Raw genomic sequence first — 57,671 nt, forward strand, 5'->3', positions numbered from 1 at the left:
GCCGCGCGTTGATGGCCTTCGGCTACGGCCCGAAGACGCTGGCGCGCGTGCTGCGCTGGCAGCGGGCCCTCGCGTTGGCGCGGAGCGGGATGCCGTTCGCGGAGACGGCGGTGCGCGCCGGGTACGCGGATCAGGCCCACCTTTGCCGGGACACCAAGGAGTTGGCGGGCACGACGTTGGGGGAGCTGCTACGACGCTGAAGGCAGCGGCGCGAACAGGTCGACCCCGTTCCCGTCCGGGTCGTGCAGGGTGGCGTACCGCTGCCCCCAGACGGCGTCCCACGGCTTGAGCTCGCCGTGATACCCGGCGGCCACCATCTCCTCGTACACCGCGTCGACCTGGCCGGGCGTGTCGCACAGCAGCGCGAGCGCGGCCCGGCCGCTCCCGACGGGCGGCTGCCACCCGGGATGGAAGGACCGCACGCTCTCCTCAGTGTCCAGCAACAGCCGTACCCCGCCGGGCAGTTCTGCCTCGGCGTGCGGCTGCTCCTCCACCCCCTCGGGGAACGCGAACCCGAGACGACGGTAGAAGACGACAGCGGCGGCCATGTCGGAGACCACCAGGCCGATGGCATCGAATCGTGGAGTCATGGGGCCACGGTACGAACGGGCGGGACGCCCGTCTTGAACGAATCGGACACCACGGGAAGTGACCGGACGCCGGGTAATCAGCTTGCCCGGTCCGGCCCGGCTCTCTACCGTCGCCCGCATGGTTGACGCGATCTTCGGGCACCCGCGACTGGCCGCGATCTACGACGTGCTCGACTCCGACCGCGGCGACCTCGACGCCTACCTCGGCATCGCCCGGGAGTTCGCCGCACGCCGGGTGCTGGACATCGGTTGCGGAACGGGCGTCTTCGCGCTGCTGCTGGCCGATCGCGGCATCGACGTCGTCGGCGTCGATCCCGCGCAGGCCTCCCTGGACGTCGCCCGCGCGAAACCGGGCGCCGACCGCGTCCGCTTCATCCACGGCGACGCGACCGCGCTTCCGCCCCTCCAGGCGGACCTTGCGACGATGACCGGCAACGTCGCCCAGGCCATCGTCGGCCCGGAGACATGGCGGATCACCCTGCGGGCATCCCATGCCTCCCTACGACAGGGCGGACACCTCGTCCTCGAAACCCGCGACCCGGCCCGCCGCGCCTGGGAGGAGTGGAACCGGGACGCCTCCCACCGCGTCACGGACGTTCCCCGGCGTTGGCGCGGTCGAGAACTGGGTCGAAGTGACCGACGTCGACGGGCCGTTGGTGACCTTCCGCTGGACCTTCGTGTTCGCCACGGACGGCGCACGCCTGATCTCGGACTCCACCCTGCGGTTCCGCTCCCGCGAGGAGGTGGAGGCGGATCTTCTTGACGCGGGCTTCACGGTGGACGACGTTCGCGATGCTCCTGACCGGCCCGGGCGGGAGTTCGTGTTTGTGGCGCGCAAGCCGGGTGGCGGCGGAGCGGATGGGACGGTGAGTGTTTCGGCCGAGCGCACCGGCATTGGGCGTTGACCGCAGCGCGTGGTGGCGCTGCCTGAATTGTTCAGATGGCACGGCCCTTCTCGTGGTGGAGCGGGGCGAGGGCTGTGGCGGTGATGTCGCCGATGCGTCCGGGGGGAGGAAGGCTGGTCGGCGTTGGCCTTCTCAGCGAGTGCCGAAGCGTGCCGATCTGTGTCTTCGAAGCTCCTGCAGCCTCGAAGGCGGCAGAAGCTTCGTTGTTATGTTGTTTGGTCGCCTGGGCCGACCTGCTAGCTGCCGCAGCGCTGGACGACCAGGACCCCTTAAGCTGCGCTGGCCGGAGACACGGCAAGAACGGGACGATGCGTAGCGCAAGGACGTGATCAAGCATGGGTGGTTCGAGCAGCCAGGCGACCCGGGCCTTGCTGAGCCCCGGAGCCCCGAACCGGCAGCGACATGACGGTCCGGTTGGAGATATGCCTTCAGCATGCCCCTGACAGTAGTCTTGGGGCGTGGCCCACAACGCGATGGCCCTCACGTCGGCGTTCTGGCAGGCGGCACCCGATGGGGCCCATGCGAGATATGCGTGGTGGCTGTTGATCGGTGGTTGCGTCGTCGCGGCCGCCGCACTGCTGGTGAGCGTCGCGCTGTTCAGGGCGCACCGCAAACACGACGTCGGCATCCTCGATACGGCCTGCAGGATCGCCGGTGACATCGCAGCGTGGGGGTTGTTCGTCGCGTTCATGGGCGGGGCGGGCTGGCTTATCGAGATGCGGGGGGCGGCGCCAACCCCCAGCACCAGCACGAGCGCGTTCCTCGTCCTGCTGGCTTCGACGGCCGGAATTGCCGTCGTCCTGGCCGGATGTCTGGCTCTGACCTTTGCTCCGTTCTCGAACGACCTTGAACGGACAGGGCAGCCGCTGCCGCAGTTGGTCGCCGGGTACGCGCTCGTGGTGGATGTGGTCATCGCGGTGATGGCGGCGTTGGGTGCGCTACGCGTCACCCACCTGAGCTTGATCGAGACCGTGGCCTGGGCACATGTCGGCGTCGGACTTGCCCCGCTCGCTGTGGGGTTCATCCTCCTGTTCGTGTTCCTGGTCGCCTCTGCCTAGCGCTGTCTCGCAGGAGGCGGGCTTACGGTGCCGGTCGTCTTCTCAGCCGAACCGCACCGGCCCCCGCGGTGTGTCCACCGTGAACGTCAGGCCCACCGGGCCCTTGTTGAGGGTGAGATCCGTGTCCAGGGCGGTCAGGAGGGGGCGGAGCTCGGCCGGGTCGGGGGTGCTGGCAGAGAAGGCCAGCAGGGGAGTGGTGGGAAGGTTCGACGCCGTGGGATGGGGTGAGGCGCCCCAGTCGATGAGGAAGGGGACCAGGCCGGAGGGGTGGGCGGACACGCCCTCGGTCAGGCGCCATTGCAGGAGCGTGCCGTCGGGGGTGCGGCGGCTCATCGGGAGCGGCGGGCCGGGGTCGTAGCCACGGGCACGGGCGGCCGCGATCGCCGCGTCGAGGTCGGGAGGGCTGATCGCCCAGGTGAACGTGCGCGGTCCGGGCAACTCGTCGACCCCGAAGGGACGCGGCCCGTCGGGCGTGGCCTGGTCCGGGTCCGGACCGATGATCTCCAGGTAACCGGTTCCGCCCAGACCGACCAGGTAATTGCGGGTGCCGAGACCGACGTGCGTGCCGCCGACCGCCGGTTCCACACCGGTACGCCGGGTGAAGTCGGCGACCGTCGCCGCCAGATCGGGCGTTGCGAGGGCGAGGTGGTCCAGGTGTGCCGGAATCGTGTTCATCGTCACCAAAGCTACGCAACCCGCATGCAACTGTGGAACGCCTGTGCGGCAGGATGGGCGCATGATGCGTTCCGTACGTGCGCTGCCGCTGGCGGCCCTGCTGATGCCCGTCCTGCTCACCGGCTGCGGCACCGAGCAGGCCGACGCCGCCGACCCGGCCGAACTCGGGTCCCGCGCCCAGGCGTTGGGCATCGCACCCGAGCACGTCTACGTCACGGAGGCCGACGGCTTCACCCTCGCCCAGCAGTCCGTCGGCGTGTACGGCGGCGACGGCTTCTCCGCCGTGTACGTGTCACAGCAGACCGGCGCCCAGATCCAGCTCACCGTCGACCGCGGCACCGTCAACTCCGCCAACTGCTCCGAGTGCGTGCGCGACGGCGACGCCTGGTTCCGTGGCACCGGGGAGCAGCGCGAGTACGCCGTACCCAAGGACGGCCACGTGCTGCGGGTCAGCGGCGCCGCGGTCTCCCGCGACGTGCTGCGCGAGGCGGCTCTCGCCGCCCACACTCCGTCCGCCGACGAACTCGACACCCTCCTGCCACCTGCCCAGGATGCCGCCACGCCCGTCGAACGCGGCGACCTGCCTCCGGCCGGTGACGGGGCGCCCAACAACGAGGTGGGCGCGAGCGGTTGACGTCACGGCGCCGTCAGTTGCCGGGCAGCTTCAGGAAGGCGGTCCAGGTGGCGGGGGTGACGGTGAGGTGGGGGCCGGTGGGGGTTTTGGAGTCGCGGATGTGGATGGTGGTGGGCTGGACGGCGACCTCGATGCATGCGCCGCCTTCGCCACTGCTGTAGCTCGACTTGAACCATTCAAGTGCGGTGCCGCTCATTGCTCTCCCAGAAGACGGTCCAGCAGGTCTCTCGTGTCCTCCGCGTTGAGGGCCTGTGTCCGCAGCATCGCATACTTCTGGGTAAGGATCCCCACCTCGTCGGGGTTGGCGATCAAGGTGCTGCCGCGCTGTGTTTCGCTGTACGCGAGCCGCTGGTGCTCAGGCGTCTCCAGCAGGATGAACGGGCCTTCCAGCCCGGCGTGCGAGGTGCGCCCCAACGGCAGGATCTGCAGCGTGAGCCCGGGCAGTTCTGCGTACTTTCGCCAGGACCTCGCGCCGCTCGATGCGCGCCGCAACCAACTGCTCGACCCTCGTCCTCGTCGTAGACCGGCACACGGTTGCGGAAGACCGCCCGCGCGTACGCCTCCGTCTGGAGCAAGCCAGGGACCAGCAGACTCTCGTACCACGAGATCACGATCGCCTCCCGCTCCCGATCCAGGTACTCCTCCGCCCACATCGGTACGAGATCGACCTCCGGCATCCTGCTCAACGCAGTCGACAACGCCCCCTTGGTGTCGAGGAATTCGTCGATCCCCTCGGCGGGATCCGGCTTCAGCGGCCGTCGGCCCTGCTCGATCGACGCGATCTGTTGCTCGCTGACGCCGAACTGCTCGCCCAGTGACTTCTGCGTGTATCCGGCGGCCTCGCGATAGAGGGCGAGCAGCGCGCCCAGCATCTTCATCGCCGAGGCGTTCCGTCGTGATCGTCGTGACCGGGTCGTGGTGCTCACGGTCACGTGATGGCCACGCGGTGTGACTCACGTCATGTGAACGAAGAAAACCGCCTACTCGGAGGGTGGCCGCGCGGGCCGTCGAGCTCAGCGCCCGCGCGCTGCCCGGTCTGCCGAGAATGCCCGTCTGGACGGAAAAGGCCGTGGTGGCCTGGGCATCAAGCGACACGTATACGCATCACGTAACGTCCGCTGCAGCGCGACAAAATGGCGGCTTATCGTTTTACATCACTCACATGAGTGCCTTCGGGTGTCTCGCAGCAGACCTCGGGCATGCACCCATCGCAAGTGTCACGAGTAATCGCCCAGTTCAGTTCAGAACACGGCTGGAATCCATCGAGACTGCTGTCGACACAAGCGAAAGTGAGTGACCGCCATGAGGGCCAACCGTTCGATCCGAGCCGCTGTCGTGTCCGCGCTGTCCGTGCCTCTCCTCATCGCTGCCGCCGTCCCTGCCCAAGCCGACACACGACTGCACGTCGAGAACCCGAACTTCAACACGCCGGGCGTCGAGCAGGACGGCACGCATTACCACAATGTGGGTGTCGGCAGCCCTGCCATGCCGGGCTGGTCGGTCACCCATGGCAACGTCGACATCTATGGCCGCGGCTTCGCCAAGGCTCCGACGGGCACCCAGGCGCTCAGCCTCAACGGTGGTACCTCGGGGACGGTCATTCAAACCCTGGAAACCACACCCGGATCAACAGTGACCGTCTCCTGGCTCCAATCACCCGACACGTGGTCCGGATGCTCCACCAGCAACAGTCAGGTCTACAGCGCAGGCGTGACGGACTTCAACGGCTCCGCCACGGAGCTGTTCAATCCGGGTCGACCCACCACAGCCGGAGACTGGACGAGGGCAACCCTCACGTTTACCGCCAGTCGCTTCCTGACGACTTTGGAGTTCGCCTCACAAAACGGCGGTGGCGCCTGTGGCCCTCTGATCACGCACGTCGTTGCCCACGAGAAACCGTGATGGCCCGACGAACTCGGGCACGGCACCACACAGATGGGGCGGGCCGCCGGCACCGGCGGTCCGCCCCATCCACGTGATTTCGGGTCTTCGGGAGTAGGGGGACCGCTGCCCCGGGCCGCCTACGCTTGGCGGCATGCTCCCCCGACTCCTTGTCTACACCCGCACCACCGCCTACCGGCACGACTCCATCCCGGCCGCCGTCGCCGCCCTCCGCGCCGTCGGGGACTTCGACGTCCAGCACACCGAGGAGCCCGCCGACCTGGAGACGCCCCTGGACGGGTACGCCGCCGTCGTCTTCCTCTCCACCAGCGGCGAGGTGCTGACCCCGCCCGGGCGGGAGCGGCTCGCCGCGTACGTCGAGGCGGGCGGCGGTTTCGTCGGCGTACATGCCGCGGCCTGCACCGAGTACGAGTGGCCGTACTACGGCGAACTGCTGGGCGCCTGGTTCGACCGGCATCCCGCGTACCAGCCGGGCAAGGCGGTCGTCGAGGACCGCGGTCACCCGGCCACCCGGCACCTGCCCGCCGTCTGGGACTTCACCGACGAGTGGTACGACTTCCGCTCCAACCCGCGGGGTTCGGTGCGCGTGCTCGTGTCCGCCGACGAGTCGTCGTACGAGGGCGGTGGCATGGGGGACGACCATCCGCTGGTGTGGTGCCGGGAGAAGGGTGCCGGGCGTGTCTTCTACACCGCGCTCGGCCACGCCTCCGAGGCCTATGCGGACCCCGACTTCCGGGCCCATCTGCGGGGCGGTGTCCGGTGGGCGGCGCGGCTCGACTGACGGCCCGTCGGCCACCGCCGTCCGCCCCTAGCCGCGCGGCGGAGCCGTGCTCGCCCGTTCCACCAGGCGGGTCGACAGTTCCGTGCGGGTGCCCTCCGGGCGGTCGCCGTCCATCATGCGCAGCAGCAGGCGCAGGGCCGTGGCCGCCATTTCCGAGATGGGCTGACGGATCGTGGTCAGGGGAGGGGAGGCCCAGCGGGCCTCGGGCAGGTCGTCGAAACCGACCACGCTGATGTCGTCCGGGACTCTGAGGCCACGCTCGGCCACGGCGTCGTACACCCCCAGGGCCACGCGGTCGGAGCGGACGACGACGGCCGTCGGCGGCTCGGGCAGGTCGAGGAGTTCACGCATATGTCTGCGGGCGACGGACTCGTCGAACCCGGCATGCCGCACGTACTCCGGGCGGTGCCGTACCCCGGCCGAGGCGAGCGCCGAGCGGTAGCCCGCGATCCTGGCGCTGCTGCACATCGTGCGCCGATGGTCGGCGATGACGGCGATGCGTTCGTGGCCGAGGGACAACAGGTGCTCGGTCGCCGTCACCCCGCCCTGCCAGTTCGCCGCGCCCACCGAGACCACGCCGGGCGGCGGTTCGCGCACCGGGTCGATCATCACGAAGGGGACGCGGTGCTGTTCGAGCCACGCGTACTGCGACTCGGTCAGCTCGGCGAGGGTGAACAGCACCCCGGCCGAGCCGCGCGCGGTGAGCTTGTCCAGCCAGCCGCGCTCCGGGCTGCCGGTGCGGCCGCGGGCGAGGTCCGCCGAGACGACCACGTCCAGGCCCGCGTCGTGCGCCGCCTGCTCCACGCCGTGCAGCACCGCACCGGACCAGGAGCTGTCCAGCGAGTGCACCACGAGGTCGACGAGGCGGGGCGCCTTCGCCGCGTCGAAGCGCGGTCTGCGCACGTAACCGAGCCGGTCCAGGGCCTCCGTGACCCGGCGGCGCGTCTCGGGCGCCACGTCCTCGCGGCCGTTGACCACCTTGGACGCGGTCGGCACCGATACCCCCGCCTCCCGGGCCACCACCGCCAGCGTCGGCCCCGCCGGCGCACCCGCACTCCCCGTACGGACCATCGGGAACCACCTCTCCGGCCCGCCCGAGGGCCATCGAAAGTTGCGACCAGCACCATAGAAAGCGCTTCCTACACTAAGCGGGCCGTAGGCGGACGTGAAGACGCCGGTCATCACGGGAGTGCGGTTGGCCGAACTTTCGAAATCCCGGAGCCGGAAGCGGGCTTGACTCAGGCACGGCTCACCAGTCGGAAGCCGTGGAAGTCCGCCGTGAAGGACGCGTCGACGAGATCCCGGGCGTGGATCCCGGCCATGGCGCCGGTGAAGCGGAGCCGGGTTCCGTAGTCGTCGGACAGGCGGCTGAAGTCCAGCGGTGGTCCGATCGGTGCGCGGACGCCGTCCCGTAGGTACCAGAAGCGGGCGTCGGCGCCGTCGATCGTCACACCCAGCATGACCGGTGCCTCAGCCACGTCGACCACCGCCACCTGCCGGGCGCCCTCTTCATCCCGTTCGACCAGGCTCAGCACCGTCCGGCCGCCGCCCCGCCACTGCTGGCCGCGCTGCGGCTCGCCCTCCGGCTCCGCCCATGTCACATCGAGGCTGAGGTACGCCTCGCTGTCGTAGCGCAGGACCAGACCGGCGGCCTGCGTGAAGCTGCGCGGCCGGGCGTCCACGGTCACCTCCGCCTCCGCGCGGTGCTCGGTGATCCGCTGGGCCAGCAGGCTCTGCCCCCAACGGGACTCGGGACCGTGCCGACCGCGCAGCCGGATCCAGCCGGGGCGGCTGGTGGTGTCGGCCCAGGACGGGTCCGGGTACTCGCGCAGGGTGCTCCACGGCCAGTCCAATTGCGCAGAAAGGGACGGGAGTTCGGGCTCCCAGGGCCGCGTCGGTACGTCGACCTCGACCGCTGGATGCCGGCCGCCGTGCGCCAGTCTCGGCCACCCCTCCGCGTCCCACACCACCCGCTGGATCGCCGTCTCCCGGCCCAGCGTGCAGCGCGGACCGTGCGGCGTCCGCAGCGGGCGGGCTGTCAGGTGGCTGAGCAGCCACTGCCCGTCCGCTGTTTCGACCAGCTCCCCGTGCCCGGCTTTCTGCAACGGCACCTCGGGGTCGTCCCGCGTCGTCAGCAGGGGCCGGTCGTCGAGTTCGTACGGGCCGGTCAGGGCACGGCTGCGGGCCACCCGTACCCCGTGCTCCCATCCCGTGCCGCCCTCCGCGAGGACCAGGTAGTACCAGCCGTCGCGGCGCAGCAGCTTGGGGCCCTCGATGAGCCGGTCGTGCTGCAGGAGCAGGTGCGTGCCGCCGATCGGGACCAGCGTTTCCCGGTCCAGCTCGGTCATGACGATGCCCGCGAAGCGCCTACCCCCTGGGCGAGGGTCGTTCTGGAGGTTCAGCAGCCAGAGCCTGCCCTCCTCGTGGAACAACGCGGGATCGAAGCCGTGGCTCGCCACGCGGCGCGGGGCCGTCCACTTCCCGGCCACGTCCGTGGCCGTGGAGACGTAGGTGTCCAGGTCGAAGTACGGCGTGCCGACCGAGCGCACGACGGAGTACGTCACCCAGAACCGCTCCCCGTCCCAGCTCAGGGACGGCGCCCACACGCCGCCCGAGTCGGGCACCCCGGCCAGCGAGTCGCCGGGGACCGCGCCCCGCACATGGCCCGCGTACTCCCAGTGCGCCAGGTCGCGGGAGCGGTGGAGGGGGATCGTGGGGAACCACTCGAAGGAACTGGTCGCCACGTAGTACCAGTCGCCGACCCGGACCAGCGACGGGTCCGGGGCGAAGCCGCGGATGACGGGGTTGCGCAGCAGGGTCACTTCAGCGCCCCCAGCGTGACGCCGGTCCGCCAGTAGCGCCGCATCGCGATCATCATGATCGCCATCGGGATGATCGACATCAGCGCGCCGGTCAGGACCAGGCTGGTGAGGTCGACGCCGGATTCGAGGCGTTTGCCGGACCAGTTGTACAGGCCCAGGTTGAGGGTCCAGTTCTCCTCGCCGCGCAGGACGGTGAGGGGGAGGAAGAAGGCGTTCCAGGTGTTGACGAAGGCGAGCAGGAACACCGTGGCGCCGCCGGTCGTCATCATGCGCAGCACGATGCTGAAGAAGATGCGCAGCTCGCCCGCGCCGTCGATGCGGGCCGCCTCCAGCAGCTCGAACGGGATGGTCGACTCCGTGTAGACCTTGGCCAGGTACACGCTGAACGGATTGATCAGGCAGGGGATCAGCATCGCCCACGGGGTGTCGACCAGGCCGATCTCCGAGAACATCAGGTACAGGGGCAGCGTCAGCAGGGCGATCGGGATCAGGAACGAGCCCACCACGCAGGCGAAGACCAGCTGGCGGCCCGGGAAGTCGAAGCGGGCCAGGCCGTAGCCGGTGGCGAGGGCGACGAGGGTGCCGCCCAGGGAGCCGACGCCCGCGTACAGCAGCGAGTTGGCCGTCCAGCGCAGGAAGATGCCGTCGTCGTACGTGAAGAGCTGATGCAGGTTGTCCCACAGGTGCATGCCGGAGAACCACAGGCCGTTGCTCTGGTACAGCCCCGTGCGGTCCTTCGTGGCGGCGACGATCAGCCACCACACCGGGAACAGGCTGTAGACGCTGGCCAGCACCAGGCCGATGAGGAGGAAGCGCTGCCCGCCCCGTGAACGGGCAGCGCGGTCGGGGCGGCCCAGGCGGCGCACCGTGCGCGTGGGCGGATTCTTCGTACGGTCCTCGGTGAGCACCATCAGTCGGCCTCCCTCGAAGTCAGCCGGTAGAAGAGGAAGGACGCGACGCCGAGGATGAGCGCGAGGAGTACCGACAGGGCCGCGGCGTAGTGGTAGTTGCCCGCGTTGAACGCCTGGTTGTAGATGATCATGATGGGGGTGAAGCTGTCGTTCACCGTCTGCGGTGTGACGTTGCGGAAGAGGGCGGGCTCGTTGAAGATCTGCAGCATCTGGATGATCGAGAGCATGCCCGTCAGGACGAGCGCGCCGCGCACATACGGGATCTTGATGCTGAGGGCGATCCGGCGTTCGGAGGCGCCGTCGAGGCGCGCGGCCTCGAAGAGCTCGCGGGGCACCGCCTGCAGGGCGGCGTAGATGATCACCATGTTGTAGCCGATGCCGTGCCAGGTGAGCAGGTTGCCGATGGACGGCCAGACCATGGACGGGGCGAAGAAGTTCCAGTCGAAGCCGAAGGCCTCGCCCAGCGGGGTCAGCGGGCCGACCTCGGGGCTGTAGAGGTTGATCCAGACGATCGCGGCGACCACACCCGGGATCATGTACGGGACCAGCAGCAGGATCCGGAAGCGGCCCGCCGCGCGAGCGGTGAGCGCGTCCAGGAACAGCGCCAGGATGAGGCTGATCAGCAGCATCACCGGGATCTGCACACAGGCGAACAGCACCACGCGCAGGACGGAACCCATGAACGCGGAGTCGGTCAGGCCCTTTTGGTAGTTGTCGAGGCCGGAGAACGTCTCCGTCGAGCCGCCGAGGCCGAGGCCCGAGCTCTGCTCGGTGTACAGGGACTGGTGGACGGCGTACCCGATCGGGAGCAGGTAGAGGAAGACGAAGCCGAGCTGGAAGGGCACCGTGAAGGCGGCACCCTTCCAGCGCAGGGAGCGAATCATTGGTGAGTGCCTAGCCCTTGACGCTGATACCGCGGGACTTCAGGTCATTGACGGTCCACTCCTGCATGTGCGCCAGGAGGTCCGTGACCTTCTGCTCCTTGTTGACGACCTTGGCCCAGCCGGCCTGCAACTCCGTGAACATGGCCGTCCAGTTGGGGCCGAAGGTCCAGTCCGTGGTGACGGTGTCCAGGCTGTCGGTCACGACCTTCTGCGCGGGCTCGTAGTGCTCACCGAGCAGCTTCTCGGAGATCGACTCGGCGACGTAGGCGTCGCTGTCGGCGAGGGCCGGCATCACGCCGTTGCCGGTCTCCGGGCTCGCCATCGTCTTGACCGCGCCCGGATCGGTCGACATCCACAGCGCCGCCTCGGCGGCCTGCTCCTGGTGCTCGCACTGCTCGGTCACCAGGGTCACGCTGCCGGTGAGGTTGGTGCCGGCGGGCGTCTTGGGCGCCTCGCCGGTGAAGGTGGGCCAGGGGGCGAGGGCCCAGTCGCCGAAGGACTCGGTGAAGTTCTGCACCATGCCGGCCATCTGCCAGGTGGAGATCTGCCGGGTCGCGGTGCCGCCCTTGTCGTAGTTGCGCTGCACGGCGGCGTAGTCGGCGAAGGACAGCTTGGAGTTGAGGTCGTTGTCGATGACCTCCTGGATCACCTCGGCGGCCTTGAGGGTCCCCTCGTCCTGGAAGTCCACCTTCCAGGAGTCGCCGTCGACGGCGTACCAGTGCGCGCCGGCCTGCATGGCGAGCACCTCCAGGGTGCTGGGATCCTCACCGGCGTAGTTGGTGATCTTGATGTTGTGCTTCTTCAGCTCCTTGCCCGCGGCGATGAAGGCGTCCCAGGTGGCCGGGGGCTCGATGCCGTACTTCTCGAAGATGTCGGCACGGTAGATCGTGAAGTTGGGCGAGGAGCTGGTCGGGACGCCGTAGAGCTTCCCCTGCACCTGGGCGCTCGCCCATGAACCGGCGTTGAACCTGTCCTTCTCGCCCTCGACGTACTGCGTGATGTCGGCGAGCGCGCCCTCCGCGACCCAGCTCGTCACGTACTCGGCGGTGTTCTGCACCAGGCAGGGGGCGTTGCCCGCCTTGACCGCGTTGGTCAGCTGCTTCTGCATGGTCAGCTGGTCGGTGACCTTCGTGTACGTGAGCTGGACGTCCTCGTGCGAGGCGTTGAACGCCTTGACGACCTCCTCCTGGCCGTTCGCCCAGCCCCAGAAGGGGAGGGTCACCGGGCCGGAACCCGAGGAGTCTCCGGAGTCGGAGTCGGAGCCGCCGCAGGCGGCGAGCAGGCCGGTGAGCGCGATACCCGCGACTGCGGCGCGGGCGAACCTTCTCCGGGGGCTGGTGAAGTTCATCGGACCGTGTTCCTTCGGAAATCAGGCGTCTGGCAACGGGGGACGCGGCGGCTCGGTACTGGCCGGCATCGGCGGTGTGAACACCGTCGGCTCGGTGGGCGGGGCGGCCAGGCAGAAGTGATAGAAACCGGTTGCTGGGAAGGTAGGCCGCTCTCCCCGCCTCTAGCAAGAGGTGTGCGGCACTTTGTTTGAAGAGTTGGTAGAAAACGCTTACGGAAACATTCTCCGCCGTTGGCGACCAACCTCGCCGTCGGCGACTAACCCCGCCGACGGGGCGGCCGTACCGACTGGCGTACGACGACATGGGTGCCCAGCACCAGGTGCTCCCCGTCGGCCCCCTTGCGCCGCCCCGCACCGCCCTCACGCCGGTCGGCCACCGCGCGCAGGGCGACCCGGCCCATCTCCTCGTACGGCACGTGCACGGTGGTCAGTTGAGGGGTGAGCTGGGACGCCAGCGGGATGTCGTCGTAGCCGACGATCGACGCGTCCTCCGGCACGCGCAGCCCGGCCGCGCGCAGGGCCTGCATGGCGCCCGCGGCGACCACGTCCGTGCCGGCGAGCACGGCGGTGAAGTCGAGCTTCTCGCGCAGGGCCGTCTCCACGGCCTCGTAGCCGTGCTCGTAGTCGTACGGGCCGTGCCGCACCATGCCCGGCGCGAACGGCACGCCGTACGCCTCGAAGGCGCGCCGGGCGCCCCTCAACCGGCCCTGCGCCGTGGTCAGTTCGGCGTGACCCGGCAGCACCAGGATGTCCCGGTGACCGGCGGACAGCAGGTGGCTGGCCATCGCGTACGCGCCGGACTCGTTGTCGTAGTCGACGGTCGTCGCCGGGACGTCGCCCTCCAGCGGCGGTCGGCCGACCAGGACGAGGTGGGAGCCGGCCGCGTCCAGGGAGCGGGCGAAGCGGGCCATGCGCAGCTGGTACTCGTCGTAGTCGTAGGCGCCGCCGAGCAGGACGACGGCGGCGACGCCCTGTTGGCGCATGAGGTTCACCAGGGCCAGCTCCCGCTCCGGGTCGTCGCCCGTCGTGCCGACCAGCGAGAGCCAGCCGCGCAGCGTGGCCGCGCCCTCGACGCCCTTGGCCACGTGGGCGAAGGCGGCGCCAGTGATGTTGTTGATGAGGATCGCGACGGTCGGGGTGCCGCCACCGGCCAGGGAGCGGGCGTGGGCGTTGGTGACGTAGTCCAGGTCCCGGACGACCTTCATCACCCTGCGGCGCAGGTCGTCGGAGACCGGGTAGTTGCCGGACAGCACGCGCGACACGCTCGCCACGGAGACACCCGCGCGTTCCGCCACGTCCCGGATCGTCGCCCGGCCGGCGTCGCCCGGTGCCTTGCGCTGACTCACCGTTGCGGCTCCTTCACCGTCGTGGCCCGGACACCGGAGCGGGCGCGCTCGCCACCGGTACGGAAACCGTATCCCATCGTTTCTCCTGGCAGCAGGCCTGTTGACAGCGCTGCGGCGGTGGCCGTCAGGCGACCCGGGGCAGGTCCGCGTGGCGCACCTCGTGGGCGAGGGGTCGGCCCGCGGCCAGGCGTTCCAACTCCTCCACGACGATGCGGCCCAGGCGCTGCAGTTCGTTGCCGAGCGAGCCCGCGATGTGCGGGGTGAGGAAGACGTTGGGGAGCCTGTACAGGGGGGACTCGGCGGGCAGCGGCTCGGGTTCGGTGACGTCGAGCACCGCGCTGAGACGGCCGGAGACCAACTCGTCGGTGAGGGCGTCGTGGTCGACGAGGGCGCCCCGGGAGGTGTTGATGAGGACGCCGCCGTCGCGGATGAGGGCGAGGCGTTCGCGGTCCAGCATGTGCTGGGTCTCGGGGATGTCCGGGGCGTGCAGGCTGACGATGTCGCTGCCGCTCAGCAGCTCCTCCAGGGACACGGACCGGGTGCCGAGCGCGGCGGCCTCCGCGGCGGTCACGTAGGGGTCGTGGAGCAGGACCTCGAAGTCGTACGGGTGCAGCAGTTCGAGGAGTCTGCGGCCCACGCGTGAGGCGCCGATGACACCGACGCGGCGGCCGAGGTTGCCGATCGCGGCGGTCTCTGTGGGGGCCGGGTGGGCGTGCGTGGCGCGGAAGCGCTCGCGGTGCGCGAAGGCGTCCTTGCCGGCCAGCAGGATCATCGCGAGCGTGTACTCCGCGACCGGCAGCGCGTTGCCGGTGGCCGCGCTGGAGACGGTGACGCCGCGCTTCCACAGGGCCTCTCCGACCAGCGAGCGGACGGAGCCGGCGGCGTGCAGGACCGCGCGCAGACCGGGGGCCGCGGTGAGGGTGTCCTCGTCGAGGTGCGGGCAGCCCCAGCCGGTGATCAGTACGTCGGCGCGGGCCAGCCGCGCTGCGGCGGCAGGGGCGGTGAAGTCCCGAACGACGAACGTGGGGTCGATCTCGGCCGTCTGCTGCAGCCGTGCCACCAGGGCCTCGGGGAAGAGCAGCGGGAGATGTACCGGATCCATGGCGAACACGGCCCGGGGGAGCGGGGCGCTGGGCATGACTCTCCTGAAGGCGAGAGGTGGTCGGAAACATTTTCTGAAAGCGTCTTCTACCGTAGATCCGCTGTCGACGGAGGGTCAATCGGCGGAACGCGGCGGAAGATCCGCAAAAATTTCGCCCGTTCCGCGGGCTGGGAGCAACCGGTTGCGGGGTGGCCGCCTGGTTCTGCACCACCGCGGCGGACCTCGACACCGCTGGTCAGCGCACGGGTGAGGCGCACTGTGGAGCCTCACGGCGCGTGTCACCAGCGTTTCGCGGACCTTTCGAAAATGCGCCAGGAGTCTTGACGCGCCCTCCGGACGGGCCGAAGCTCTGGCCACTCGGTCGTAGCAACCGGTTGCTACCTGTTACTGCGATCCCATCCGTGACCCGGCCGAGCCGTGCTCCCCGAACCAGAAGGTGAGGCGCCCATGCCGTCCCACGCCGGTGCTCCCCGCAGTCGCCGACGCTTTCTCACCCTGTCGGCCGGCGGCGCCGTGGCCGGTGCGGCGGCCCTGAGCGGATGCGCCCTGCAGGTGGCCGGGGCCGCGACCGGCGGCGAGAGCGTCACGGTGATGGTCAATCTCGACGACATCCCCCCGGAACTGATCAAGCAGGCCCAGCAGGAGATCGGCATCGGGATCACCGTGGTGCAGAACGACATCACCCGGCTGATCGCGATGCTCACCAGCGGCAACCCGCCGGACCTGGTGCGCGGCCTCGGGGCTCTCGACGCGCCGTACTTCGCCGCGCGGGGCGTGGCCGAGAACCTGGATCCGTACTTCGCCAGGTCCACCGTCCTCACGGTCGACGACCTCGATCCGGTCAACGACCTGTGGCGGTACGACGGGAAGACCCAGGGCAAGGGCCCCCGCTACGGCATGGCGAAGGACTTCTCCCAGGACGCGATGTTCTGGTACAGCACCTCGCTCTTCGACAAGGCGGGGGTCGCCCACCCCGACGAGACCGAGCCGATCACGTACGAGGAGTGGCTGGACCACGCGAAGCGTCTGGTCCAGCGCAAGAACGGCCAGACCACCGTGTACGGCGGCAGCTACAACGGTCTGGGCCTGGGCATCCTCTTCACGAACCTGACGGCCGCCGCCGGGGGCAGCTTCTTCTCGGCGGACTTCAGCCGCGTCGACTTCACCACCCCCGAGGCCCGCAGGGCCCTGGCCTGGTACGTGGGGTACGCGAGGGCCAGGGTCGGGCCGAGCCTCATCCAGCCCAACCCCGACACCTGGGACCGGCCCACCTACGTGGCGAACCGGATGGCCATGTCCGGCAGCGGCTACTGGCTCGGCGGCATGATCAACGCCGAGCCCGAGCTGGCGGAGGTGTCCCGGCTCGCCCCCGCCCCCGTCTTCGAGGGCGGCCCGCGGATCAGCTCCTGCCAGGGTGCCACGGGCCTGTGGATGCCGAAGAAGGCCCGCAACAAGGACGCGGCCTGGCGGGTCTTCGAGTGGTTCTTCGGCGAGGGGCCGGCCAGGGCGCGCGCGGCGGGGGGCTGGGGGATACCGAGCCTGAAGTCGCTCCGCCCGCTGATGCCGCACCAGGAGGACTACCAGCGGCGCGTGCTGAAGGTGCAGGAGGCCGAGCTGAAGCACTTCTCGGTGACCCCCTTCACCCCGTACATCACGTGGAACGCGCTGGAGCCCTCATCAACCAGGTCATTCCGGCCGCGATGAAGGGCGAGATCTCCGTCGACACCCTCGCGGGACGCCTCAACTCGGTCATCAACGAGCAGATGAAGCGCGGCAAGGAGCAGGTGGGATGACAGTCGGTCGGACGGCACGACGTCACCGGGCGTTCTACCTGTTCACCTCGCCCACCTCTTCAAGGTCACGTCCGGCGTGGTGTTCTACAACGTCGACCCGGAGGCGAAGAAGAAGTGACCGCGACCACCGTGACCCCGCAGCCGCCCGACTCCGGCGGCCGTGTGCGGGTACGCGCGTCCCGCCTCGTCCTCTGCTCCGTCCTCGTCGTGATCACCGGCCTGATGCTCGGCCCCTTCGGCTGGCTGGTCATCACCGGACTGAAGACCACGCCCGAACTCGCGGCCTCCCCGGTGCACTGGCTGCCCGAGAAGATCCAGTGGCACAACTTCGCCGGCGCCTTCACCCAGATCGACTTCCTCGGCCACGCCCGCAACTCCCTGATCATCGCTCTGATCTACGCCACCCTGGGCACCCTGAGTTCCGCCTGGGTCGGCTTCGGGTTCGCGCGCCTGAACGCTCCCGGCAAGAGGGCCCTGTTCGGTGTGTTGACCGGCTCGATGATGCTCCCGCAGATGACCACGCTCTTCCCGACGTACCTCATCTTCGCCAAGCTCGGCATGGTCGACACCTACTGGCCGTGGGTGCTGTGGGGGCTGGCGGCGGCGCCGTATCTGGTCTTCCTGTTCCGGCAGTTCTTCGCCGGGATGCCGCGGGAGCTGGAGGAGGCCGCGATCATCGACGGCTGCGGCTACGCCGGGATCTTCTGGCGGATCTTCCTGCCGCAGTCCTGGCCGGTGCTGGCCGCGAGCTTCGTGATCGCCTTCACCTGGAGCTGGGGGGACTTCATCGCCCCCATGCTGCTCCTGTCCAGCGACCGCACCACACTCTCCGTCGCCCTCATGACCTCGTACGTCACACCGGGCGGACTGCCCGTGAACAACCTGCTGGCCGCCGGCTCCGTGATGTACGTCGTACCGATCCTGCTGATCTTCCTCGTCGCCCAGCGCGGTTTCGTCGCCGGGATGTCCACCTCCGGCCTCAAGAAACGCACACCTCTTTACTAAGGAAGCTGTTCATGAACAACACCCAGAGCACCGGCCCGTCCCGGCGCACCGTCCTCCAGGCCGCGGGTGCCACCGCCGCCGCGTACTCGCTGGTCGGCACCGCGGCGGGGACCGCCAGTGCGGAGGACGGACGGAAGACCGACCGGCTGGTGGTCCACCCCGTCCCGGGCGCACTGCCGATCAACACCACCTACGTCGTCAAGGCCCGCACGCCCGGCGGCCGGTGGAAGCCGGTGCCGGTCCTGCGCGCGGGCACGAAGACCATCAACGAGAAGACCGGCTCCGGCAGCATCCGGTACACCTCCGTCGCCAACCTCGACTTCACCGGCACCGTGGAGGTGCAGGTCACCTGGTCCCAGGGCACCATCCCCGCCGCGCGGATCCGCCCGTTGTCGTACGACATCCCGCACGAGGTCAGCGGCGACACCATCACCTTCAGCCTCACCGAGCCGCGCAACCTCTCCATCGAGATCGACGGCGACATCTACGGCAACCTGCAGCTGCACGCCAACCCGATCGAGACCCGGCGGCCGGAGGAGGACGACCCCGACGTCATCTACTTCGGCCCCGGCCTGCACACCCCCTCGGGCGGCGTGGTGAAGGTGCCCAGCGGCAAGACGGTGTACCTGGCCGGAGGCGCGGTGCTCAAGGCCCGTGTGGAGTTCGTGAACGTCGAGAACGCCCGGCTGATCGGCCGGGGCATCATCTGGGACTCGGACGCCGCCACCCTGGTGGCGTTCTCGAAGAACATCGAGATCGACGGCATCCTCGCCCTCAACCCGAAGACCGGCTACTCCTGCACCATCGGTCAGTCGAAGCAGGTCACCGTCCGCAACCTGCACTCCTACAGCAACGGCCAGTGGGGCGACGGCATCGACGTGTTCAGCAGCGAGGACGTCCTGATCGAGGGCGTCTTCATGCGCAACAGCGACGACTGCATCGCCATCTACGCCCACCGCTGGGACTACTACGGCGACTGCCGCAACGTCGTCGTCCGCGACTCCACCCTGTGGGCCGACGTCGCGCACCCGGTGAACATGGGAACCCACGGCAACCCGGAGCAGCCGGAGACGATCGAGAACATCGTCTTCAGCAACATCGACGTCCTCCAGCACCGTGAGCCGCAGGTCCTCTACCAGGGCTGCTTCGCCCTGAACCCCGGCGACAGCAACCTCATCCGCAACGTGCGCATCCAGGACGTCCGGGTGGAGGACTTCACCTGGGGCCAGCTGTTCAACATGCGGGTCATGGCCAACCGCTACAACGCCTCGCCCGGCCGCGGCATCCAGGACGTCTACGTCCGGAACCTGACCTACAACGGCAGGAACGCCATCATGCCGATCGTCGTCGGCTACGACGCCGACCGCCCCATCAAGAACCTCACCTTCCAGAACCTGCAGATCAACGGCACGGTCATCCACGACAAGATGCGCAAGCCCGGCTGGTACCTGACCCCGGACATGGTCCCGATGTTCGTCAACGAGCACGTGAAGGACCTCCGCTTCCTCGACGCCACCACACCGGCCGCGACGGTGGCCCCCGAGATCACCAGCGCGGGCGAGGTGACGACCACCAAGAAGCGGGTCTTCCACCACCTCGTCACCGCGACCGCGCTGCCGACGTCGTTCGGCGCCGAGGGACTGCCCGAGGGCCTGCGGATCGACGAGAAGACCGGCCTGATCTCCGGAACCCCGAAGCGCCGCGGCACCCACACGGTCACCGTCTCGGCCACCAACAGCGTGGGCACGGCGACCAACACCCTCAAGCTGACCGTGCAGAACCCGTAAGCCAGGGAGTAACCCGTGCAATCGCTCAGCCGACGGACGCTCCTCGGCACGGCGGGACTCGCGGCCGTGGCCGGAGGCGGACTGCTGTCCGTCTCCACCACGCCCGCGTGGGCCCGGTCCGCCGAAGCGGCGTTCACCTTCGCGCATCCCGGTCTGCTGCACTCCCGGGCGGACCTGGCCCGGATGAAGTCCGCGGTGGCGCAGGGACGCGACCCGATCGCGTCCGGCTTCGCCGCGCTGGCCGCCGACTTCCGCTCCCAGCACACCTACGCCGTCCGCAACACCGGTCAGATCACCACCTGGGGCCGCGGCCCCACCGACTCCACCAGCCAGGCGGTCACCGACGCGGCCGCCGCCTACCAGAACGCCCTGATGTGGGCGGTCACCGGCGACGTACGCCACGCCGACAAGGCCCGCGACATCCTCGACGCCTGGGCCGCCTCCCTCACCGGCGTCACCGGCGCCGACGGGCAGCTCGGCGCCGGGATCCAGGGCTTCAAGCTCGTCAACGCCGCCGAGATCCTGCGGCACAGCGGCTACGAGGGCTGGTCCGAGGAGTCGATACGCCGCTGCGAACGCTCCTTCACCGACGTCTGGTACCCGGCCCTGTCCGGCTACTGCCTCTACGCCAACGGCAACTGGGACCTCGCCGCGCTGCGCACCATCCTCGCCATCGCCGTGTTCTGCGACCACCGGGTGATGTTCGAGGACGCCCTGCGGTTCGCGGCCGCCGGGTCCGGCAACGGCTCGGTGCTGCACCGCGTCGTCACCGCCGCGGGCCAGGGCCAGGAGTCCGGCCGCGACCAGGCCCACGAACAGCTCGCCGTCGGCCTGCTGGCGGACGCGGCCGAGGTCGCCTGGCAGCAGGGCGTGGACCTGTACGGCTTCGCGGACAGCCGGATCCTCGCCAACTTCGAGTACTTCGCCCGCTACAACCTGGGCGACGACTCCGTACCGTTCACGCCCGATCTCGACCGCACCGGCAAGTACATCAAGACGACCGTCTCCGCCCGGCAGCGCGGAGTGTTCCGCCCGCTGTGGGAGATGGCGTACGCGCACTACGCGGGACGCCTCGGCAAGCCCGCCCCCCACACCGAGCAGGTCGTCTTCCGGGGCACGAACGGAGCACGTGCGGTGGAGGGCTACCACGAGGACCACCCCGGCTGGGGCACCCTCACCTACGCGGGGACGACGACGGCCGCACCGGCCGCGCCGACGGCACCCGCCGGTGTCACCGCGGTCGGCGACGGCCACGCGGTCACCGTGTCCTGGCTGCCGTCCGCGTGGGCGACCGGTTACACGGTCCGGCGGGCCACCAGCCCGGAGGGGCCGTACAGGCGGCGCGCGTCCGGGGTCGGGGCGCCCAGGTTCACGGACCACGACGTCCGCCCGGGACGGACGTACTACTACACGGTCACCGCCACCAACTCCCACGGCACCAGCGCGGCTTCCGCCTGGACCGCCGCCACCGCCGGTCTCCCCGAACCCTGGTCGACCCGGGACGTGGGGAACGTGAGAATCCCCGGCTCCGCATCCTTCGACGGCGAGCGCTTCGTGCTGACGGCGAGCGGCAGCGCGGACACGTACCGGGTCGCCTATGTGCCCCTGCGCGGCGACGGCGTCGTCACCGCGCGGATCGTGTTCCCGCTCAGCTCGCAGTACTCCAGGATCGGCGTCACCGTCCGCGACTCCCTCGACCCGGACGCCGCGCACGCCGCGATGCTGATCCAGGGGCTGCCGCTGCACACCTGGAGCGGAGTGTGGAGCGTCCGTCCTTCGGCCGGGGCGGACGTCTCCGCCACCGGCAGCACGCCCGTGCCGCCGTCCCAGCAGCAGGCGATCACCAGCGCGGCCGCGTTCCCGATCTCCGACCTCGGCTCGCTCCCGGAGTCGGCGACCCCCCTGACGGCGCCGTACGTCGAGGGCGCGGGTGACGGCTACCGGCTGCGGGCGCCGTACTGGGTCCGCGTGGAACGCAAGGGCGGCCGCTGTACCGGCTCCCTCTCCCCGGACGGCATCCGGTGGACAGAAGTCGGCTCCACCCGGGTGGAGTTGGGGCGCACCAGCTACGCGGGCCTGGTCCTCACCTCCTGCCTGGGCGTCGACGAGGAGTACGCCGAGACGGGCACCGGTGCCTTCGACAACGTCAGCGTGGTCACGGCCAGGGGCGCCGACTGGGTCACCCCGCGTCCCACGCACACCGCCACCGGCCTGCGGGCGGTCACCGGCGCCGACGCCGTCGAACTGAGCTGGACCGACCCGGACCCCTCGGCCACCTACGCGGTGCTGCGGGCCACGGACGCGGCGGGCCCGTACCGGACGATCGCGAACGGCGTCGCCCCGGTCGGCTTCGGCACCCGCATCCGGTACACGGACCCCACCGGCAGACCCGGCACGACGTATCACTACACCGTCACCAAGACCAACACCGGTGGACGCGGCCCCCGTTCGGCGCCCGCGCACGCCGAGATGCCGACCCCCTCGACGCCTGAGTTCGTCTCCCCCGACACCGCGTTCGCCAACCGGGGCGTCATGTTCCGCCACCTGCTGCGGGCCGCACCGGCGGCGATCCGGTTCACCGCGCGCGGCCTGCCCGACGGCCTGCGTCTGGACCCGCGCACCGGCCTGATCTCCGGAACGCCCACCGAGAAGGGAGAGTTCAGGGTCACGACCACCGCGGCCAACGCGGCGGCCACCGCGACCGCCACCCTCACGCTCACCGTCGGCACCCCGCCGCCCGCCCCCTGGTCGTACGGCGATCTCGGCGACGTGGTGCTCGACGCGCGCGAACTCGGCACCTACGGCGTGGTGTACGTGCGCACACCCGGCAGCACCGCATACGAGGACGGGACCTTCGTGGTGCGGGGCGCCGGGACCGATCTGACCGTCAACAACCAGGGCATGACCGGCCAGTTCGTACGGCGGCCCGTCACCGGCGACTGCGAGATCACCGCCCGGCTGGTCTCCCGTACCGGCGCGAGCGGCGACCGGGTGGGGCTGCTCATGGCCAAGTCCCTGTCACCGTTCGACCAGGCGGCCGGGGCCATCGTCACCGGCGGGAGCAGCGCGCAGCTCATGCTGCGCCCCACCGTGGCAGGCCGATCCGTCTTCACGGGCAACGCGCCGGTCACCGCGCCCTGCCTCCTGCGGCTGAAGCGCACCGGGACCGCGTTCGCCGCGTACGCCTCCACCGATGACGGCGTCAGCTGGACCCCCCTCGCCGAGGGAGAGATCCCCGGCTTCGGCGACGCCTCCTACTACGTGGGCCTCGTGGTCTGCTCCCGCAGCCCCCTGGTCCGCAGCACCACCGAGTTCGACGAGGTGAGCATCACCGCCATGTAGAGCACCATGGATTGGAGCTGCACCGCAATGAGCCGCACTTCCCCCCACCAGCACCTCCACAACAGTGCGCTGAGCCGCCGCGGTCTGCTGAAGACCGCCGGCGGCCTCACCGCCGCCCTCGCCCTCGGCGCGTCCGCCACCGCCCCCACGGCGAGCGCGGCCCCGGCGACGTGGACCCACCCCGGCATGCTGCACAACCGGGGCGACATCAACCGCGCCCGGGTCCGCGTGGCCGCCGGCGACGACCCCTGGCTGTCCGGCTGGAACCGGCTGGTCGCCAACTCCCACTCCCGGTCGACCTGGACGCCCAACCCCCAGGCGACCATCATCCGCGGCGGCACCGGCCAGAACTACGGCATCCTCTACAACGACATCGCCGCCGCCTACCAGAACGCGCTGCGCTGGCACGTCGGCGGCACCGAGGCGAACGCCGCCTGCGCAGCGCGCATCCTCAACGCGTGGGCCACGACCCTGACGACGATCACCGGCAACGCCGACCGGTTCCTCGCGGCCGGCCTCTACGGCTGGCAGTTCGCCAACGCGGCCGAGCTGATGCGGGACTACGACGCCTTCGACCTCGGCGCGTTCCAGCAGATGATGGCCGACGTCTTCTACCCGCTCAACAACCAGTTCCTCACCGGCCACAACGACGCCTGCATCACCAACTACTGGGCCAACTGGGACCTGTGCACCATGGCCTCCGTCCTGGCCATCGGGATCCTCAACGAGGACGCCGCCACGTACGACCAGGCCGTCACGTACTTCAAGTCGGGCGCGGGCAACGGCTCCATCAGGCACGCCGTGCCGTTCCTGCACACCGACGCCGACGGCTACGCCCTCGGCCAGTGGCAGGAGTCCGGCCGCGACCAGGGGCACACCGTCATGGGCATGGGCCAGATGGGCGCGATCTGCGAGATGGCCTGGAACCAGGGCGAGGACCTGTACTCCTACGACGGACGGCGCTTCATGAAGGCCGCCCAGTACGTCGCCAAGTACAACCTCGGCCAGGACGTGCCCTTCACCACCTACAGCTGGGGCACCGGCCAGAACTGCGCGTACCGGGAGCACACGGTGATCTCCGCCGCCTCGCGCGGCCAGGTCCGCCCGGTCTGGGCGATGCTCCACTTCCACTACAACCGGCGCCTGTACCTCGACGACAGGTACATCTCCCAGATGTACTACCACCTCGTCGCCCCCGAGGGCGGCGGCGGGGACTACGGCTCCAACAGCGGCGGCTACGACCAGCTCGGTTTCGGCACGCTGATGCACGCCAAATAGCCGACGTACGCCGAAGAAGCGCTGAACCGGCTCGTGCACCGGAACACCCCGAGCGATGTGATGCTCTGAGGTGAACGGTGCACGAGCACGGCGAAGGGCTGGTGGGCGGATGACCGCAGCAGACCTGACGGGCCCCGTGGTGAGCACGCCGTACGGGGCGGTACGCGGCCGGTACGAGCGGAACGCCGCGGTGTTCCGGGGCATCCCGTACGCCGCGCCCCCCTTCGGGCCGCGCCGGTTCCGGCCCCCGGTGCCGCCCGAACCCTGGGACGGCGTCAGGGACGCGGGCGCCTTCGGGCCGACACCGCCGAAACCGCCGTACTCGGAGGCGTTCGCGCAGTATCTCTCCGACCCCGTCGTGCCCGGGGACGACTGCCTCAACCTGAACGTGTGGACCCCGGAACCCGGCCCCGGCGCCCGGCTCCCGGTCATGGTGTGGCTGCACGGAGGGGCCCTGACCAGAGGCTCGTCGTGTGTGCCCGTGTACGACGGGCACACCTTCGCCCGGGACGGGATCGTCCTCGTCTCCCTCAACTACCGGCTCGGCGTGGAAGGCTACGGACTGTTCCCCGACGCCCCGGCCAATCCCGGCCTGCGCGACCAGCTGGCCGCCCTGCGCTGGGTGCACGAGTCCATCGAGGCCTTCGGCGGTGACCCCGACCGGGTGACCCTCTTCGGACAGTCGGCCGGCGCGATCAGCATCGGTGCCCTGATCGCCGCCCCGCAGGCCCAGGGGCTGTTCCGGCGCGCGGTCCTGCAGAGCGGGCCGCCCGAGGCGGTCGAGCGGGACAAGGTACGGCGGATGGTGCGCCGGATGGCGGCCCGGCTGAAGGTGCCCGCGACCGCCGAGGCCTTCGCCGCCGTCGATCGCGATCTGCTGCTGCGCACCCAGGCCGAGGTCGGCCGGCTCAGCAGCCCGGTGCTCGGCGGGCCTGCCTTCGGGATCGTCGTCGACGGTGACGTCGTCCCCCGCGATCCCCTGCAGGCCCTGGTCGAGGGCCGGGTCGCCGAGGGCGTGGACCTGCTCATGGGCTGGACCCGCGACGAGTACCGGCTGTGGCTCGTGCCCGGCGGGCTGCTGGAGCGCGTCGACCGGCTCGGCCCCGTCGCCCTGGCCGGGGCCATGGCCCGCTGCCACTGCGGCCACGAGGTCCCACGCGGCTACCGCGCCCTGCACCCCGAGGCCGGCACCGCGGAGATCGTCGGCCAGATGGTCACCGACCACCTGCTGCGCAACCCGCTGCACCGCCTGGCCGACGCCCGCCCCGGATCGTCGTACGTCTACGAGTTCGCCTGGCCCTCCCTGCTGCCCGGCCTCGGCGCCTGCCACGCGCTGGAACTCGGGTTCGTCTTCGACAGCGGTGAGGTGCCCGAGTCGGCCAAGCTGGCGGGCTGGGGCGCGCCGACGGAGCTGGCCGACGCGATGCACTCGGCCTGGGTGCGCTTCGCGGCCGAGGGTGACCCGGGCTGGGAGGCGTGGGACGCCGCCCATCCGGTGCGGACCTTCGGCGACGCCGAGCTGCCCGACACGCCCGGCGCACTGGCGCCCCCGCACACCGTGTACGGGCCGCGCGATCGCGAGCTCGCGCTGTGGACGGCCGACGTCACCGCCCGGGAAACCGCATCCCCACCGATCCCTGTCGAGAGCGCGTCCGCGCGCCGTGCGGAGCTGCGGTCGGTCGCACGTCTCCTCCGCCGCTCCGGCGGTGTCCGCCGGCAGTGACGCGGGGTTGTGGGCAGCCGTGCCCTACCCCACCGCCCGTACCGAGTCCCGCACCACGACATGCGTGCCGAGCAGCAGGTGCTCGGCCTGGGTTTCCGCGGTGCGGCCGAGGGCGGTGCGGACCGCCAGGCGGCCCAGCTCCTCGTAGGGGACGTGCACCGTCGTCAGGGCGGGGTGCAGGTCACGGGCGAAGGGAATGTCGTCGTAACCGGCCAGCGAGACATCGCCGGGGACGTGCAGACCCGCCTCGTGCAGGGCGGTGAGCGCGCCCGCCGCGACCATGTCGGTGGCGGCCACGACGGCGGTGAACTCCAGCCGCGCGGCGAGGGCTTGGCGCATCAGGCGGTGGCCGGAGTCGCGGGTGAAGTCGCCGTGCAGGAGCAGCGCGGGGTCGGCGTCGACGCCGCGGGCGCGGTGGGCGGCGAGGTAGCCGCGCGCACGCCCCAGCGCGGTGGTGTGGTCGGGCTTGCCGCCGAGGAACAGGATCCGCCGGTGGCCCTGGGCCAGGACGTGCGCGACCAGGGCGTGGGCGCCGCCCTCGTTGTCGTACTCGATCACCGTCACCGGCGCCCCCGGGCCCAGTGGCGGGCGGCCGCACAGGACGAGCCGGGAACCCGCCGAGGCCAGTGAGTCGGCCATCCGGCGGGTGCGCTCGCGGTACTCGGGGGTGTCGGCGCCGCCGCCCACCAGGATGACCGCGGCGGCCCGCTGGGCGCGCATCATCTCCACGAACTCCAGCTCGTGCCGGACGTCGCCCTCCGTGCTGCACACCAGGCACAGATGTCCGAGCCGGGCCGCCTCGCGCTCCACGCCGTGCGCCATGTGCGCGAACGACGGACCGGTGATGTCCTCCAGGACGAACGCCAGCGTGGGCGTCCCGACGCCCGCGACCGCCTTGGCGCGCGCGTCGGCGACATAGTCCAGGTCGCGCACGGCGCGCAGCACGCGCGTGCGGGTCGCCGTGCTCACCGGGTACGCCCCGCCGAGCACCCGCGACACCGTCGACGCGGACACCCCCGCGCGTAACGCCACGTCCCGGATCGTGCTCCGGCCCGCGCCCCCGCTCTTGCGCGTCATACCGACCCCGCCCCTCTCCCCGGCGCCCTGCGCACCGTCCGGGAACTGCGACAACACGACGGAAACCGGTTCCCGGTGCGGTGAGGCTAGCAGCGCCGGGCCGTGTCCGGTGGGGCAAGCCGCCGACGGCTCCGCACCGTGGGTCAGGCCGTCAGCGTGCGTGCGATCGACGTGATCGTCTCCGGTCCCACCCGGCAGCACCCGCCGATCAGCCGGGCCCCGGCGGATCGCCAGCCCTCCACCTGTTCGGGAGTGAACGTGGAGCGGCCGCTCCAGGAGCGAGCCCGCGCGTCCCAGGTCTCGCCGCTGTTGGGGTAGACCACCACCGGCTTGCCGGTCGCCCGGGCCGCGATCGCGACGGCGGCGTCGACGTCCTGGGGCGCACAGCAGTTCACGCCCACCGCGATCACCTCGTCGACGTCGGCGGCCAGGGCGAAGGCCTCCTCCAGTGGCTGACCGGCGCGGGTGCGATCGCCGGCCACGGTGTACGACAGCCAGGCCGGCACGCCGAGCCCGCGCACCGCCCGCAGCAGGGCCGCCGCTTCGTCGGCGTCCGGAACCGTCTCCAGAGCCATCACATCGGGCCGGGCCGCGCCGAGGACCTCCATCCGAGGGCGGTGAAAGCGTTCCAGCTCGCTCACCGTCAGCCCGTAACGGCCCCGGTACTCCCCGCCGTCCGCCAGCATCGCCCCGTAGGGGCCGACCGAGGCCGCCACCCACAGCGGACGGGTGACTCCCCGCGCCGCCGCCCGCGCCGCCGCATCACGCGCCAGCTCCACGCTGAGCCGCAGAAGTCCGGCCGCCCGCTCAGGGCTGATCCCGCGCTTCGCGAAGCCCTCGAACGTGGCCTGGTAGCTGGAGGTGATCGCCACGCTCGCACCCGCCACGAAGTACGCGAGGTGCGCCTCGGCGATCGCCTCGGGGCGCTCGGCGAGCAGTCGCGCCGACCACAGCTCGTCGCTGAGGTCGTGCCCGGCCGACTCCAACTGGTTGGACATGCCGCCGTCGAGCACGACCGTCCCGGCGGCAAGGGCTTCGGCGAGTCCGATCGGGGCTTCGGGGGTGTGGCTGGTCATGTCACGACGCTAGTCGATGGGCTCCTGTGGAGCCCCCTACCAGGCCACGGGCAGCTCCATTGGGAACCGCCTGATCGTGTCGGTGTCCCACCGCACTTCCTCGGGCGGCACCACGAGCCGCAGCCGGGGGAAGCGCTCGATGAGCCGCCCGATGGCCACTTCGAGCTCTGCCATGGCCAACGGCATCGCGATGCAGCGGTGCCCGCCCCAGCCGAACGTCATGTGGGGAGTGTTCGGCCGGTCGACGTCGATGACGTGCGGGTCCGGGAAGCGTTCCGGGTCACGGTTGGCCGTCAGGTACGACACGTGGACGAACTCGCCCGCCCGGATCCGCACCCCGTCCAGTTCCATGTCTTCGAGAGCCACCCGGGGGATTCCGACCCCTTTGCGGAAGGGGATGTAGCGCAGCATCTCGTGCAGGACGTCGGTCAGGGTCTCGGGCCGGCACCTGAGGTGCTCCATCAGCTCGGGACGTGTCAGGAGCAGGTAGGCGATGTCGCTGATCTGGCAGGTTGCCGTGTCCTGGCCGCTGAGCGCCAGCGTCAGTGCCATGACGGCCAGTTCCTTGTCGTCCAGCTGTTCCTCACCGTCTCGCGCCGCGGCCATGGCGCTGATCAGGTCCGTGCCGGGTGAGTTCCGGCGCTGTTCGACGAGTTTGGCGAAGTAGGCCGTCAGATCGGCCTTGGCCTCGGCGGCGGCCTGCTTGCTGTCCGCGCCGACGACGAGCAACTGGCGCACGGACTCCTCGATCCGGGGCCATTCCTGCCGTTCGACGCCGAGGAGGTCGAGGACGGTGTGCTGGGGCAGCGGGTTGGACAGGTGCCGGACCAGATCAGCCGGCGGGCCCGCCTGCTCCATCTGGTCCAGCAGGCGGTCGGTGAGGCGGATGATCCGGTGCCGCATGCCCTCGACGTGCTGCGGGGTGAATGCCTGCGAGGCCAGGCGGCGGACGCGGGTGCTGTGCGGAGGGTCCATGACGTTGATCGACTCGGGCGACACGATGGGCTCCGGAGTCATCCGCGGGTAGTCGCGGCCGATGATGCCCGCCCGGCTGAGCCGGTGGTCGGTGGTCACCTGCTTGACGGCCTCGAAACCGGTGACCAGCCAGGCGTCGGCGTCGCCGTAGCGTAGCCGGATCCGCGTGGGGGAACCGAGATCCATCAGGTCGGCGAGCGCGGGGTCGAACTCCAGGGCTTCGCTGAAGTCGAACGGGCAGGTGATCGCGGCGTTGTCCTCGGGCATCAGCTGTCTCCTCCGGCATGGCACAGTGGTGGACGAAGAACGTGCCTCCTGACGCGATGGAAGCACGAGTGGGCGCGCGGGCAGGTGATCCGCACTGTCACCTCCAGCCAGGTGGGCTAAGCGCGCCGGGATGCCGACGGCCGCATCACACGAGGTGGGCGAAGACCACCAGGTTCTCGGTGTAGTCCTTCACCGCGTGGTCGTAGTTCCCCGCGCACGTGATGAGCCGGACCTCGGGGCGCGCCGTGTCGGCGTAGACCCGCTCGTCGGGGAAGTCGTCCTTCGGGAAGGTCTCCGCGTCGTGGACGATGAACTCCGCGGTGCGCCCGTCGGCGCGGTCGATGGAGAACCGGTCGCCCGGTCGGAGTTCGTAGAGGTTGGCGAAGACGGCCGCCGAGGTGGCCGTGTCGACGTGCCCGGCGACGATCGAGGTGCCCTGCTCGCCGGGCGAGACGCCCTCGGCGTACCAGCCGACGAGGTTGGTGTCGGCCGCCGGCGGAGGCTCCAGCTGGCCCGAGGCGCCGATGGAGAGAGGGGTGAAGGGGGCGTCCACGGAGATCTTCGGGATGAGCAGCCGGACCGGTGTGGAGCGGGGCAGTGGCCGCGTGGCCTGGTGCGTGCGCGTGGGCGTGGCGGTCGGGCCAGGGGAACGGGAGGTCTGCGAGATGCCGTCCGATCCTTGGTGCTCGCCGAACACGCTGACGGCGATGATGACGATCGCCACGCCCCACAGGGTCACTCGCCCGCCGCGGCCGGGGTGCTGCCCGGCCGTCGCCCGTTCGGCGGGAGGCGTGGCGGAGGGATCTGCTGCCATCGGACATCACCTCACTCGGGCACGGCAGCACGGGCTTCGGGGCTCGGGAGCGCGGGCCGCCGGCGCGGTGTGCGCCGGCGGCGGCCGCGTTCCCGGAGTCGGGGGACCGGTCAGGACGTCGGCTCGGCGGCCTTCTTGCGGCGCAGTGCGTACAAGCCGGTGGCGCCGACGGCGAGCACGGCCAGACCACCCGTGGTGACGCCGGGGGAGGCGAGGGCGCCGCCGCCGGTGTGCATACCGCCGCGCGGCTTGTCGTGCTCGTCGCTGCTCCACTCGTCCTTGCCGCCCTTGTCCTTGTGGGACTCGGAGTCGTACTTGCGGTCGTCGTGGTCCGAGCTCCAGTCGTCTCCGCGCACCGCGGCGAGCGCACCGCCACCGGTGTGCATTCCGCCGCGTGGCCCGTCGTGGCTGCTGTCCTTGTCGTGGTCCTTGCTGTAGTCCTTGTCGTGGTCGCGGCCGGAATCGCTGTCGTGCTCCTTGCTGTACGAGGAGTCGTCGCCTCCGTAGTCCCCGCCCGGTGCGGCGAACGCGGCGCCGGGCGTGGTGAAGGCGAGCGCGGCGGAGACGGCCGCCGTGGCGAGAAGAATGCGGGCAGAACGCATATCGGTGTCCTTCCGCCGTGGCCGGGCAGCGGACAGGGCATCAGCTGGAACGAACCCGGCCTCGACATGAACCACCGTCAGTCAGGCCCTCGCCGTGCACCATCCGGGCCGCCCAGCCGTGTCATCGCGCCACCCGTCTGTCCCAGCAACACGCCGACACGTCCCCCATAGGGATCAGTCCGGCGTCACCCGGAGGGAGGGAAGGACCGAGGCAACGGCGAGGGACGGCCCTACCGCCGCACCGCATGCCGACCCCCGCCCCTGCGCCGACCGCCGCGCGTGCGTCGGGTCGCAGGCATCAGCAGGCCGCCCAGCAGGCCGAGGCTCAGTACATACGGCCACCAGCCCAAGCCGGAGCCCTCGGCGGTACGCGCGCTGCGCGTGCCGACCGCCGCCGCGCTGGACGGCGGAGACGGGGAGGCCGACGGGCTCTCGGTGGTGGCGGTGAGGGTGACGTCGTTGCCGTCGCCGGCGCGGTAACTGATGCGGTAGACGGTGTCGGCCGGCTTCACCTTCGTACCCTCACGCAGACCGGAGAACGCGCCCGTCGTCTCGCCGCGTCCCGCGTTGTCCAGAATCGTGATCTCGCGAGCCGGGGAGGTGCCCGCCGCCGCGAGGTCCACGGCCCCGGCCAGGCGAACAGGGCCGCCGGTCACCCTCAACGGCTTCGCCTGGACCACCAGGCGGCCCTTCGCGCGCTGCGTGTAGCCCCCGGTCACCGTCAGGCCGCCCGCCACCACACCGTCGTTCGTCACCGCGCCCCGCACGGTGCCCTTGCCGGTGAGGGTGGTCGCCACGCGCAGGCCGGACGTGCCCGTGTCCAGTCGGGCGTCCGTCGACGTGAGCCGAATCGCCTTGCTGTGCCGGAGAGTCGCCCCGGACTTCAGCGCCAGCGTGCCCTTGTCGACCGTAGTGGTCCCGGTGTACGTCACCCCGCTCCCGGCCAGGGTCGTCGTGGCCGCGCCCGACTGCACGAACGCCCCGGAGCCGCTGACCCGGGACAGCGAGATGGGCGTCGAAGCGTTCTGCACCACGAGCGTGCCGTCGTTCACGACCCGGCACAGGCCGCCGTCCATCCACAGCGAGCCGTCGCCCTGCCCCGACCCCAGCCGCAGCACCGCGCCCTTCTCCACGGTGGTCGACCCGTCGTAGTACTGCCGCGCCGCGAAGGTCACGTCGTTCCCGCGCGTCCCCGCGATGACGACGTCCCCGGCGCCGGGCGCGGCCAGCGTGTCGTGGAACCGGCCGCCGCCGATCGGGGCGCCCAGCGTCACCGGGCCGTTGTAGTCGAAGGTGAGCCGGGAGCGGGAGCGGGCGGCGAGCAGGTTGATGTAGACGGTCTCCGCGGTCCCCGGCATGAAGATCCTGCTCGTCGTGCCGTCGCCCCACTGGACGTTCGCGCCCTTGATGTTGGTGCCCCGCTTGTTGACGTTCTTGCGTGCGGGCGTCCAGTTCAGCGCGGGGTCGCTGAGCGAGGGGTCGGTGTCGCCGCCCTGGTCCGACCAGCTGTACTGGCCGGTGAGGACGACCTTGCTCCCCGGCCGGGACTGGACGTTGATGTCGCTGCCGTACTCGCGCTGGTAGAAGTCCATCCCCATGGTGACCGTCCGGCCCAGCGGGGTGTCCACGGTCCAGGTGCCCTGGTTCAGCACCTTGCGGACGTTCGGGAGTGAGGTCGCGTACTCGGGTCGCCCGGCATTCGTCTGCGTACCGTTGTCGATGACGCCGGAGAAGGGGTGGGTGCCCGACAGGTCCCAGGTGCCCCAGAGGAACCTCGGCTGGCTGACCAGGCCGGAGCCGCTGATGGTGCCCAGGTTGTAGGCGCTCTTCAGGGACAGCCGGAGGGTGCCGTCGACCCGGATGTTGTCCTGGTTGAGCCGGAACGCGGGCGTGCCGTACGGGAAGTGGCCGATCAGCCCCGTCGTACCGCCGTTGCCGTACTGGAGCGTGGCGCCACGCTCGACGGTGACCGCGGGCGGGTCGGGGTTGGTCACCGTGACGTACGGGTGGTTGCCGCCGAGGACGCTCACCTTCTGCCGCTGCCGGGACTTCGGCAGCGTGAAGTCGCTGTCCCTGGTGAGGATCAGCGTCCCGCTGCCGCGCACGGTCAGCGTGCCCTCGCCGCGGAAGACGCCGTCGTACGTCGTGGTCCCGGACGGGACGGTGACGACCGTGTCGCCGGTGAGGGTCACGTCGCGGTCGGCGAGCACGTCCGCGGTGACGTCCCGCGGACCGGCGGCTGTCGCTGGGGGAGCGGTGACGAGGGCGGCGATCGCCGCGAGGGCGCCTGCGGCCGCTGCTGTTCTGTGGGTTTGGCTGCGCACATGGGGGGAGACGGCCGGGACGCGGGCCGATAACAGAAAATCGCCGCCGTACTTTGGCCCGTCGAACCCGTTGACCTCCTCCTGACACACCTTTACCTTTTCGGCGTTCGGAATGACAGATGTTGTACGAAATGTCGAACCGACTCCGTCGAGCACACGAGAGGCAGTCCGCATGAGCCGCGCCGACGACCTGCCCACCCCCAACCGCCGACTCGTACTGAAGGGCGCCGCCCTCGCGGCGGGCGCCCTGGCCGCCGCCCCCGCCGCCACCGCGGCGGCAGCCCCTCCGAAGGCGGCCGGGCCGTACGTGAACCCGCTCGTCCTCAACCGCGCCGACCCGCACATCACCCGTCACGCGGACGGCTACTACTACTTCACCGCCACCGCCCCCGAGTACGACCGCATCATCCTGCGTCGCTCGCGCACCCTGAACGGCCTCGCGACCGCCGCCGAGTCCGTCATCTGGCGCGCTCACCCGACCGGCGACATGGGCGCCCACATCTGGGCACCGGAAATGCACCGGATCCGCGGCAAGTGGTACATCTACTTCGCCGCCGCCCCCGCCGAGGACGTGTGGCGGATCCGCATGTGGGTCCTGGAGAACTCCAGCCCCAACCCCTTCAGGGGAACCTGGGTGGAGAAGGGCCAGATCAAGACGGCCTGGGAGACCTTCTCCCTCGACGCCACCACCTTCACCCACCGCGGCACCCGCTACCTCGCCTGGGCCCAGCACGAGCCCGGCATGGACAACAACACCGCCCTGTGGCTGTCGAAGATGGCCAACCCGTGGACCCTGACCGGCCCTCAGGTGAGGCTTTCCACCCCCGAGTACGACTGGGAGTGCATCGGCTTCAAGGTGAACGAGGGGCCGTACGTCCTCAAGCGCAACGGCCGCATCTTCATGACCTACTCGGCCAGCGCCACCGACCACAACTACTGCGTCGGCCTGCTCACCGCCCCCGCGAAGGCGGACCTGATGAACCCCGGCAACTGGTCCAAGTCCCCGACGCCGGTCTTCACCAGCAACGACACCACCCAGCAGTACGGCCCCGGCCACAACTGCTTCACGGTCGCCGAGGACGGCCGCACCGACGTCCTCGTCTACCACGCCCGCCAGTACAAGGAGATCAACGGCGACCCGCTCAACGACCCCAACCGCCACACCCGCGTGCAGACCCTCGGCTGGAAGCCGGACGGCACCCCGGACTTCGGCGTCCCCGTCGCCGACACCGCACCGCGGGGAGCGTGAGATGAGACGCGCGTACGCGATCCTCCTCGCCCTGTGCTGCGCCCTCGCCGGTGCCCTGGTCACCGCCGCCCCGGCGAGCGCCGCGCCCCGGACGATCACCAACGGCACGCAGTTCACCGACACGTCGGGCGACCCCGTGCACGCCCACGGCGGCGGAATCATCAAGGTCGGCGCCTACTACTACTGGTTCGGCGAGCACCGCAACGCCGACAACACCTTCCGGTACGTGGACGCCTACCGCTCCACCGACCTGAAGAACTGGGAGTTCAGGAACCACGTCCTGACCCAGTCCACCGACCCGGAACTGGCCGTCGCCAACATCGAGCGGCCGAAGGTCATGTACAACGCGTCCACCGGCAAGTTCGTGATGTGGATGCACAAGGAGAACGGCTCCGACTACAGCGAGGCCCGCGCGGCCGTCGCCGTCTCGGACACCGTCGACGGCGACTACACCTGGCAGGGCAGCTTCCGCCCGCTCGGCCAGCACATGTCCCGGGACATCACGGTCTTCGTCGACACCGACGGAACCGGCTACATGGTCTCCGCCGCCCGCGAGAACTACGACCTGCACATCTACCGCCTGACCAGCGACTACACGGGCGTCGCCGCCCTGGTCGCCGACCCCTGGCACGGCGGCCACCGCGAGGCCCCGGCGCTGTTCAAGCGGAACGGCGTCTACTTCATGCTCACCTCGGGCGCCACCGGCTGGAGCCCCAACCAGCAGCAGTACGCCACCGCCACCAGCATCACCGGCCCCTGGACCGCGATGACCAACGTCGGCGACTCGACGGCATACGGCTCGCAGACCACGTACGTGCTGCCCGTGCAGGGCACGTCGGGCACCGCGTACCTCTACCTGGGCGACCGCTGGGGCAACTCCTTCGGCGGCACCGTCAACGACTCCCGCTACGTCTGGCTGCCGCTGGCCTTCCCCACCTCGCGATCGATGGCGATGTCCTGGTCGCCGGAGGTCACCATCGACGCGGCGGCGGGCACAGCAAGCGGTACCAGCGCCACGTACCAGACGCTGATCGCCCGGCACAGCGCCAAGTGCGCCGACGTGCCGAACCAGTCCCTGTGGCAGGGCGTGGCCCTCACCCAGTACACCTGCAACGGCGGCAACAACCAGAAGTTCTGGTTCAAGTCCGTCGGCAGCGGCTACTACCAGCTGATGGTGCGCAACAGCAGCCTCTGCCTCACCGAGAACGCGGCCAACGTCACCCAGGAGAACTGCAACACGGCCGCCACCAGCCAGCAGTGGAGCGTGACCGCTTCCGGCAGCTACTGGCTGATCAGAGCCCGCACCACCGGCGAGTGCCTGGACGTGAACGGCGGCTCCACCGCCAACTCCGCGGCACTCATCACGTACACCTGCAACGGAGGGACCAACCAGCAGTGGACGCGCGGGAGCTGACCACCCCGGCTGAGTGAAATCCGCCCGGGGTCTAGAAAGCGCTTGCTGAGCACGGTACGGTCCACCGCCATGAGACGCTCACGACGCTTCACCGTCGCCGTGCTGGCGGCGGCGACCCTGGGCACCACCCTGTCGGCCCCTCCCGCGCTCGCCGCCGGCGGCCGCCCGGCCCTGGGCATCGACCACTGCACCGACACCGCCTGCCACTTCGACGTCCCACCCGGCACGTACGACGTGAGGGTCGTCCTCGGCGGCGACTCGGCGTCGAGCACGGGCATCACGGGCGAGACCCGGCGCTCCCTGCTCCCCGCGACGGCCGTCGCGCCCGGCGAGCGCGTCACCCGCGCCTTCACGGTGGACGTCCGCACCCCCGAGGGCGAACCGACGGGCGCGGACGGGACGCCCGGCCTCGACCTCGTGCTCGGCGGCGCGGCGCCCGCGCTCGCCGACATCCGCGTCACCCCCGCCCGGCACGCCCGGCAGATCCTCCTCGTCGGCGACTCCACGGTCTGCGACCAGCCCGGCGACCCGTACTCCGGCTGGGGCCAGCAGCTGCCGCGGTACCTGCGCAAGGGCCTGTCCGTCGCCAACCACGCCGACTCCGGCGAAAGCACGGTCTCCTACCTCCGGGACGCCCGCCTGTGGGCCACCGTCCAGCAGCGCATCCGCCCCGGCGACCTGGTCCTGGTCCAGCTCGCGCACAACGACAAGACGACCGACGAGGCGACCTACCGGGCGAACCTCGAAGCGCTCGTCGCGGGCATCCGCGCGGAGGGCGGCCGTCCGGTCCTCGTCACGCCCATCGTGCGGCGCTGGTTCAACGCCGACGGCACCCTGAACAACGGCACCGCCCTCCTCGTCAACGGCCTGGGCGTCGACCACCCGGCGGTCATCCGCTCGGTCGCCGCCGCGCACGGTGTCCCGCTGATCGACCTCACCGCGAAGACCAAGGCGCTGGTGGAGTCGCTGGGCGTGGAGGCGTCCAAGGCGCTGTACCTGTACAACGAGAAACGGGACAACACGCACACATCCGAACACGGGGCGACCGTCTACGCGGGTCTCGTCCGTGAGGAACTGGTCGCCCAGGGGCTGGTGCCCAAGGGCAAGGTGCGGGTGGGATGAACTCCTGGGGCGCCCCGACCGGAACCGGGGCGCCCCAGGCCCAGCTGGAACCACGCCCAGCCGCGAAGGGCACAGCCGGAAGGAAGCCGCTGATGGAACTGCCCCCCGACGACCGCGCCCTCAGCCCGCGCACCGGCTGCATCCGCGCCCACTGGGAGTCCGCCGCCGACGCCCTGCTCGCCGCCGTGGAGCCGTACGCCACCGAGGACTTCGCCCTCTACCACCTGCCCGGCGACCGCACCAGCTGGTCCGGCCGCCTCTCGGACGGCCTGGAGGGCTACGCCCGTACGCTGCTGCTGGCGGCCTTCCGCCGGGACGAGACCGCGCTCGAACGCTACGCCGCCGGACTCGCGGCCGGCACCGCGGGCGTCTGGCCCCGCATCGAGGACCGCGGCCAGCCCCTCGTCGAGGCCGCCTCGATCGCCCTCGCCCTGCGCCTGACCCGCGAGCAGGTGTGGGACCGGCTGGACGACGCCGTACGGCAGCGCACGGCCCACTGGCTCGCCGACGCCCTCACCGCCGAACCCTGGCCGTGCAACTGGGAGTTGTTCCCGGTGACCGTCGGCGGTTTCCTGGCCGAGATCGGCCACGAGACCGAGGCGTCCCGGGCGGCGGTCGAGCGTGGGCTGGAGCGCATCGAGAAGTGGTACCTGGGGGACGGCTGGTACACCGACGGCGACGGGCGGAAGTTCGACTACTACAACGGCTGGGCGATGCACCTCTACCCCGTGCTGCACGCCTGGCTGGGGCAGGACGAACGGCTGCTGGAGCGCTACGGCGCCCGGCTCTCCCGCCATCTCGCCGACTACGCCCGCCTGTTCGGCGCCGACGGCGCCCCGATGCTCCAGGGCCGCTCGCTGACCTACCGCTTCGCCACGACCGCCCCGCTGTGGCTGGGCGCGCTGACCGGGCACACGCCGCTGGCGCCGGGGGAGACACGCCGGCTGGCCTCCGGGGCACTGCGGTACTTCCTCCAGCGGGGCGCGGTGGACGAACGGGGACTGCTGACGCTGGGCTGGCACGGACCGAACGAGGCGCTGCTGCAAGGCTATTCGGGCCCCGCCTCGCCCTACTGGGCGAGCAAGGGCTTCCTCGGCCTGCTCCTGCCGCCGGACCACGAGGTGTGGACGGCGACCGAGGAACCGGGCCCGGCGGAGCGCGCGGACGCGGTCACGCCGGTCGGCCCGCCCAACTGGCTGCTGCAGTCGACGCGTTCGGACGGCGTGGTCCGGCTGCACAACCACGGCAGTGAGGACGTGCGCTACGACCCGTACTACACGCGCCTGGCCTACTCGACCGTGACGGAGCCCTCGGCGTCGTACGACAACAGCGTGATCGTCGGGGGCGACGCGAGCCGGACGGGGATCGTGCCGCTGGGGGCGGGGGAGGGCTGGGCGGCCTCCCGGCACACGGTCGGGGACGGGGTGCGGGTGACCAGCGTGGTGCTCGCGCACGGGGCCAGCGAGGTGCGGGCGCATCTGGTGACCGGTGCCGCGCCCGGCACGCCGGTGCGGGTCACCGGGTGGGCGGCGGGGGACGGCGTGCGCGCCGAGCTGCTGCCCGTGCTCGGGCTCACCGGTTCCCTCACGGGCGTCACGGGCGACGGCGGCGGCACCCTCTTCGTCGCCCTGGCCCGGCTCACCGGCGAACCGGATCCCGTGCCGCTGGAGGAGGCGGTGCGGGTGCGGGGCGCCGGGGCGGCACAGTTCTCGGTCCGGTTCAGCCGAGGGCCCGAGCTGCGGGTACGGATGGACGGCTTCGGGGTGGACGTGGTCCCGCAGACGCCACAAGCCTGAGTCGCGCGACCGCCCGCCGGCGCACACCCCGCTCGGCTGAGTGCGCCAAGGTGCGCGAGACACGCCGTGACTACGCACGGTTGTCACGAATCTCCGTTGGGTAGCGACCTGTTGAGCATGGGCCGCCACACCGGGGAGGCAGCACGGATGACCGTGAAGGGTGTGGATGCCACCGTCCGTCGGCCCAGCGACCCGTGGACGGTCACTGCCCCGGGTCGCCACTCGGGAGCGCCGCACATACGCGTGCGCTGAAGCTCCCGCTGCGGTCATCGGCGCGCCGGCCTGCCCCCGTGCGCCGATAGGCATGCCGGTCGCGCGCTCCACGGCTCCACGTGCCTGAGCCGGGCCGGCGCCCTGCCCTTCACTCACCGATCACAGTGGAGATCCTCGATGTTCCACACGTCCTTGCCGTTCCGCGCGCACAGACCGATGTCTTCACCCCGACGGCGGTCACGCCGCACCCGGCTGACGGTCCCCCTGCTCGTGTGCGCACTGCTCGCCACCGGCTCCCTCACCGCCGCCCTGCCCCCGACCCAGGCGGCCGGTGCCTCCGCGGCCGAGGTGCGGCCCGCGCGGGCGGCGGCACAGAACTGCCCCGACGAGGGGCACGCGGCGGCTCCCGACTGGGCGCTCACCTCAACGGACCCCAAGAACGATCACCACGCCTACGCGGCCAACGGCTATCTCGGACAGAGCCTTCCGCCCGCGGGCACCGGGTACTCCGTCTCCGAGCGGGAGACCGGCTGGCCCCTCAAGACCCCGCGCTACGACGGGGCGTTCGTCTCCGGCCTGTACGCGCACAACGCGCGGACCGCCGGGAACCGGCACGTCGTCGCCGCGCTGCCCACGTGGTCGGGGCTGACCGTCGGCGCCGGGCGCGAGACCTTCGACGCGTCGGTGCCCACCGACCGGATCTCCGCCTACCGGCAGACCGTCTTCCTGCGCTGCGGCCTGGTCCGCACGTCCCTGACGTGGACCACCGGCGACGGCCGGGCCACGGATCTCGTCTACGACGTCGTCGCCGACCGCAGGTACCGGCACGTCGGCGCCGTACGGCTGCGCATGACCCCGCACTGGCGCGGCACCGCCACCGTCACCGACCTCCTCGACGGCCGTGGTGCGCGACGGATCTCCGCCACCGCCAACGGGCCGGGCGGCTCCGAGGACGACCGGATCGCCGTGCCTTTCCGGACCGACGGCACGGACGTCGACGGGGCGGTCGTGTCGACGCTGCGCCCGGATGCCGGGGTGCCGGTCCGCGACCGGGTCCGCGGCGGCGAGGGACTGACCGCGCACCAGTCGGTGTCGGTGCCCGTGCGTGCGGGACGCACCTACGCCTTCACCAAGTTCGTCGGCATCGACACCGAGTTGACCTCCCGGGAGCCCGCCCGGAGCGCCGCGGACGAGTCGCGCCGGGCTGCCGACCGGGGCTGGGACCGGCTGTTCGGGCGGCACGCCGCCGAGTGGGAGCAGCTGTGGAGCGGCGACATCCGGGTGAACGGGCGGCCCGAGCTGCAGAAGTGGCTGCGCTCCAGCCTGTACGGGCTGCTGGCCAACATCCGGGCCGGGTCGCCCGACAGCATCGCCCCGGCGGGGCTGACCAGTGACGACTACGCGGGCCTGAAGTTCTGGGACGCGGAGACCTGGATGTTCCCCGGCCTGCTGGCGTTCCGGCCCGAACTCGCCGAGCCGGTCCTGGAGTACCGCTATCGCACCATGCCGGCCGCCCGGCAGAACGCCGCCGCACTGGGACACCGCGGCCTGTTCTACCCGTGGACGAGTGCGGACAAGGGCGATCTGGACTCGGAGTGCCACAGCGTGGAGCCGGACCACTGCCGCACCCAGATCCACCTCCAGGCCGACATCGCCCTCGCCGCCTGGCAGTTCTACCAGCAGACCGGAGACCGGGACTGGCTGCGCAACCGCGGCTGGCCGCTGCTGAAGGGCATCGCCGAGTTCTGGGAGAGCCGTGTGACGCGCAACGGCGACGGCAGCTACTCCATCAACAACGTCTCCGGGCCGGACGAGTACAGCAACCACAAGAACGACGCGGTGTTCACCAACGCCGCCGCGGCCACCGCCCTGCGCAACGCGACCAGGGCCGCCGGCGTCCTCGGCGAGCGGGCACCGGCGAGCTGGACGACCATCGCGGACCGGCTCCGCATCCTGTACGACGAGAGGACGAAGGTCTTCCAGCAGTTCGACGGCTACGACGGCCGCGCCATCAAACAGGCGGACGCCGTCCTGCTGATCTACCCCCTGGAGTGGCCCATGTCCGACGAGGCGGCGGCCAACACCCTCGACCACTACGCCGCCCGCTCCGACCCGGACGGCCCGGCCATGACGGACTCGGTGCACGCCGTGGTCGCCGCGGCCGTCGGCAAGCCCGGCTGCGCCACGCACACCTATCTGACGCGGTCCGTCCGGCCCTTCGTCCGCGGCCCGTTCGCGCTGTTCTCCGAGGCGCGCGGTGAGCGCGCGGCCGGTGCCGGCGATCCGCACGCCGGCTTTCCCGCCGAGGACTTCCTGACCGGGAAGGGCGGCTTCGTGCAGGTCTTCACCCACGGGCTCACCGGGTTGCGCACCCGTTCCGGCAAGGTGCACCTCGACCCGATGCTGCCTCCGCAGCTGTCGGACGGCGTCACGCTCAGCGGCCTGCGTGCCCAGGGCAGGACGTACGAGGTGGCCATCGGCCCGGAGGAGACCACGGTCCGGCTGACCCAGGGGGAACCGCTGGAGCTTCAGACCCCCCAGGGCTCGCAGGTCGTCAGCGCTGCGGCACCGGCGGTCCTCAAGACCCGCCGCCCCGACCTGGAACCGACCGGCAACCTCGCCCGCTGCCGGCCGGCCGAGGCCACGTCGGAGCAGTCCGGGCTGTACGCGGACGCCGCCGTGGACGGGGACGGGACGACGTACTGGTCGCCCGATGCGGCCGAGGCTCATCTGACGGTCGACCTCGGGCGGACGGCACGGGTCTCGCAGGTCCTCCTGGAGTGGTCGAAGGTCCGCCCGGACACGTACCGGCTGCTCGCCTCCGTCGACGGCAGGAGCTGGCGCGAGGTGACTCCCGGCGTCAGCGCGCGCTTCGTCCGCGCGGAGGTGCGGGCGGCGGATCCGAGTGACGAGGAGAAACGGCCGGGAATCGCGGAACTGAAAGTGATGGGGGAGAACTAAAAGGCCGAAAGAGGGGCGGGAGAAACCCGCCCGGTCACCGAGAAACGGCTGTGCGTCCCGGCTTGTCACCGGGGCGCACAGCCGTTTCTGCTTGACGCGTTCTTCCCCGGTGCGCGGGGCGGAAACATCGGCAGCTGCTATAACTGCGGCATTGACGTCCGGGATGCGGTGCGGACATCATGCGACAGCGCATGACGCGCATCCTCCCGCTCATGCGATTCACGCTTCGGGGCGCGCGGCGCAGAGAATCGTTTTTGTTTCGGAATTCCACTGAGATTCCTCGCCGGCAGGCGTGTTGTTCCGGAAACGGAATTCTTCATCTCATCGCAGGACTCCCCCTTTCGGGGGGTCCCGATCCGCCGGTATTTACGGCTTCTTCCGCAGGCTTCTCAATGGACCTCGTCCCCAATTCCCTGTCACCGCCGGATTGTTGCCCGGCGGCCGGACGAGAAGGGAAGTCCCCTGGAAATTCGCCGAATTTCAACTGTCGTGGCCGTGGCCATGCTGCCGCTGCTCGGCACGGGTGCGGCTCCGCAGGCCGGCGCAGCACCGGCCCGCACCTCCGCCGCACCGGCCGCACCGGCGGCACCGGCCGCACCGGCGGCACCGGCCGCACCGGAGGACTGCCACCTCAAGGACCAACTCTGCCGTCTGGGGCCCAAGGAGTTCCCCGAGTCCGTGAAGAAGCTGCTGGTCGGCTATGAGCGGCTCGGCGGCCTCAGCCCGAAGTCCTTCCTCGCGACCTACTGGGTCGGCACGGAGTACGAAATGGAGGGCAGCTGGCGCTACCCGGACAAGTCCGGTTTCCGCGTGAACGACGCCGGAATCGTGGACAAGCAAGAGGTCACGCTGCATGTGGGCCGTGAACTCGATCGATTCGGTTCCCTCAAGGGGACCTTTCTCGCCAATCGCGGCACGCCGTTCGAGGAGCGGGCCATGCCGCCCAGCGCCCTCAACAAGGACCGGTTCGCGTACACCACGTTCCGTGTCGCGAAGGAGTTCAAGGTCTACGAGGGCAAGGCCGCACCGTACTTCAACCAAATCGGCGGCGGCACCCAGCAGGAACTGGTTCCGAAGCTCGTCCCGGGCGCTCCCGAGGACAAGAAGAAGCTCCTCCAGTGGCTCATCGACAACGGCTTTCTGACCAAGACCGGAAATCAGCCCTGACGAAAAGGGAGGCAGCACCATGAGCAGGTACGACGTCGACGTTCTCATCGTCGGAAGCGGCCCGGTCGGCGCCGCGTTCGCGCGGAAGCTGGTGGAGTCGGGACACAGTGTCCTGATGATCGATGCCGGAGCGCAGCTCTCCGGGAACTACGGGGAGCACCTCAAGAACAGCTTCCTGTACCAGAAGAACGTGGATCTGTTCGCCTCGGTGATCCGCGGTCATCTGCACCCGCTGTCCATCGCGGCGGACGACTCCCCGGTGGTCACCCTCGACCCCTCCTCCTTCTCCTTCGACCCCGAGCAGTGGCCGGGATTCGTCCTCAACAACCAGAACCCCGAGCAGAAGAAGCGCGACAACCTCGGCGCCTCCGCGGCCACGTACGCCGTCGGCGGCATGGCCACCCACTGGACCTGCGCCGTGCCCGAGTTCCACGCCACCCTGGAGCGCAGCTACAACGGGGAGGCCTACCCCATCGACTCGACCACGATGGACAAGCTCTACAAAGAGGCGGCCGCGCTGCTGCACAGGTCCGAGACGGTCTTCGCCTCCTCCGCACGTCATCTCCTGGTCAGGGAGGTGCTGCACCGCGCCCAGTTCACCACCGTGAAGGAACTGCCGCTCGCCGTCCGTGAGCGCGCGGACCGGGCGAAGTCCGACGCGGTGCACTGGAGCGCCGCGGACACCGTCCTCGGTCCGCTCGCCGATCCGCGCCACGCGCCCACCCAGGGTTCCTTCCGGCTGCTCCCCGAACACCAGTGCACCAGGCTGGAACTGAGTGAGGAGGACAACGGCGACCAGCGCGTCACCGGGGTGAAGGTCCGCAACCTCCGCGACCTGAACGAGAAGGTGACGATCAACGCCGAGGTGTTCGTCGTCGCCTGCAACCCGGTGCTCACCCCGCAGCTGCTGTTCGCCTCGGGCCTGCGGTCCGAGTCACTGGGCCGGTACCTGACCGAGCAGCCGATGGCGTTCTGCCAGACGGTCCTCAAGCAGTCGCTCCTCGACGAGGTCGCCACCCTGCTGGCCAAGTACCCCGACGCCCAGAAGCGGGTCAAGGACTACATCCAGAAGCAGAAGCAGAAGCAGGAGGAGAAGGTCCCGGGGGCGGACCCGGTCCCGTTCCCCAAGGGCGAGCTGGAGCCCAACCTGTGGATTCCGGCCGTCCCGGGGCAGCCGTGGCACTGCCAGATCCACCGCGACGCGTTCAGCTACGGCGAGGTGCCGCCGAACATCGACAGCCGGCTCATCGTCGACCTCCGCTGGTTCGGCATGTCACGGCCGCGCCGCAGCAACCGCGTGACCTTCAGCACCCACATCAAGGACACCTTCGGCATGCCGCAGCCGACGTTCCACTTCCAGCTCACCAAGGAGGAGCGGGCCGACTGCGGCAGGATGATGGAGCACATGATGAAGGTCGCCGCGCAGCTCGGCGGCTTCATGCCCGGCTCCGAACCGCAGTTCCTCACGCCCGGCCTGCCGCTGCACATCGCGGGCACCACGCGGATGGGCAAGGACCGCGGCACCAGTGTCGTCGACCCCAACTCGCAGGTGTGGGGCGTCAAGAACCTCTTCCTCGGCGGCAACGGCCTGCACCCCTTCGGCAATGCCGCGAACCCCACGCTGACCAGCGTCGCCATGGCGCTGCAGTCGGTCGAGAAGATCAAGAGCATCCTGCCGAGCGGCTGAACGGACCAGGGAGGGACGACCATGGCACCGATCAACCTCACCGACACGCACATCGGCATCACGCCGACCGGCTGGACCAACGACGACTTCCCGCTCCTCGGCGACGACATCCCCTTCGAGCAGTGCGTCAGCGAGATCGCGCTCGCGGGCTTCGCGGGATGCAGCATCGGCCACAAGTTCCCGACGGACGTGAACAGGCTGAACGCGGCCCTCGCGCTGCGCGGGCTGAGCGTCACCGAACCCTGGGTGAGCACGTTCTTCACCGTGCCCGGCATGCGGAAGCGGACGATCGCCGCTTTCGAGGAACGGATGGACTTCCTCGACCAGATCACCGGGCCCGTCAGGACCAGGAGCATCGGAGTGGCCGAGTTCGGCGACTCCATCCACCTCATGCCCATCAGCCTCAGCGACTCCAAGCCCAAGTTCACCGAGGACCAGTGGAAGGCACTGGCCGAAGGACTCAACGAGATCGGCAGGCTCGCCAAGCGACGGGACTTCCAGCTCGTCTACCACCCCCACATGGGCACCGGCGTGCAGACCCAGGCCGAGGTGGACACGCTGATGCACCGCACCAACGCCGAATACGTCCACCTGCTCCTGGACACCGGCCACCTCTACTGGGCCGGCGGGGACCCGGTGGCCGTGATCAACGCACACAGCGGGCGCATCAGGCACGTGCACCTGAAGAACATCCGCAACGCGGTGCGCGACAGGCCCGCACTCGCCTCGGCCAGCTTCGAGGAGTTCGTCAGGGCGGGGATCTTCACCGTGCCCGGCGACCGGACCGGCGGGGTGTCCTTCCCGGAGGTCCTCAAGGCCCTGGAGACCAAGCAGTACAAGGGCTGGCTGGTCGTCGAGGCCGAGCAGGACCCGCACGGCCCGCTCCCGCCGCTGCACTACGCCAAGCTGGCCCGCGACTACCTCCGGAGGCTGGGGCTGTGACCACCTACGCCACACCGAAGTTCACCGAGTCGGTCATCGACTCCGACCCCCGCGACGGGTACTTCATCCAGGCCGTCGACATCGACGGCGACGGCCGCCCCGACCTGGTCGCCTCCGGCCTGACCCGCGGTCAGGTCGTCTGGTACCAGAATCCCTCCTGGACCAAGCGGACCATCGTGTCCCTGACCGGCCGCAAGCCGGTCGCCGTGGACGCGGCCGACCTCACCGGTGACGGCCTGCCGGACCTCGTCCTCTGCCACGACTACGGCAAGTGCATGTTCGACTGCGGTCCGCAGGACGGCAAGATCTCCTGGCTGCAGAACCCCGGCCCGCCCGGCCAGGGCCGGCCCGACACGCCGTGGACCCGCAGGCACGTCGCCGACCTGGTCTCGACCCACCGGTTACGGCTGGGCCACTTCACCACCGACCGGCGCCTCCAGCTCGCCGCGTTACCCGTGGTGGGCCCGCAGGGAGGGGAGACGGGCGTCCACTCGCCCGTGCGCATCATGGTGTACGACCTGCCCGACGACGTGCTGACCGCCGAGCAGTGGACCGGCCGTGCCGTGGACTCCTCCCACTTCACCGTCGTGCACGGCGTGGTGTCGGCCCGCTTCCCGGGCACGCCGCGACCGGACCGGGAGTCGTTCCTGCTCGCCTCCGCGGAGGGGATCAGCTGGCTGGGCCCCGGCCCGGGAGCCGCGCCGGACAGCGCCTGGAAGCACTTCACGCTCGGCACCGGCGTACCGCCGCAGAAGTCCGCGGAGCTGAACCGCTACTTCCGGGGCAGCGGAAACCTCGCGGTCGGGCGGATCGGCGGGCGCTCCTGCGCGGTGATCGTCTCCCTCGAGCCGTTCCACGGGAACACCGTCGCGGCCTACGTGCGGCCGGACGGAACCGCCTCACCCTTCGCCAGGCCGTGGCGGCGCGCCGAGCTGAAGGTCTTCCCCCGGCCCGACCAGAAGTACGACGCCGTCGGCCATCACGTGGTCGCGGCGGACTTCGACAACGACGGGGACGACGAGTTCCTGGTCGCCATGCGGGGCCCCGCGCCGGCACAGGGCGTCTGGTATTACAAGCTGGACGCCCGGGGGAACACGCTCGTCGAGCAGCAGGTGAGCACCGAGTCCACGGCACGTATCGCCGTCGCCGACTTCAACGGCGACGGCAGGCTGGACTTCGCGACCACCGCCTACGACACCGTCGGCTACTACGAGATCAAGGACCCGAAGGTACGGCTCTACACCAACGCCTTCGCCTGGCCCGGACCGGTCACACCCCCGCCCGGCGGTGACGGCTGACAGCAGCCCCGCCGCACCCGGACCCGTGCTCCCGCGCTGCGCTGACGCCGCGCGGGAGCACGGCACTGCCCGGTCGACGGCTCCGGCTGCGCGTCCGTGTCCACAAGCTCGTCCGGGCGGAGCTGCGCCTGCCGAAAGAGATCAGCCGATCGGTGCGTACAGCACGCCCAGCTTGTCGATCTCGTCGCCCGAGCGGCCGGTGAAGCCGACGATCTGCCAGCCGGACGGGGCCGTGAACGTCTTCGTGGCCGCCGTCGGCGTACCTGCCGACAGGGTGCGGCCCCTGTCCGTCGAGAAGGCGGCCGAGAAGATCCGGGTGTGGCCGTTCTTCTTGCCCTGCGTCAGCTTGACAGAGGTGAGGTGCTCGCCGGACGCCAGGGTCAGGGACGTGGCCGTGCCGCCCGTACCGCCGTGGGACAGGACCGTGCCGCCGTCGTGCGTGAGCGACACCGCGTCGAGGCGCGCGCCGCCGCGCAGGGTCAGCGTGCGGGGGGAGGGAACGGACGGCAGGTCGTCCGCGTCGTTGAACGCCCTGCCGTGCGGGCCGCCGAAGAAGTCGCTGGCCTTCAGGGACGGGTTGACGGTGTAGGAGAAGTCGACCGCGTGCGGGAAGTGGTCGGACAGGTGCTCGCCGTCGGAGCGCAGGAAGGACGCCCACTCGTTGTGGTAGCGGGTGGCGTCGAGGGTGACCAGCTCGCTGCCGCGGTAGAAGACCTTGTCGACGACTTCGCAGTCGTTCGTCGGGGCGGCCTTGTCGCAGACCAGCGCCTCGCTGCCCTGCGCGGGAGGAGTGCCGCCCTTGACCAGCTCCACCCAGGGGTCGGTGAGGTCGTTCTCGGAGAGAAGCGTGCGGATGTTGTCGCCCGCGCGCGTGTACCGGGTGTTGGTGTCACCCATGACGATCACCGCGTTGCCCGCGGAGTTGGCCTGGATGAAGTCCGACAGCTGCTCGATGTTGGCGCGCCGGGCGGCCAGCGCCGCGTCCGTCACGTCGGCGTTGGTGTGGACGTTGTAGAGGTCCACGAAGACGCCCTCGGCCAGCCGCACCCGCGCGAGCGTGAAGCCCTTGGGGGTCAGGCAGTCCGTACCGGTGCAGTCCGTCCAGTCGACCCGCTGGAAGTCCTCGAAGGCGTGGTCCGAAAGGGTGTTGAGACCGTCGCCGAACCCGGCTCCGCCGCTGGTCGCCGTGCGGTACGGGTGGTTGTCGTTGGCGTACAGCGACGCGTGGTAGTTGAAGTCCTCCTGGACGTTCACGATGTCGTACGCGCCGAGCCGTTGGCCTATCAGCGGGGTGTTGGTCTCGGGGTCGCTGTCGCCGAGGCCGAGTGGCAGGCCCGCGATGTTGTAGGTGAGGACGTTGAAGGTGCCGGTGGGGGCGGCCGCGGCGGGCGTGGCGCCGGAGGTGACGAGTCCGGTCGCGGCCAGGGCGCCGGCCACGAGGGTGCCGATGAGTCTTCTCATGATGGGGGTCGCTCCGGTGGAGGGAGTCGAGCAGGAGATGAACGCTGCTCAGATTCGAGGATCAATCCCTAAGGGGCAAGGGCAGTTGGGGAAACGGTTCGTGCTCGGGCGAGCGGCCGTGTCCATGTCGTCCGGGGATCACCCATAGGTCGTTCAACATTCATCTGTTGCCTCGATTCTCCTCACGCGGCGCATCAGCGTCGTAAGAAGGCAACCGCCGCAGAAGGCAGCAGCGGTCTCCAGGAGGCGCATCATGGGGCACAGTCATGGACACGGGCATCACCACCACGGACACGATCACGACCACGGGCACGAGCAGGCGGCCCTGCCCGCGGCCTTCGACACGTCCGTGCCCGACGAGGCCCTGACCCCCGAACAGCAGTCGCGCCGCTCGCTGCTGCGCCGCGCCGGTCTGCTGGGCGCGGGCCTGGCCGCGTCGAGCGTGCTCACGGCGTCCCCGGCCGCCGCCTCCGCCCCGTCGACCGGCCGCCGCGGCAAGGGTTTCCTGTGGCTGGCCGGCGACCACCACATCCACACCCAGTACAGCAACGACGGCAAGTACCGCGTCGTCGACCAGGTCCGTCAGGGCGCCCGGTACGGCATGGACTGGCTGGTCATCACCGACCACGGCAACGCCACCCACTCCCGGATCGGGGTGGAGAAGGTCAACCCGGACATCCGCGAGGCCCGGGCCGCCCACGAGGACACCCTCGTCTTCCAGGGCCTGGAGTGGAACATCCCGGCCGCCGAGCACGGCACGGTCTTCGTGCACCCCGGCAAGAACGAGGTCTCCGTCCTGAAGCAGTTCGAGACCGACTACGACGGCAGCGTCAAGGGCGCCGGCGCCTCCACGCCCGCCAACGAAGCCCTGGCCGTCGCGGGCCTGACCTTCCTCGCCGACCAGGTGAGGCGGCGCAAGGTCAAGGACGTCCTCATGCTCGCCAACCACCCGGCGCGCAAGGGCATCGACTCGCCGCACGAGATGCGCGCCTGGCGGGATGCCACCGACCCCCGCCACCGGATCGCCGTCGGCATGGAGGGCGCGCCCGGCCACCAGGCCGCGGGCATTGCCGCGCCGCTCGGCATGGGCCGGGCCCGCGGCCTCTACGACAGCAACCCCGGTGCCAACTCCTTCCCCGGCTACCCGCCGGAGAGCTACCGCACGTGGGGCGGCTTCGACTGGATGACCTCCACCGTCGGCGGCCTGTGGGACAGCCTCCTCGCCGAGGGCAAGCCGTGGTGGATCACCGCCAACTCCGACTCTCACCAGAACTACGCCGACACCGCCGTACGCGGCCCGGGCAGCGACTACCTCGCCAACGGCAAGCACGCCGACCCCGTCTACGGCGGCAAGATCGACCTCACCCAGGGCGACTACTGGCCCGGCTACTACAGCCGCACCCACGTCGGCGCCGACGGCTTCAACTACGCCGCCGTGATGGACGGCATCCGCGCCGGCCGCATCTGGGTCGACCACGGCCAGCTGATCAGCGGCCTCGACGTCCGCGTGTCCGGCGGCAGCCGCTGGGCCACGCTGGGCGGCGCGCTGCACGTGCGCAAGGGCACGAAGGTCACGCTGACGGTCGACGTCGCGCTGGCCGGGGGCCCCAACTGGGCCGGTTTCGTCCCGACGCTGGCCCGGGTGGACGTCATCCAGGGCGACGTGACCGGCGAGGCCGCCGACAAGGACACCTTCACCGCGCCGACCGCCAAGGTGGTGAAGTCGTACGAGGTCAACAAGTCGACGGGCACGGTCCGGCTGTCGTACGACCTCGGCCGGGTCGACCGCCCGGTCTACGTCCGCCTGCGCGGCACCGACGGCAAGCGCACCGGCGTCGGCCCGATGGGCGCGGCCGTCGACCCGGCCGGACCGGCCCTCGACGTCGTCGGCGACGCCGACCCGTGGCAGGACCTGTGGTTCTACTCCAACCCGGTGTGGGTCCTGCCGTCGTGACGCCGCACGTCCTCACCATCGACCCGGGCCTGCCGGACCTGCGCACGGCCGACCACCTGCTCCAGACGCTGGCGGCCGAACTGGCCCTCCCCGAGGGCACGTTCGGCTGCACCCACCTCGTCCGGGACGAGCGGCCGCGGGTCGCGCTGTCGTTCGCGGTGGAGTCGAAGGCCGTGCTGCACGCGGCCCGGGAGTGGCTGAAGGCCAAGGGGTACGAGGTGACGGACGGCGCCCCCGACGACGTCGGCCGCGCCGTGCTCTACCCGGGCGCGGCCGAGCTCACCGGCACGCTGTCGGTCGCGGAGCTGCTGTCCCGCTCCGCGATCGACCGCGTGACCGTCCTCGGCACGCCCGATCCACCCGCTTCTGAAACCGCTGTCGTGACACGGGACCACGTACGGCCGCAGTGGCACAACGGTGACCTGGTCCTGGCCGTGATGCCCGCGGCGGGCGGCACGCTCGTGCCGTTCGAGGTACCCGACCCGACCCCCTGCTGCGCCGACCACTGAAACACGGCTGCCGCCCCGGTCACGCCTTGGCTCACGCGGAGCACCTCCGCTTCGGGCGTGTCCGGGGCTGCCGTGTGGAGGAGAAGGCTCAGACCGGGGTCGTGCGGGAAGTGGGTGAGCTGAGCCGGTGCGGGGGCCGGCGCGGCGCAGGCTGCCCTGATCAGGTCCCGAGAGCGTCCAGCTCCTCGCTGATCGCTTGGCGCAGGCCCTCGTGCCGCGGGCCGAGCGCGTACCGCTCGTCGCTCCAGTTCTCCCGCGGATACAGCCACACCGGCAGGTGCACGCGCTCGTCCGGTTCCCACTCGAAGCGGGGCCACACGTGGGCGTGCAGAAACGCGTCGGTGTTGCCGAGGATCTCCAGGTTGACTCGCCGGAACCCCGGATCCAGCCGCGCGCAGGCGCGTTCCACGGCCTCGCCCAGCCGGTCCATGTCCGCCAGGAACGCCAGCCGCTTCCCCTTCGGCAGCTCCGACAGCCGCTGCACCGCCGGATCGTCCACCAGCAGCACCGAGTAACCCGGCAGGAACTGCACATCCCCGATCACCGCGAAGCCGGTGTCGAGTCGCCGCAGTACTGTCGGGTTCTCGTCGCGCAGGGCGCTGCCGATCCGGTCGCTGCGCCAGTCGGGCTCGGTCATGGTCGGGTCGGTCATGGTCGGGAGTGTAGGCGGCCGTCAGCCGTTCACCCCGCTGTAGTGCCGCAACGCCCACCGCCACAACAGGCGCGCCGCCAGGTACGCCAGTAGCCCCAGCAGGGGCGAGGCCGCCGCCAGCCAGTAGGGGACGCCCGTGTCGTGGTCGGTCAGGACCGCGGCCGGGAAGTAGGCGACGAAGGCGAGGGGGAGGCCGTACGTCAGGAGGCCGCCCACCGCCCTCGGCAGGACGTTGAGCGGGTAGCTGCCGAACGTGCCGAGGAGCTCCTCCAGCCAGCGGCCCCAGTAGTCGGCCGCCGGGAACCGGAGCGCCGCCGAGGCCACGACCGTGAACAGGGCCGCCTCCAGGAGCATGCCGCCGAGCACGGCCGCGATCAGGTACGAGATCCTGCCCGCCGTCCAGTCGAGGTCGCTGCGGGACAGTGCGCCCACCATCAGGCCCGCCGCGACCGTCAGGTCGCCGATGGCGTTGGTGGGGAAGTAGGCCAGCTGGACCTGGCGGTGGACCGGCATGGGGCGGAGCAGGTAGACGTCGATCCTGCCTTCCTGGATCTGCCGGCCCGCCCAGTGCATCCGCCCCAAAAGCAGCACGAACAGCCCGTGCGCCAGCATCCGCGTCGCCGGGATGAGCAGCACGTCCGAGCTGTCCCAGCCGCCCATCCCGCTGAACCGGGTCAGCAGCACCGTCGCGAACACGATCACCGACACCTGCCAGACCGCGCCGATCGCGACCATCAGCAGGAACTCGGTGCGGTACTCCAGCTGCGCACGGAAGTTGAGGGCGGTGACGCGCCACACGATGCGCAGGGCCTTCAGCGACATCTCAGCCTCCCTGCGAGATCACGCGCCGCGCGGCCCGCCGCCACACCCACCGGGTGAACAGCGCCAACGCCACCACCCAGGCGGCCTGTACGGCGATCTGGAACGCCGCGTCCGACAACGGAATCCGACCCACGTACAGCGACAGCGGCACGCTCAGCGTCGCCTGGAAGGGCAGGAAGGCGCTCATCGTGATGAACCAGTCGGGAAAGAACCACAGCGGCGCGTACACCCCCGCCAGCAGGTTCTGCGCGAAGAGGAGGATCAGCATCGCGGCGTTGTTGCGGAGCGTGAAGAAGCACAGCTGGTCGAGGACGAGCATGACGTAGTACAGGACCCATTGGCCGAGCAGCATGCTCAGCAGGAACACCCCGGCCACGGCCGCCGACCTGGGGGGCTCCACGGCTCCCACGGCCAGGCAGACCGCGTACCCGCCCAGCGCCCACGCCAGCCCGTACAGCTGCTCACCGAGGGCGCGCAGGGCGTAGTAGCGCTGGGGCGGCAGCGGGCGCAGGTACCAGTAGACGATCGTGCCGAAGTGCATGTGCTGCAGTACGGTGTCCCGGCCCGTGTGCTGGTCCAACTCCCGCAGCCGGGAGGCGAGTACGGCCATGACGGCGTACGTGACCGCCTGGTCGCGGCTCAGTCCCGCAGTGGTGCCGGTCTGCGCGTACAGGCCCCGCCACAACGACCACACCAGCACCACCTGCACGGTCAGCCGCAGCAGGACGGCGGTCATCCGCGGCGGCGCGTGCAGCTCGCCCAGCGGGGTGACGCGGGCGGCGCGCCAGGCGTGCGCCATGGACATCAGGTGTCCCCCGCCGCCTGGACGTACGCGGCCCGCATCACGTCCTCCAGGTCCGCCTCGTCGATGCCGATGTCGGTCACCTCGAACCGCTCGATGACCGCCTTCAGCGCCTGGTGCACGGTCGGCGCCTCCGGCCCGTCGGGCCCGAAGACTGCCCGGGGGCCGTCGTGCCGCAGTAACGCGATGCCCGGCGGCGGTACGACCTCGGCGCGCGGGTCGGCGAGCGTGGCCCGCACCTGCCAGGTGGAGCCGAACTTGCGGCGGATCTCTTCGAGGGTGCCGTCGAGCATCAGCCGACCGTGGTTGATGAGGACGACGCGTTCGGCGAGCCGCTCGACCTCGGTCATGTCGTGCGTGGTCAGCAGGACCGTACGGCCGCGCTCCTCCACCTGGTTGCGGAGGAACTCCCGCACCTGCTCCTTCACCACCACGTCCATGCCGATGGTCGGCTCGTCGAGGAAGACGACCTGGGGATCGTGCAGCAGGGCCGCCGCCAGATCGCAGCGCACCCGCTGGCCGAGAGAAAGATGCCGTACGCGGGTGTCCCAGAAGGACGACAGCTCCAGCAGGTCGTCGAACTCCCGCAGACGGGCGGCGTGTTCGGCCCGCGGCACCTCGTAGATGTCCCGCAGGATCGCGAACGACTCCCGCACCGGCAGGTCCCACCACAGCTGGGTGCGCTGCCCGAACACGGCGCCGATGTTCCGGGCGTTTCGCTCCCGCTCCTCGTACGGCACCACGCCCGCGACCCGGGCCTCGCCGGAGGTGGGCGTGAGGATGCCGGTGAGCATCTTGATGGTGGTCGACTTCCCGGCGCCGTTCGGGCCGAGCAGGGCGAGCAGTTCGCCGGGGGCCACGTCGAAGGTGACGTCGACGACGGCGTGCTTGGCGGCCCGCTCCGGGTTGACGAGGGAGCGCAGCGCCCCGGCCAGGCCGGGACGCCGCACGGTGGTGTGGAAGGTCCGGGTCAGGCCCCGGACCTCGATACTGCCACTCAACTGACCTCCGAGAAGACGAAGGAGAACTCCGCGGGCTCCGCCCGCAGGAAGTACCGCGGCAGCGGGCCCGGGCCGCACGACTGCGAGCCGATGCCGTGCTGGCCGTGGTCGAGGTTGACCCACACCGTGTCGCCCGGCGTGAGGTCGGTGCGGTGCCGGGCGGCGTCCAGCTGTTCGGTCGTCCAGCGTCGGGCGGTGAACCAGAACTCCGGGTCGCCCTCGATGCGCAGGCCGCCGATCTCCACCCAGCGGACGTCGGCACGGGCGCCGTTCTCCTGCGGGCGGACGTACGGTGTCTGCAGCTCGTCGACCGTCGCATGCCAGCGGCCCACCATCGACGCCAGCCTTGTGTCCGGGTACGCCTCGCCGGGGCCCCCGCCGAACCACTGCACGGCGTCCGCCTGGGAGAGCCCGAACCGGATGCCGAGCCTCGGCAGCGGCACCGTCCACTCGCCCTCCGGCGTCACGGACACGGTCAGCCGCAGCCGGGTCCCGTCGGAGGTCCAGCGGTACACCGTGGCGAGGCCCACCTCCCAGGCGGCGGGCGCCACCCGGGCCCGTACCGTCAGCGCGTCGTCGGTCACCTCCACGGCGTCCAGGCGGTGCCGCATGCGGTGCAGGCCGTACTTGCGCCAGAGCAGCCCGTAGCGGGTGTCGGTCTGCCACTCCGCGCCGTCGTCGTTGTCGGTGGGCGCCCGCCACACGTCCAGGCGCGGAGCCGTCACCTCGATGCCGCCGATGGTCTTCAGCGCGCCCGTGCGGGCGTCGAAGGAGGCCGGGCCGAGGTGAATCAGCTTCTCGCTCGCGGTGGGGCGGTCGGTCGCGGCCACCGTGGGCGACGGCCGGGCCGAGACGGGGAACTGGCCCCACGCGACCTCGTGGTCCTTCGGCCCCCACACGGTGTCCGCTGCCAGCAGCGCTCGTACCGTCCACTGGGTTTCGGCGCCTTGTGCGTCCGCCGACGGCTCCGGCAGCTTGACGTCGGCCGACTCACCCGGCGCGAGCGCCGGCACCGACAGGGCGCCCGCCTCGACCGTCTCGCCGTCCACCTGGTACGACCACTCGAAGGCCAGCGCCGACAGGTCTGCGAAGTCGTACTTGTTGGTCACGCGTACGGTGCCGTCCGCGCCGTCGCCGTCGATGCCGACCGGCTCGATGACCTTCTTGTACTCGACCAGACCCGGCGAAGGCGTCCGGTCCGGGAAGATCAGCCCGTCGCAGACGAAGTTGCCGTCGTGCAGCTCCTCGCCGAAGTCGCCGCCGTAGGCGTAGCCCAGCTCGGGGTGCTTGATGCCGTGGTCGATCCACTCCCAGATGAAGCCGCCCTGGAGGCGATCGTACGACTCGAACAGCCGCTGGTAGTCCGCGAGTCCGCCGGGGCCGTTGCCCATGGCGTGCCCGAACTCGCACTGGATGAAGGGCAGTTCCCGGCGCTTGTGGGTGCCGCCGTCGAGTCGCTGCCCGATCTTCTCGACCTCGTCGTGGAACACGTACATCCGGGAGTACACGTCCGTGTCCCGGCAGTTCCAGTCGCCCTCGTAGTGCACGAGTCGCTCGGGGTCCCGGCCGTGGATCCACTCGGCCATCGCGGTCAGCCCGCGTCCGGTGCCCGCCTCGTTGCCGAGGGACCAGATCAGGACCGACGGGTGGTTCTTGTCCCGCTCGACCATACGGGCGGCGCGGTCGAGCAGGGCGGGGGTCCAGCGGTCGTCGTCGGCGGGGTTGTCCCGCCAGGACTGCTCGACGAAGCCGTGGGTCTCCAGGTCGCACTCGTCGATGACCCACAGGCCGTACTCGTCGCACAGGTCGAGGAAGGCCGGGTGCGGCGGGTAGTGCGAGGTGCGGACGGCGTTGAGGTTGTGCCGCTTCATCAGCAGCACGTCCTCGCGCATGGTCTCCAGGTCGAGGGCGCGGCCCTGCTCCGGGTGCCACTCGTGACGGTTGACGCCCTTGAAGAGGATCGCCTTCCCGTTGACCTTGATGAGCCCGTCCTCCAGGACGACGGTCCGGAAACCGATCCGCAGCGGCACCCGCTCGCCCTCGGTCGCGAGCACACCGTCGTACAGCCGGGGCGTCTCCGCCGTCCACGGCTCGACGGCCACCGTCACCGATTCGCCGGTCGCGACATCGATGTCCAGTTCCGGGACGGTCACCCGGCCGTCGACGTCGGAGTCGACGCGCAGGGTGCCCTCGCCGGTGGTGTGGTCGTACGACGCGTGCACGAAGAAGTCGAGCGCGCTGCCCGCCGGGCGGTGCAGCAGCGTCACGTCACGGAAGATGCCCGGCAGCCACCACTGGTCCTGGTCCTCCAGGTACGAACCGGCCGACCACTGGTGGACGCGGACCGCGAGGACGTTGCCGGACGGCTTCAGCAGATGCCCGACCGCGAACTCGTGCGGCAGCCGGGAGCCCTTGAACTCGCCGATGTCCGTGCCGTTCAGCCACACGCGCGCGCAGGACTCGACGCCGTCGAAGCGCAGCACCGCGCCCCCGTCGGCGGGCCAGTCCTCCGGCAGGTCGAAGACGCGCAGGTGGTCGCCGGTCGGGTTCTCCGTCGGGACGCGGGGCGGGTCCACCGGGAAGGGGTAGAGGTGGTTGGTGTAGATGGGCGAGCCGTGGCCCTGCAGGACCCAGTGCCCGGGGACGCCGACCTCCGCCCAGTCCCCGGCGTCGTAGCCGGGCTCGGCGAAGGAGTCGTCCTCGGCGTCGGCGGTCGGTGACAGGCGGAAGCGCCAGCTGCCGTTGAGGGACAGGGACGGGGCGTCGGAGGACGCGTACCAGGCGCGGGGCGGGAGGGTGCCGGTGCCGGGTGCGACGTCCTCGACGTAGCCGATCGACGGTGTGGTGGTGCGGAGGGACATCGGTCTCCTAGGTCAGCCCTTGATGCCGGTCTGCGCGATCCCCTGCACCAGCCAGCGCTGCAGGAAGAGGAACACGAACACCAGGGGCAGGATGGAAAGGGCGGTGGCCATGAAGATCAGGTGGTAGTTGACGGTCTGGTTCGTCATGTACGAGGAGAGCGCGACCTGGACGGTCCAGGCGCTGGGGTCCTGGCCGATGACCAGCGGCCACAGGAACGCGTTCCAGCCGTTGATGAACGTGATCGTCGCGATCGCCGCGAAGAAGTTCAGCGAGTTGGGCACGACGACACGCCAGTACGCACCCCAGTAGCCGAGCCCGTCCACGCGTGCCGCCTCCTCCAGCTCCTTCGGGAACCCCAGGAAGTACTGCCGGAAGAGGAAACAGGTGAAACCACTGAACAGCCCCGGAATGATGAGACCCCGGTAGCTGTCCACCCAACCGAGTGACGAGACCAGCACGAAACTCGGCACGAAGGTGACGGCGGTGGGGACCATCAGGGTGAACAGGACGGCGTAGAAAACCTTGTTCGCATGCTTGTACGGGATGCGGGCCAGGCCGTAGCCCGCCAGCGAGCACACCAGGAGGATGCCGACGGTGTGCAGGACCCCGACGACCGCCGAGTTCCACAGCGCCCGGCCGAAGTCGACGGTGGGGTCGTCGAACGGCTCGGTGACGTTGCCCCACTGGATGTCCGTGGGGAAGAGCTTCCAGTCCTCTCCGGTGATCTCCGGGTCGGTG

At 70.6% G+C, this 57,671-nt stretch carries 45 protein-coding genes and 2 pseudogenes (2 of these 47 cut by a window edge); 23 read left to right on the top strand and 24 right to left on the bottom strand.

Annotation, left to right across the window (positions count from 1 at the left end; genetic code table 11):
• A protein-coding gene (locus KWI83_RS09265; RefSeq protein WP_218513812.1) for a helix-turn-helix domain-containing protein crosses the window boundary here: on the top strand, positions 1-200 show its final stretch. It extends 484 nt beyond the left edge of the window; 200 of the gene's 684 nt are visible here — the last part of the coding sequence; its start codon lies beyond the left edge, outside the window; its stop codon occupies positions 198-200.
• On the opposite strand, the gene KWI83_RS09270 is transcribed toward KWI83_RS09265, so the two are convergent.
• Positions 189-590 (bottom strand): VOC family protein, encoded by a 402-nt coding sequence (locus tag KWI83_RS09270; protein ID WP_218513813.1) that lies wholly within the window; start codon positions 588-590, stop codon positions 189-191. The genes KWI83_RS09265 and KWI83_RS09270 overlap by 12 nt on opposite strands.
• A gap of 118 nt (positions 591-708) precedes the next feature.
• Here KWI83_RS09270 and KWI83_RS09275 point away from each other — a divergent pair.
• Both KWI83_RS09275 and KWI83_RS09280 read left to right on the top strand, forming a co-directional pair.
• Positions 709-1,495: pseudogene (locus KWI83_RS09275) on the top strand (class I SAM-dependent methyltransferase).
• A gap of 458 nt (positions 1,496-1,953) precedes the next feature.
• Entirely contained in the window at positions 1,954-2,553 is a 600-nt protein-coding gene (locus KWI83_RS09280) for a hypothetical protein (protein ID WP_218513814.1), read from the top strand.
• Positions 2,554-2,595: 42 nt separating this feature from the next.
• Here the strand turns inward: KWI83_RS09280 and KWI83_RS09285 are convergent, their stop codons facing one another.
• Positions 2,596-3,228, bottom strand: coding sequence for a VOC family protein (locus tag KWI83_RS09285; RefSeq protein WP_218513815.1), 633 nt, complete (start codon positions 3,226-3,228; stop codon positions 2,596-2,598).
• A 61-nt stretch (positions 3,229-3,289) separates the two neighbouring features.
• Here KWI83_RS09285 and KWI83_RS09290 point away from each other — a divergent pair, with 61 nt between their 5' ends.
• Positions 3,290-3,862 (top strand): hypothetical protein, encoded by a 573-nt coding sequence (locus tag KWI83_RS09290; protein ID WP_218513816.1) that lies wholly within the window; start codon positions 3,290-3,292, stop codon positions 3,860-3,862.
• 13 nt (positions 3,863-3,875) lie between these two features.
• On the opposite strand, the gene KWI83_RS09295 is transcribed toward KWI83_RS09290, so the two are convergent.
• Both KWI83_RS09295 and KWI83_RS09300 read right to left on the bottom strand, forming a co-directional pair.
• Positions 3,876-4,058: a DUF397 domain-containing protein gene (locus tag KWI83_RS09295; RefSeq protein ID WP_218513817.1), complete on the bottom strand. Its 183-nt coding sequence runs from the start codon at positions 4,056-4,058 to the stop codon at positions 3,876-3,878.
• Positions 4,055-4,677: pseudogene (locus tag KWI83_RS09300) on the bottom strand (DUF5753 domain-containing protein). Before KWI83_RS09300 ends, KWI83_RS09295 begins: the two are co-directional and overlap by 4 nt.
• A gap of 487 nt (positions 4,678-5,164) precedes the next feature.
• Here KWI83_RS09300 and KWI83_RS09305 point away from each other — a divergent pair.
• Together KWI83_RS09305 and KWI83_RS09310 are read left to right on the top strand one after the other, a co-directional pair.
• Positions 5,165-5,764, top strand: coding sequence for a DUF642 domain-containing protein (locus KWI83_RS09305; protein WP_218513818.1), 600 nt, complete (start codon positions 5,165-5,167; stop codon positions 5,762-5,764).
• A 133-nt stretch (positions 5,765-5,897) separates the two neighbouring features.
• Positions 5,898-6,545, top strand: a complete 648-nt coding sequence (locus KWI83_RS09310) for a ThuA domain-containing protein (RefSeq protein WP_218513819.1) — start codon at positions 5,898-5,900, stop codon at positions 6,543-6,545.
• A gap of 27 nt (positions 6,546-6,572) precedes the next feature.
• Here KWI83_RS09310 and KWI83_RS09315 read toward each other — a convergent pair whose 3' ends face one another.
• From KWI83_RS09315 to KWI83_RS09345, 7 genes are all read right to left on the bottom strand, one after another.
• Positions 6,573-7,616, bottom strand: a complete 1,044-nt coding sequence (locus tag KWI83_RS09315; protein ID WP_218513820.1) for a LacI family DNA-binding transcriptional regulator — start codon at positions 7,614-7,616, stop codon at positions 6,573-6,575.
• A 167-nt stretch (positions 7,617-7,783) separates the two neighbouring features.
• Positions 7,784-9,367, bottom strand: a complete 1,584-nt coding sequence (locus KWI83_RS09320; RefSeq protein ID WP_218513821.1) for a family 43 glycosylhydrolase — start codon at positions 9,365-9,367, stop codon at positions 7,784-7,786.
• Positions 9,364-10,278 (bottom strand): carbohydrate ABC transporter permease, encoded by a 915-nt coding sequence (locus KWI83_RS09325; RefSeq protein WP_218513822.1) that lies wholly within the window; start codon positions 10,276-10,278, stop codon positions 9,364-9,366. Before KWI83_RS09325 ends, KWI83_RS09320 begins: the two co-directional genes overlap by 4 nt.
• Entirely contained in the window at positions 10,278-11,162 is an 885-nt protein-coding gene (locus KWI83_RS09330; protein ID WP_218513823.1) for a carbohydrate ABC transporter permease, read from the bottom strand. Before KWI83_RS09330 ends, KWI83_RS09325 begins: the two co-directional genes overlap by 1 nt.
• 10 nt (positions 11,163-11,172) lie before the next feature.
• The gene (locus tag KWI83_RS09335; protein WP_218513824.1) at positions 11,173-12,510 is read right to left on the bottom strand and encodes an ABC transporter substrate-binding protein; all 1,338 of its coding nucleotides are present in this window, start codon (positions 12,508-12,510) and stop codon (positions 11,173-11,175) included.
• Between the two features lie 257 nt (positions 12,511-12,767).
• Entirely contained in the window at positions 12,768-13,856 is a 1,089-nt protein-coding gene (locus tag KWI83_RS09340; RefSeq protein ID WP_218513825.1) for a LacI family DNA-binding transcriptional regulator, read from the bottom strand.
• Between the two features lie 124 nt (positions 13,857-13,980).
• Positions 13,981-14,994 (bottom strand): hydroxyacid dehydrogenase, encoded by a 1,014-nt coding sequence (locus tag KWI83_RS09345; protein ID WP_218513826.1) that lies wholly within the window; start codon positions 14,992-14,994, stop codon positions 13,981-13,983.
• Positions 14,995-15,405: 411 nt separating this feature from the next.
• Between KWI83_RS09345 and KWI83_RS09350 the strand changes: the two genes are divergently transcribed.
• The 6 genes from KWI83_RS09350 to KWI83_RS09375 all read left to right on the top strand — a co-directional run bounded on the left by KWI83_RS09350 (position 15,406) and on the right by KWI83_RS09375 (position 25,886).
• Entirely contained in the window at positions 15,406-16,662 is a 1,257-nt protein-coding gene (locus tag KWI83_RS09350; protein WP_308122007.1) for an extracellular solute-binding protein, read from the top strand.
• 203 nt (positions 16,663-16,865) lie between these two features.
• Complete coding sequence (locus KWI83_RS09355; RefSeq protein ID WP_218513827.1) at positions 16,866-17,756, top strand: carbohydrate ABC transporter permease; 891 nt, start codon at positions 16,866-16,868, stop codon at positions 17,754-17,756.
• Positions 17,757-17,767: 11 nt separating this feature from the next.
• Entirely contained in the window at positions 17,768-19,543 is a 1,776-nt protein-coding gene (locus KWI83_RS09360; RefSeq protein ID WP_218513828.1) for a putative Ig domain-containing protein, read from the top strand.
• 15 nt (positions 19,544-19,558) lie between these two features.
• Positions 19,559-22,885, top strand: a complete 3,327-nt coding sequence (locus tag KWI83_RS09365; protein ID WP_218513829.1) for an alginate lyase family protein — start codon at positions 19,559-19,561, stop codon at positions 22,883-22,885.
• A 27-nt stretch (positions 22,886-22,912) separates the two neighbouring features.
• Positions 22,913-24,163 (top strand): alginate lyase family protein, encoded by a 1,251-nt coding sequence (locus KWI83_RS09370; RefSeq protein WP_218513830.1) that lies wholly within the window; start codon positions 22,913-22,915, stop codon positions 24,161-24,163.
• Positions 24,164-24,272: 109 nt separating this feature from the next.
• Complete coding sequence (locus KWI83_RS09375) at positions 24,273-25,886, top strand: carboxylesterase/lipase family protein (protein ID WP_218513831.1); 1,614 nt, start codon at positions 24,273-24,275, stop codon at positions 25,884-25,886.
• A 24-nt stretch (positions 25,887-25,910) separates the two neighbouring features.
• Here the strand turns inward: KWI83_RS09375 and KWI83_RS09380 are convergent, their stop codons facing one another.
• The 6 genes from KWI83_RS09380 to KWI83_RS09405 form a co-directional block, all read right to left on the bottom strand.
• On the bottom strand, positions 25,911-26,963 hold the full coding sequence (locus tag KWI83_RS09380; protein WP_218513832.1) for a LacI family DNA-binding transcriptional regulator: 1,053 nt from the start codon (positions 26,961-26,963) through the stop codon (positions 25,911-25,913).
• Positions 26,964-27,106: 143 nt separating this feature from the next.
• Positions 27,107-28,039 carry a homocysteine S-methyltransferase gene (gene mmuM, locus KWI83_RS09385; RefSeq protein ID WP_218513833.1) on the bottom strand — a complete coding sequence of 311 codons (933 nt, stop codon included), beginning with the start codon at positions 28,037-28,039 and terminating at the stop codon, positions 27,107-27,109.
• A 36-nt stretch (positions 28,040-28,075) separates the two neighbouring features.
• Entirely contained in the window at positions 28,076-29,281 is a 1,206-nt protein-coding gene (locus tag KWI83_RS09390; RefSeq protein ID WP_218513834.1) for a cytochrome P450, read from the bottom strand.
• A 145-nt stretch (positions 29,282-29,426) separates the two neighbouring features.
• Entirely contained in the window at positions 29,427-30,095 is a 669-nt protein-coding gene (locus KWI83_RS09395) for a class F sortase (RefSeq protein ID WP_218513835.1), read from the bottom strand.
• 110 nt (positions 30,096-30,205) lie between these two features.
• A complete protein-coding gene (locus tag KWI83_RS09400; RefSeq protein ID WP_218513836.1) occupies positions 30,206-30,697 on the bottom strand; it encodes a hypothetical protein in 492 nt (163 codons plus the stop codon).
• A 230-nt stretch (positions 30,698-30,927) separates the two neighbouring features.
• Positions 30,928-33,021, bottom strand: a complete 2,094-nt coding sequence (locus KWI83_RS09405; RefSeq protein WP_218513837.1) for an autotransporter — start codon at positions 33,019-33,021, stop codon at positions 30,928-30,930.
• A gap of 172 nt (positions 33,022-33,193) precedes the next feature.
• Between KWI83_RS09405 and KWI83_RS09410 the strand changes: the two genes are divergently transcribed.
• The 9 genes from KWI83_RS09410 (at position 33,194) to KWI83_RS09450 (ending at position 46,870) form a co-directional block, all read left to right on the top strand.
• Positions 33,194-34,270 (top strand): family 43 glycosylhydrolase, encoded by a 1,077-nt coding sequence (locus tag KWI83_RS09410; RefSeq protein WP_218513838.1) that lies wholly within the window; start codon positions 33,194-33,196, stop codon positions 34,268-34,270.
• A gap of 1 nt (position 34,271) precedes the next feature.
• Complete coding sequence (locus KWI83_RS09415) at positions 34,272-35,684, top strand: RICIN domain-containing protein (protein WP_218513839.1); 1,413 nt, start codon at positions 34,272-34,274, stop codon at positions 35,682-35,684.
• A 69-nt stretch (positions 35,685-35,753) separates the two neighbouring features.
• On the top strand, positions 35,754-36,806 hold the full coding sequence (locus tag KWI83_RS09420; RefSeq protein ID WP_218513840.1) for a rhamnogalacturonan acetylesterase: 1,053 nt from the start codon (positions 35,754-35,756) through the stop codon (positions 36,804-36,806).
• 92 nt (positions 36,807-36,898) lie between these two features.
• Positions 36,899-38,602 carry a DUF2264 domain-containing protein gene (locus KWI83_RS09425; RefSeq protein ID WP_218513841.1) on the top strand — a complete coding sequence of 568 codons (1,704 nt, stop codon included), beginning with the start codon at positions 36,899-36,901 and terminating at the stop codon, positions 38,600-38,602.
• Positions 38,603-39,031: 429 nt separating this feature from the next.
• Positions 39,032-41,776: a discoidin domain-containing protein gene (locus tag KWI83_RS09430; RefSeq protein WP_218513842.1), complete on the top strand. Its 2,745-nt coding sequence runs from the start codon at positions 39,032-39,034 to the stop codon at positions 41,774-41,776.
• 501 nt (positions 41,777-42,277) lie between these two features.
• Complete coding sequence (locus KWI83_RS09435) at positions 42,278-42,943, top strand: TNT domain-containing protein (RefSeq protein ID WP_256362032.1); 666 nt, start codon at positions 42,278-42,280, stop codon at positions 42,941-42,943.
• 19 nt (positions 42,944-42,962) lie between these two features.
• Positions 42,963-44,630: a pyranose oxidase gene (locus KWI83_RS09440; RefSeq protein WP_218513844.1), complete on the top strand. Its 1,668-nt coding sequence runs from the start codon at positions 42,963-42,965 to the stop codon at positions 44,628-44,630.
• A 21-nt stretch (positions 44,631-44,651) separates the two neighbouring features.
• Positions 44,652-45,572: a myo-inosose-2 dehydratase gene (iolE, locus tag KWI83_RS09445; protein ID WP_218513845.1), complete on the top strand. Its 921-nt coding sequence runs from the start codon at positions 44,652-44,654 to the stop codon at positions 45,570-45,572.
• The gene (locus KWI83_RS09450) at positions 45,569-46,870 is read left to right on the top strand and encodes a VCBS repeat-containing protein (RefSeq protein ID WP_218513846.1); all 1,302 of its coding nucleotides are present in this window, start codon (positions 45,569-45,571) and stop codon (positions 46,868-46,870) included. Before iolE ends, KWI83_RS09450 begins: the two co-directional genes overlap by 4 nt.
• A gap of 141 nt (positions 46,871-47,011) precedes the next feature.
• Here the strand turns inward: KWI83_RS09450 and KWI83_RS09455 are convergent, their stop codons facing one another.
• On the bottom strand, positions 47,012-48,331 hold the full coding sequence (locus tag KWI83_RS09455; protein ID WP_218513847.1) for a jacalin-like lectin: 1,320 nt from the start codon (positions 48,329-48,331) through the stop codon (positions 47,012-47,014).
• A 253-nt stretch (positions 48,332-48,584) separates the two neighbouring features.
• On the opposite strand from KWI83_RS09455, the gene KWI83_RS09460 reads away from it, so the two are divergent.
• Together KWI83_RS09460 and KWI83_RS09465 are read left to right on the top strand one after the other, a co-directional pair.
• Positions 48,585-50,285 carry a PHP domain-containing protein gene (locus KWI83_RS09460; protein WP_218513848.1) on the top strand — a complete coding sequence of 567 codons (1,701 nt, stop codon included), beginning with the start codon at positions 48,585-48,587 and terminating at the stop codon, positions 50,283-50,285.
• Positions 50,282-50,794, top strand: coding sequence for a hypothetical protein (locus KWI83_RS09465; RefSeq protein ID WP_218513849.1), 513 nt, complete (start codon positions 50,282-50,284; stop codon positions 50,792-50,794). The genes KWI83_RS09460 and KWI83_RS09465 overlap by 4 nt, the downstream gene beginning before the upstream one ends.
• Before the next feature lie 160 nt (positions 50,795-50,954).
• Here the strand turns inward: KWI83_RS09465 and KWI83_RS09470 are convergent, their stop codons facing one another.
• The 6 genes in view from KWI83_RS09470 to KWI83_RS09495 are tightly spaced (at most 36 nt apart) and all read right to left on the bottom strand, a layout consistent with a single transcriptional unit that may run on beyond the window.
• Complete coding sequence (locus KWI83_RS09470) at positions 50,955-51,431, bottom strand: HIT family protein (protein WP_218513899.1); 477 nt, start codon at positions 51,429-51,431, stop codon at positions 50,955-50,957.
• A gap of 36 nt (positions 51,432-51,467) precedes the next feature.
• The gene (locus tag KWI83_RS09475) at positions 51,468-52,268 is read right to left on the bottom strand and encodes an ABC transporter permease (RefSeq protein ID WP_218513850.1); all 801 of its coding nucleotides are present in this window, start codon (positions 52,266-52,268) and stop codon (positions 51,468-51,470) included.
• Between the two features lies 1 nt (position 52,269).
• Complete coding sequence (locus KWI83_RS09480) at positions 52,270-53,073, bottom strand: ABC-2 family transporter protein (protein ID WP_218513851.1); 804 nt, start codon at positions 53,071-53,073, stop codon at positions 52,270-52,272.
• The gene (locus KWI83_RS09485) at positions 53,073-54,071 is read right to left on the bottom strand and encodes an ATP-binding cassette domain-containing protein (RefSeq protein WP_218513852.1); all 999 of its coding nucleotides are present in this window, start codon (positions 54,069-54,071) and stop codon (positions 53,073-53,075) included. Before KWI83_RS09485 ends, KWI83_RS09480 begins: the two co-directional genes overlap by 1 nt.
• A complete protein-coding gene (locus KWI83_RS09490) occupies positions 54,068-56,932 on the bottom strand; it encodes a glycoside hydrolase family 2 TIM barrel-domain containing protein (protein WP_218513853.1) in 2,865 nt (954 codons plus the stop codon). The genes KWI83_RS09485 and KWI83_RS09490 overlap by 4 nt, the downstream gene beginning before the upstream one ends.
• Positions 56,933-56,944: 12 nt before the next feature.
• Positions 56,945-57,671: the 3' portion of a carbohydrate ABC transporter permease gene (locus KWI83_RS09495; protein WP_218513900.1), read on the bottom strand. The gene runs 89 nt beyond the window's last position; the window shows 727 of its 816 coding nt (coding positions 90-816); its start codon lies off the right edge, out of view; it ends in the stop codon at positions 56,945-56,947.

It is taken from the genome of Streptomyces sp. TRM70350 (assembly GCF_019219825.1).
In the GTDB taxonomy this organism is placed as follows: domain Bacteria; phylum Actinomycetota; class Actinomycetes; order Streptomycetales; family Streptomycetaceae; genus Streptomyces.

Excerpts from the sequence above, each read along its gene's own strand:
- mmuM (WP_218513833.1), bottom strand. The coding sequence starts at position 28,039 with ATGACCAGCCACACCCCCGAAGCCCCGATCGGACTCGCCGAAGCCCTT.
- KWI83_RS09360 (WP_218513828.1), top strand. The coding sequence starts at position 17,768 with ATGAACAACACCCAGAGCACCGGCCCGTCCCGGCGCACCGTCCTCCAG.
- KWI83_RS09335 (WP_218513824.1), bottom strand. The coding sequence starts at position 12,510 with ATGAACTTCACCAGCCCCCGGAGAAGGTTCGCCCGCGCCGCAGTCGCG.
- KWI83_RS09350 (WP_308122007.1), top strand. The coding sequence starts at position 15,406 with ATGCCGTCCCACGCCGGTGCTCCCCGCAGTCGCCGACGCTTTCTCACC.
- KWI83_RS09480 (WP_218513851.1), bottom strand. The coding sequence starts at position 53,073 with ATGTCCATGGCGCACGCCTGGCGCGCCGCCCGCGTCACCCCGCTGGGC.
- KWI83_RS09400 (WP_218513836.1), bottom strand. The coding sequence starts at position 30,697 with ATGCGTTCTGCCCGCATTCTTCTCGCCACGGCGGCCGTCTCCGCCGCG.
- KWI83_RS09375 (WP_218513831.1), top strand. The coding sequence starts at position 24,273 with ATGACCGCAGCAGACCTGACGGGCCCCGTGGTGAGCACGCCGTACGGG.
- KWI83_RS09295 (WP_218513817.1), bottom strand. The coding sequence starts at position 4,058 with ATGAGCGGCACCGCACTTGAATGGTTCAAGTCGAGCTACAGCAGTGGC.
- KWI83_RS09460 (WP_218513848.1), top strand. The coding sequence starts at position 48,585 with ATGGGGCACAGTCATGGACACGGGCATCACCACCACGGACACGATCAC.
- KWI83_RS09435 (WP_256362032.1), top strand. The coding sequence starts at position 42,278 with ATGCTGCCGCTGCTCGGCACGGGTGCGGCTCCGCAGGCCGGCGCAGCA.
- KWI83_RS09440 (WP_218513844.1), top strand. The coding sequence starts at position 42,963 with ATGAGCAGGTACGACGTCGACGTTCTCATCGTCGGAAGCGGCCCGGTC.
- KWI83_RS09270 (WP_218513813.1), bottom strand. The coding sequence starts at position 590 with ATGACTCCACGATTCGATGCCATCGGCCTGGTGGTCTCCGACATGGCC.
- KWI83_RS09410 (WP_218513838.1), top strand. The coding sequence starts at position 33,194 with ATGAGCCGCGCCGACGACCTGCCCACCCCCAACCGCCGACTCGTACTG.
- KWI83_RS09395 (WP_218513835.1), bottom strand. The coding sequence starts at position 30,095 with ATGGCAGCAGATCCCTCCGCCACGCCTCCCGCCGAACGGGCGACGGCC.
- KWI83_RS09290 (WP_218513816.1), top strand. The coding sequence starts at position 3,290 with ATGATGCGTTCCGTACGTGCGCTGCCGCTGGCGGCCCTGCTGATGCCC.
- KWI83_RS09380 (WP_218513832.1), bottom strand. The coding sequence starts at position 26,963 with ATGACGCGCAAGAGCGGGGGCGCGGGCCGGAGCACGATCCGGGACGTG.
- KWI83_RS09475 (WP_218513850.1), bottom strand. The coding sequence starts at position 52,268 with ATGTCGCTGAAGGCCCTGCGCATCGTGTGGCGCGTCACCGCCCTCAAC.
- KWI83_RS09305 (WP_218513818.1), top strand. The coding sequence starts at position 5,165 with ATGAGGGCCAACCGTTCGATCCGAGCCGCTGTCGTGTCCGCGCTGTCC.
- KWI83_RS09425 (WP_218513841.1), top strand. The coding sequence starts at position 36,899 with ATGGAACTGCCCCCCGACGACCGCGCCCTCAGCCCGCGCACCGGCTGC.
- KWI83_RS09430 (WP_218513842.1), top strand. The coding sequence starts at position 39,032 with ATGTCTTCACCCCGACGGCGGTCACGCCGCACCCGGCTGACGGTCCCC.
- KWI83_RS09345 (WP_218513826.1), bottom strand. The coding sequence starts at position 14,994 with ATGCCCAGCGCCCCGCTCCCCCGGGCCGTGTTCGCCATGGATCCGGTA.
- KWI83_RS09470 (WP_218513899.1), bottom strand. The coding sequence starts at position 51,431 with ATGACCGAGCCCGACTGGCGCAGCGACCGGATCGGCAGCGCCCTGCGC.
- KWI83_RS09325 (WP_218513822.1), bottom strand. The coding sequence starts at position 10,278 with ATGGTGCTCACCGAGGACCGTACGAAGAATCCGCCCACGCGCACGGTG.
- KWI83_RS09420 (WP_218513840.1), top strand. The coding sequence starts at position 35,754 with ATGAGACGCTCACGACGCTTCACCGTCGCCGTGCTGGCGGCGGCGACC.
- KWI83_RS09390 (WP_218513834.1), bottom strand. The coding sequence starts at position 29,281 with ATGCCCGAGGACAACGCCGCGATCACCTGCCCGTTCGACTTCAGCGAA.
- KWI83_RS09330 (WP_218513823.1), bottom strand. The coding sequence starts at position 11,162 with ATGATTCGCTCCCTGCGCTGGAAGGGTGCCGCCTTCACGGTGCCCTTC.
- KWI83_RS09455 (WP_218513847.1), bottom strand. The coding sequence starts at position 48,331 with ATGAGAAGACTCATCGGCACCCTCGTGGCCGGCGCCCTGGCCGCGACC.
- iolE (WP_218513845.1), top strand. The coding sequence starts at position 44,652 with ATGGCACCGATCAACCTCACCGACACGCACATCGGCATCACGCCGACC.
- KWI83_RS09415 (WP_218513839.1), top strand. The coding sequence starts at position 34,272 with ATGAGACGCGCGTACGCGATCCTCCTCGCCCTGTGCTGCGCCCTCGCC.
- KWI83_RS09490 (WP_218513853.1), bottom strand. The coding sequence starts at position 56,932 with ATGTCCCTCCGCACCACCACACCGTCGATCGGCTACGTCGAGGACGTC.
- KWI83_RS09370 (WP_218513830.1), top strand. The coding sequence starts at position 22,913 with ATGAGCCGCACTTCCCCCCACCAGCACCTCCACAACAGTGCGCTGAGC.
- KWI83_RS09310 (WP_218513819.1), top strand. The coding sequence starts at position 5,898 with ATGCTCCCCCGACTCCTTGTCTACACCCGCACCACCGCCTACCGGCAC.
- KWI83_RS09315 (WP_218513820.1), bottom strand. The coding sequence starts at position 7,616 with ATGGTCCGTACGGGGAGTGCGGGTGCGCCGGCGGGGCCGACGCTGGCG.
- KWI83_RS09285 (WP_218513815.1), bottom strand. The coding sequence starts at position 3,228 with ATGAACACGATTCCGGCACACCTGGACCACCTCGCCCTCGCAACGCCC.